The 56,146-nt window shown below is 74.3% G+C and carries 53 protein-coding genes and 1 pseudogene (2 of these 54 only partly in view); 26 read left to right on the top strand and 28 right to left on the bottom strand.

The window, feature by feature from the left end; all coding sequences use genetic code 11:
- The 3 genes and pseudogenes from hmgA to BMW99_RS18280 form a co-directional block, all read right to left on the bottom strand.
- On the bottom strand, positions 1-337 hold the beginning of the coding sequence (gene hmgA, locus BMW99_RS18290) for a homogentisate 1,2-dioxygenase (protein WP_069461660.1). 968 nt of this gene lie to the left of the window's left edge; 337 of the gene's 1,305 nt are visible here — the first part of the coding sequence; the start codon lies at positions 335-337; its stop codon lies beyond the left edge, outside the window.
- Positions 338-555: 218 nt separating this feature from the next.
- Positions 556-960 (bottom strand): annotated as a pseudogene (locus BMW99_RS39295) (GDSL-type esterase/lipase family protein); the annotation flags it as partial.
- A 440-nt stretch (positions 961-1,400) separates the two neighbouring features.
- A complete protein-coding gene (locus tag BMW99_RS18280; RefSeq protein ID WP_079138133.1) occupies positions 1,401-2,960 on the bottom strand; it encodes an MFS transporter in 1,560 nt (519 codons plus the stop codon).
- Positions 2,961-3,093: 133 nt separating this feature from the next.
- Between BMW99_RS18280 and BMW99_RS18275 the strand changes: the two genes are divergently transcribed.
- From BMW99_RS18275 to BMW99_RS18255, 5 genes are all read left to right on the top strand, one after another.
- Entirely contained in the window at positions 3,094-3,777 is a 684-nt protein-coding gene (locus BMW99_RS18275; protein ID WP_245791523.1) for a TetR/AcrR family transcriptional regulator, read from the top strand.
- A gap of 3 nt (positions 3,778-3,780) precedes the next feature.
- Positions 3,781-4,410: a TetR/AcrR family transcriptional regulator gene (locus tag BMW99_RS18270; protein ID WP_069461659.1), complete on the top strand. Its 630-nt coding sequence runs from the start codon at positions 3,781-3,783 to the stop codon at positions 4,408-4,410.
- A 390-nt stretch (positions 4,411-4,800) separates the two neighbouring features.
- Positions 4,801-7,041: a molybdopterin-dependent oxidoreductase gene (locus BMW99_RS18265; protein WP_069461658.1), complete on the top strand. Its 2,241-nt coding sequence runs from the start codon at positions 4,801-4,803 to the stop codon at positions 7,039-7,041.
- Between the two features lie 158 nt (positions 7,042-7,199).
- Positions 7,200-8,582, top strand: a complete 1,383-nt coding sequence (locus BMW99_RS18260; protein WP_079138140.1) for an aldehyde dehydrogenase family protein — start codon at positions 7,200-7,202, stop codon at positions 8,580-8,582.
- A gap of 147 nt (positions 8,583-8,729) precedes the next feature.
- Positions 8,730-9,812: a Zn-dependent alcohol dehydrogenase gene (locus tag BMW99_RS18255; RefSeq protein ID WP_069461656.1), complete on the top strand. Its 1,083-nt coding sequence runs from the start codon at positions 8,730-8,732 to the stop codon at positions 9,810-9,812.
- Between the two features lie 85 nt (positions 9,813-9,897).
- On the opposite strand, the gene BMW99_RS18250 is transcribed toward BMW99_RS18255, so the two are convergent.
- Both BMW99_RS18250 and BMW99_RS18245 read right to left on the bottom strand, forming a co-directional pair.
- A complete protein-coding gene (locus BMW99_RS18250; RefSeq protein WP_079138131.1) occupies positions 9,898-10,467 on the bottom strand; it encodes a DUF402 domain-containing protein in 570 nt (189 codons plus the stop codon).
- A 12-nt stretch (positions 10,468-10,479) separates the two neighbouring features.
- Positions 10,480-11,133, bottom strand: a complete 654-nt coding sequence (locus BMW99_RS18245; protein WP_176735358.1) for a TetR/AcrR family transcriptional regulator — start codon at positions 11,131-11,133, stop codon at positions 10,480-10,482.
- Between the two features lie 66 nt (positions 11,134-11,199).
- Here BMW99_RS18245 and BMW99_RS18240 point away from each other — a divergent pair, with 66 nt between their 5' ends.
- Complete coding sequence (locus BMW99_RS18240; RefSeq protein ID WP_069461654.1) at positions 11,200-12,348, top strand: acyl-CoA dehydrogenase family protein; 1,149 nt, start codon at positions 11,200-11,202, stop codon at positions 12,346-12,348.
- Positions 12,349-12,409: 61 nt separating this feature from the next.
- Here BMW99_RS18240 and BMW99_RS18235 read toward each other — a convergent pair whose 3' ends face one another.
- Positions 12,410-13,645: a serine hydrolase domain-containing protein gene (locus BMW99_RS18235; protein WP_069461653.1), complete on the bottom strand. Its 1,236-nt coding sequence runs from the start codon at positions 13,643-13,645 to the stop codon at positions 12,410-12,412.
- Positions 13,646-13,861: 216 nt separating this feature from the next.
- Between BMW99_RS18235 and BMW99_RS18230 the strand changes: the two genes are divergently transcribed.
- Entirely contained in the window at positions 13,862-14,476 is a 615-nt protein-coding gene (locus tag BMW99_RS18230) for a TetR/AcrR family transcriptional regulator (protein ID WP_069461652.1), read from the top strand.
- Positions 14,477-14,532: 56 nt separating this feature from the next.
- Here BMW99_RS18230 and BMW99_RS18225 read toward each other — a convergent pair whose 3' ends face one another.
- Together BMW99_RS18225 and BMW99_RS18220 are read right to left on the bottom strand one after the other, a co-directional pair.
- Positions 14,533-15,009 (bottom strand): MaoC family dehydratase, encoded by a 477-nt coding sequence (locus BMW99_RS18225; protein ID WP_069461651.1) that lies wholly within the window; start codon positions 15,007-15,009, stop codon positions 14,533-14,535.
- A gap of 121 nt (positions 15,010-15,130) precedes the next feature.
- Entirely contained in the window at positions 15,131-16,567 is a 1,437-nt protein-coding gene (locus BMW99_RS18220) for an amidase (RefSeq protein ID WP_075017184.1), read from the bottom strand.
- Between the two features lie 217 nt (positions 16,568-16,784).
- Between BMW99_RS18220 and BMW99_RS18215 the strand changes: the two genes are divergently transcribed.
- A complete protein-coding gene (locus tag BMW99_RS18215; RefSeq protein ID WP_069466523.1) occupies positions 16,785-19,535 on the top strand; it encodes a penicillin acylase family protein in 2,751 nt (916 codons plus the stop codon).
- A gap of 36 nt (positions 19,536-19,571) precedes the next feature.
- Here BMW99_RS18215 and BMW99_RS18210 read toward each other — a convergent pair whose 3' ends face one another.
- Positions 19,572-20,984, bottom strand: a complete 1,413-nt coding sequence (locus BMW99_RS18210) for an alpha/beta fold hydrolase (protein WP_245791522.1) — start codon at positions 20,982-20,984, stop codon at positions 19,572-19,574.
- Between the two features lie 376 nt (positions 20,985-21,360).
- Between BMW99_RS18210 and BMW99_RS18205 the strand changes: the two genes are divergently transcribed.
- The 4 genes from BMW99_RS18205 to BMW99_RS18190 all read left to right on the top strand — a co-directional run bounded on the left by BMW99_RS18205 (position 21,361) and on the right by BMW99_RS18190 (position 25,531).
- The gene (locus BMW99_RS18205; protein ID WP_069466527.1) at positions 21,361-22,185 is read left to right on the top strand and encodes an SDR family oxidoreductase; all 825 of its coding nucleotides are present in this window, start codon (positions 21,361-21,363) and stop codon (positions 22,183-22,185) included.
- Positions 22,182-23,834 carry an AMP-binding protein gene (locus tag BMW99_RS18200; protein ID WP_069466524.1) on the top strand — a complete coding sequence of 551 codons (1,653 nt, stop codon included), beginning with the start codon at positions 22,182-22,184 and terminating at the stop codon, positions 23,832-23,834. The genes BMW99_RS18205 and BMW99_RS18200 overlap by 4 nt, the downstream gene beginning before the upstream one ends.
- Before the next feature lie 61 nt (positions 23,835-23,895).
- The gene (locus BMW99_RS18195) at positions 23,896-24,528 is read left to right on the top strand and encodes a TetR/AcrR family transcriptional regulator (protein ID WP_079138918.1); all 633 of its coding nucleotides are present in this window, start codon (positions 23,896-23,898) and stop codon (positions 24,526-24,528) included.
- Positions 24,529-24,547: 19 nt separating this feature from the next.
- A complete protein-coding gene (locus BMW99_RS18190) occupies positions 24,548-25,531 on the top strand; it encodes an NADPH:quinone oxidoreductase family protein (protein ID WP_075017159.1) in 984 nt (327 codons plus the stop codon).
- A 252-nt stretch (positions 25,532-25,783) separates the two neighbouring features.
- Here BMW99_RS18190 and BMW99_RS18185 read toward each other — a convergent pair whose 3' ends face one another.
- Both BMW99_RS18185 and BMW99_RS18180 read right to left on the bottom strand, forming a co-directional pair.
- Complete coding sequence (locus BMW99_RS18185; RefSeq protein WP_075017158.1) at positions 25,784-26,998, bottom strand: acyl-CoA dehydrogenase family protein; 1,215 nt, start codon at positions 26,996-26,998, stop codon at positions 25,784-25,786.
- A gap of 7 nt (positions 26,999-27,005) precedes the next feature.
- The gene (locus BMW99_RS18180) at positions 27,006-28,055 is read right to left on the bottom strand and encodes a phosphotransferase family protein (RefSeq protein WP_075017157.1); all 1,050 of its coding nucleotides are present in this window, start codon (positions 28,053-28,055) and stop codon (positions 27,006-27,008) included.
- A 121-nt stretch (positions 28,056-28,176) separates the two neighbouring features.
- Between BMW99_RS18180 and BMW99_RS18175 the strand changes: the two genes are divergently transcribed.
- Entirely contained in the window at positions 28,177-29,502 is a 1,326-nt protein-coding gene (locus tag BMW99_RS18175; protein WP_069467635.1) for a glucarate dehydratase family protein, read from the top strand.
- A gap of 132 nt (positions 29,503-29,634) precedes the next feature.
- Here the strand turns inward: BMW99_RS18175 and BMW99_RS18170 are convergent, their stop codons facing one another.
- On the bottom strand, positions 29,635-31,032 hold the full coding sequence (locus BMW99_RS18170; protein ID WP_075017156.1) for a GntP family permease: 1,398 nt from the start codon (positions 31,030-31,032) through the stop codon (positions 29,635-29,637).
- Positions 31,033-31,133: 101 nt separating this feature from the next.
- On the bottom strand, positions 31,134-31,664 hold the full coding sequence (locus tag BMW99_RS18165; RefSeq protein ID WP_075017155.1) for a gluconokinase: 531 nt from the start codon (positions 31,662-31,664) through the stop codon (positions 31,134-31,136).
- Between the two features lie 157 nt (positions 31,665-31,821).
- Here BMW99_RS18165 and BMW99_RS18160 point away from each other — a divergent pair, with 157 nt between their 5' ends.
- Positions 31,822-32,559, top strand: coding sequence for a FadR/GntR family transcriptional regulator (locus BMW99_RS18160; protein WP_069467464.1), 738 nt, complete (start codon positions 31,822-31,824; stop codon positions 32,557-32,559).
- 71 nt (positions 32,560-32,630) lie between these two features.
- Here BMW99_RS18160 and BMW99_RS18155 read toward each other — a convergent pair whose 3' ends face one another.
- The gene (locus BMW99_RS18155) at positions 32,631-33,095 is read right to left on the bottom strand and encodes a MarR family winged helix-turn-helix transcriptional regulator (protein ID WP_069467465.1); all 465 of its coding nucleotides are present in this window, start codon (positions 33,093-33,095) and stop codon (positions 32,631-32,633) included.
- Between the two features lie 141 nt (positions 33,096-33,236).
- Here BMW99_RS18155 and BMW99_RS18150 point away from each other — a divergent pair, with 141 nt between their 5' ends.
- Positions 33,237-34,760, top strand: coding sequence for an MFS transporter (locus BMW99_RS18150; protein ID WP_069467466.1), 1,524 nt, complete (start codon positions 33,237-33,239; stop codon positions 34,758-34,760).
- 609 nt (positions 34,761-35,369) lie between these two features.
- Here the strand turns inward: BMW99_RS18150 and BMW99_RS18145 are convergent.
- The 6 genes from BMW99_RS18145 to BMW99_RS18125 form a co-directional block, all read right to left on the bottom strand.
- Entirely contained in the window at positions 35,370-35,705 is a 336-nt protein-coding gene (locus BMW99_RS18145) for a DUF202 domain-containing protein (RefSeq protein ID WP_245791521.1), read from the bottom strand.
- A 2-nt stretch (positions 35,706-35,707) separates the two neighbouring features.
- Positions 35,708-36,112, bottom strand: a complete 405-nt coding sequence (locus tag BMW99_RS18140) for a YidH family protein (RefSeq protein WP_245791531.1) — start codon at positions 36,110-36,112, stop codon at positions 35,708-35,710.
- Positions 36,113-36,201: 89 nt separating this feature from the next.
- Entirely contained in the window at positions 36,202-36,471 is a 270-nt protein-coding gene (locus BMW99_RS18135) for a Rossmann-fold NAD(P)-binding domain-containing protein (protein WP_069464556.1), read from the bottom strand.
- 15 nt (positions 36,472-36,486) lie between these two features.
- The gene (locus tag BMW99_RS18130) at positions 36,487-36,783 is read right to left on the bottom strand and encodes a Rossmann-fold NAD(P)-binding domain-containing protein (protein WP_069464555.1); all 297 of its coding nucleotides are present in this window, start codon (positions 36,781-36,783) and stop codon (positions 36,487-36,489) included.
- Between the two features lie 15 nt (positions 36,784-36,798).
- A complete protein-coding gene (locus tag BMW99_RS42675) occupies positions 36,799-36,924 on the bottom strand; it encodes a hypothetical protein (protein ID WP_256090310.1) in 126 nt (41 codons plus the stop codon).
- Between the two features lie 51 nt (positions 36,925-36,975).
- Positions 36,976-38,238 carry an MFS transporter gene (locus tag BMW99_RS18125; RefSeq protein ID WP_079176103.1) on the bottom strand — a complete coding sequence of 421 codons (1,263 nt, stop codon included), beginning with the start codon at positions 38,236-38,238 and terminating at the stop codon, positions 36,976-36,978.
- 115 nt (positions 38,239-38,353) lie between these two features.
- On the opposite strand from BMW99_RS18125, the gene BMW99_RS18120 reads away from it, so the two are divergent.
- Entirely contained in the window at positions 38,354-39,334 is a 981-nt protein-coding gene (locus tag BMW99_RS18120) for a DUF5937 family protein (RefSeq protein WP_075017153.1), read from the top strand.
- Positions 39,335-39,369: 35 nt separating this feature from the next.
- On the opposite strand, the gene BMW99_RS18115 is transcribed toward BMW99_RS18120, so the two are convergent.
- Positions 39,370-39,918: an NUDIX hydrolase gene (locus tag BMW99_RS18115; RefSeq protein ID WP_069466772.1), complete on the bottom strand. Its 549-nt coding sequence runs from the start codon at positions 39,916-39,918 to the stop codon at positions 39,370-39,372.
- Entirely contained in the window at positions 39,915-40,811 is an 897-nt protein-coding gene (locus tag BMW99_RS18110; RefSeq protein ID WP_075017152.1) for a LysR family transcriptional regulator, read from the bottom strand. Before BMW99_RS18110 ends, BMW99_RS18115 begins: the two co-directional genes overlap by 4 nt.
- A 103-nt stretch (positions 40,812-40,914) precedes the next feature.
- Here BMW99_RS18110 and BMW99_RS18105 point away from each other — a divergent pair, with 103 nt between their 5' ends.
- The 4 genes from BMW99_RS18105 (at position 40,915) to BMW99_RS18090 (ending at position 45,570) form a co-directional block, all read left to right on the top strand.
- A complete protein-coding gene (locus BMW99_RS18105; RefSeq protein ID WP_075017182.1) occupies positions 40,915-42,006 on the top strand; it encodes an NADP-dependent oxidoreductase in 1,092 nt (363 codons plus the stop codon).
- 12 nt (positions 42,007-42,018) lie between these two features.
- Entirely contained in the window at positions 42,019-43,887 is a 1,869-nt protein-coding gene (locus tag BMW99_RS18100; protein WP_069467214.1) for an acyclic terpene utilization AtuA family protein, read from the top strand.
- Between the two features lie 69 nt (positions 43,888-43,956).
- On the top strand, positions 43,957-44,925 hold the full coding sequence (locus BMW99_RS18095; protein ID WP_069467213.1) for a pirin family protein: 969 nt from the start codon (positions 43,957-43,959) through the stop codon (positions 44,923-44,925).
- Positions 44,926-45,156: 231 nt separating this feature from the next.
- Positions 45,157-45,570 (top strand): carboxymuconolactone decarboxylase family protein, encoded by a 414-nt coding sequence (locus BMW99_RS18090; RefSeq protein ID WP_069467212.1) that lies wholly within the window; start codon positions 45,157-45,159, stop codon positions 45,568-45,570.
- Between the two features lie 26 nt (positions 45,571-45,596).
- On the opposite strand, the gene BMW99_RS18085 is transcribed toward BMW99_RS18090, so the two are convergent.
- Positions 45,597-46,067: a MarR family winged helix-turn-helix transcriptional regulator gene (locus tag BMW99_RS18085; protein ID WP_245791520.1), complete on the bottom strand. Its 471-nt coding sequence runs from the start codon at positions 46,065-46,067 to the stop codon at positions 45,597-45,599.
- Between the two features lie 130 nt (positions 46,068-46,197).
- On the opposite strand from BMW99_RS18085, the gene BMW99_RS18080 reads away from it, so the two are divergent.
- Positions 46,198-46,758: an NADPH-dependent FMN reductase gene (locus tag BMW99_RS18080; RefSeq protein WP_069467211.1), complete on the top strand. Its 561-nt coding sequence runs from the start codon at positions 46,198-46,200 to the stop codon at positions 46,756-46,758.
- A 208-nt stretch (positions 46,759-46,966) separates the two neighbouring features.
- Positions 46,967-47,731: an SDR family NAD(P)-dependent oxidoreductase gene (locus BMW99_RS18075; RefSeq protein ID WP_069467210.1), complete on the top strand. Its 765-nt coding sequence runs from the start codon at positions 46,967-46,969 to the stop codon at positions 47,729-47,731.
- A gap of 30 nt (positions 47,732-47,761) precedes the next feature.
- Here the strand turns inward: BMW99_RS18075 and BMW99_RS18070 are convergent, their stop codons facing one another.
- Positions 47,762-47,941 carry a hypothetical protein gene (locus tag BMW99_RS18070; RefSeq protein ID WP_069467209.1) on the bottom strand — a complete coding sequence of 60 codons (180 nt, stop codon included), beginning with the start codon at positions 47,939-47,941 and terminating at the stop codon, positions 47,762-47,764.
- Between the two features lie 184 nt (positions 47,942-48,125).
- On the opposite strand from BMW99_RS18070, the gene BMW99_RS18065 reads away from it, so the two are divergent.
- From BMW99_RS18065 to BMW99_RS18050, 4 genes are all read left to right on the top strand, one after another.
- Complete coding sequence (locus BMW99_RS18065; protein WP_322900207.1) at positions 48,126-48,791, top strand: class I SAM-dependent methyltransferase; 666 nt, start codon at positions 48,126-48,128, stop codon at positions 48,789-48,791.
- Between the two features lie 176 nt (positions 48,792-48,967).
- Positions 48,968-49,375: an ester cyclase gene (locus BMW99_RS18060; protein WP_069462841.1), complete on the top strand. Its 408-nt coding sequence runs from the start codon at positions 48,968-48,970 to the stop codon at positions 49,373-49,375.
- Between the two features lie 77 nt (positions 49,376-49,452).
- A complete protein-coding gene (locus tag BMW99_RS18055) occupies positions 49,453-50,241 on the top strand; it encodes a COG4280 domain-containing protein (RefSeq protein WP_069462840.1) in 789 nt (262 codons plus the stop codon).
- Entirely contained in the window at positions 50,238-50,444 is a 207-nt protein-coding gene (locus BMW99_RS18050) for a hypothetical protein (RefSeq protein WP_069462839.1), read from the top strand. Before BMW99_RS18055 ends, BMW99_RS18050 begins: the two co-directional genes overlap by 4 nt.
- Positions 50,445-50,513: 69 nt before the next feature.
- Here BMW99_RS18050 and BMW99_RS18045 read toward each other — a convergent pair whose 3' ends face one another.
- The 4 genes from BMW99_RS18045 to BMW99_RS18030 all read right to left on the bottom strand — a co-directional run.
- Positions 50,514-52,490, bottom strand: a complete 1,977-nt coding sequence (locus BMW99_RS18045) for an ATP-binding protein (RefSeq protein ID WP_245791519.1) — start codon at positions 52,488-52,490, stop codon at positions 50,514-50,516.
- A 160-nt stretch (positions 52,491-52,650) separates the two neighbouring features.
- Positions 52,651-53,844, bottom strand: a complete 1,194-nt coding sequence (locus tag BMW99_RS18040; RefSeq protein ID WP_075017150.1) for a nitric oxide synthase oxygenase — start codon at positions 53,842-53,844, stop codon at positions 52,651-52,653.
- A 65-nt stretch (positions 53,845-53,909) separates the two neighbouring features.
- On the bottom strand, positions 53,910-55,052 hold the full coding sequence (locus BMW99_RS18035; protein ID WP_069466178.1) for a globin domain-containing protein: 1,143 nt from the start codon (positions 55,050-55,052) through the stop codon (positions 53,910-53,912).
- A gap of 851 nt (positions 55,053-55,903) precedes the next feature.
- Positions 55,904-56,146, bottom strand: the 3' portion of a protein-coding gene (locus BMW99_RS18030) for an SRPBCC family protein (RefSeq protein WP_069466179.1). The gene runs 186 nt beyond the window's last position; 243 of the gene's 429 nt are visible here — the last part of the coding sequence; its start codon lies beyond the right edge, outside the window; the stop codon is at positions 55,904-55,906.

Raw genomic sequence — 56,146 nt, 5'->3', positions numbered from 1 at the left:
AGTCGGTGGGTTCCTGCGGCAGCGGGAGCGGGCTCCAGCGCAGGCGGTTGGGGTCGGGCTCCACGTCCAGGAACGGGGCGCTGCGCAACGCCGCGTTGTCCACGCGGCGGAACGGCGGGTGCGCCGCGGAGGGGCGGATGCGGTAGAGCCAGCTGCGCCGGTTGCGGGCGCGAGGCTCGGTGAACGCGGTGCCGCTCAGCTGCTCGGCGTACAGCCCGAAGGGGGCTCGCTGCGGTGAGTTCCGGCCCACCGGCAGCGCGCCCTCGACGGCCTCGCTGCTGTGCTCGTTGCCGAAGCCCGGTGAATAGGCCAGGTCGGCCAGGTCCTTGCCGCCCATGAGGTGCTCCCCGTCCTGTCGTCCTGATTCCTATGCTGAGCCATAGGAATCAGGACGGCAAGCCCCCGTTTCCGGCCTGTGGACAACTCCGCCGCAGGTCGGACAACCCGTACCGGCTGCGGCCGCCGGCCCGGGAGTCCCGCCCCCGTCGCGCGGGAATCCCGGACCGCCGGGCAGCCGGCGGGGACCGGTACGCGGGGCCGGTGCGGGGAGTCCCGTCAGGCGGGTCTCCCCGCGCCGCGCACCCGCGCGGACAGTGTCCGCAGTGTCACCGCGGCGGCCACCGCGTGCCCGCGGGCGGAGAAGTGGATGAGATCGGCGCTGTACAGGTCGCGGTGCCCGGTCGCCGGATGCCCGTGCATCTCCACGACCAGTGCGCCGTGGCGGGCGGCGGCCGTGCGCGTCACCTCGTTGAGGACGGCGACTCCCGCGTCCAGCGGCCCGCCGCGCAGGGCGGGCACGGCACGGGCGACGTCGGCCAGCCCGTACGTGAACAGCGTGGTGCCCGGCCCGGACAGGGCCGAGAAGAGCAGGTCGAGTTCCGTCTCCAGGACCGCGGGGGAGAATCCGGGCAGCAGCAGGTCGTTCCCGCCGCACACCACGCACACCAGATTCGGGCCCGAACCGCGCGGCCGCCTCCGTCTCCTCCGCCCGCACCTGGGCGGCGGTCAGGCCGCGCACCCCGAGGTTGGCGTAGGCCAGATCCGGCACCACCTCGCGCAGTGCCTCCGCGACCCGGTCCGCCCAGGAGGCGAACCGGTAGCCGGGCACGGGGTCGCCGCGCCCTTCCGCGAGGCTGTCGCCGACGACCGCGAAGCGCCGCCAGGGTGCGCCGCGCACCAGTGCGGCGGCGTCGCCGGGTGCCAGGCAGTGCGGGTCGGCCGCCTCGGCGGCGAACGCGGCCGCGTACTCCGCGGTGAAGCCGCCGGCCGACCCGGCGGTGAACTCCGGTGCGCGCGAGGGCCGTCCGCCGTCCGCCGTGCGCGCCGTGTCGCCCGTGGCACCCGCGTCAGCCGTGTCCGATGCGTCTGCCGTGTCGGCCGTTCGAGGGGTCTCCGCCATCTCAGGACTCCTTCCCGTAGGTGCGGGCCATGGCCAGACCGACGACCGCCGCGCAGGCGGCCAGCAGGGCACACGCCAGGTAGACGTCGCGGAACGCCTGCGGCCCGCCACCGGTGCGGGCGGCGATGATGGCACCGGTGGCGGCGACGCCCAGGGCGCCGCCCAACTGCCGTGCGGTGGTGGTCATCCCGACGCCGGAGGCGAACCGGTGGGGTGGCAGTGAGGTGGCCGCCGCGGTCGACAGCGCGGTCAGCGTCGCGCCGAAGGAGGCGCCGCCGACCAGCCCCATCGGCAGCCACAGCGCCAGGAACCGGGGCTCGGCGCCCAGTTCCAGGTACGTCCACCCGCTCACGGCGGCGAACGACGCCATGGACACGGCCACCACCAGGGGCAGGTGGCGGGGCTTGGCACGCTTGCCGACGGCGACGGCCGCCACCGCGGAGGTGAGCGCGCCCGGCGTGACCGCGAACCCGGACTTCAGCACCGAGTAGTGCCAGACCGTGGTGAGGAACAGCGGGCTGCTCAGCAGCCAGGCGAACAGTGCGGCACCTGTGCAGGCCGCCGCCGCGGACGCCACCGCGAAGGTGCGGTTGCGCAGCAGTCCGGTCTCCACGGCCGGTGCCGGGTGCCGGGACGACCGGCGCAGCGCGCCCGCCGCGAGCGCCAGGCCGCCGGCCGTCGTGCCCAGGGTGCCGGCCGACGTCCAGCCCCAGTCGCTGCCCTTGGTGAGGCCGAGGACGAGCAGGGCGATGCCGGACGCGAACGCCGCGGTGCCCCAGGGGTCCGGCAACCGCCGCTCCGCGCCGCGGCGTTCCGGCATGCCGCGCAGGCCGCGCGCTCCGGCCGCGACCAGCAGGAGCCCTACGGGCACGTTGATCAGGAAGACCGAGCGCCAGCCGAAGGCGTCGACGAGCACGCCGCCCAGGGCGGGGCCCGCCGCGGTGGCGAGCGAACCGGCCGCGCCCCAGGTGCCGATGGCGGCCGCGAGGCCGGCCGGCGGGGTGGCGGCCAGCAGCAGGCCGAGAGCGGCGGGGATCATGCCGGCCGCGGCGGCGCCCTGCGCGGCGCGTGCGGTGATCAGCCAGGCCAGGTCCGGGGCGGCCGCACACAGGGCTGAGGCCGCGGTGAAGACGGCCAGCGAGACCAGGAAGACCCGGACGCGGCCGAAGGTGTCGGCCAGGCGTCCGACGGGGGTGAGGAGCGCGGCGAACAGTACCGCGTAGCTGCTCACCACCCAGGACAGGTCCGGGACACGGTCTGCGGGGAAGCTCCGGGCCAGGTCGGGGAAGGCCACGTTGACGACAGTGGTGTCGAGGAACGCGATGAAGGTGGCGCCCGCGGCCAGCAGCAGGACCAGGCCGGGCCGGACGCCCCCCGCGGCGTCCGGAGCACCCGCGCTCCCGTCCCCGCCGGGCGGCCGCGTCGACGGCGGCGCCCCGGGTGCGGAGGAGGCCGACGGCGTGGCGGCGGCCGCCTGGGGGGACGCCGGCGGAGACGACGGGGGCGGTGACGACGAGGGCGGTGACGACGAGGGTGACAGTGGTGACGACGGTGACGACATGGCCGTCCTTGCCTTGTCGGAGACGGAACATACTGACGGTACGGAACATACATACCGCAGGTATGTATGTGTCAAGGGTCGGCCGTTGGCTAGGCTGGAGGCGCAGGTCGGACGACAGCAGGAGGGTGGGGCCGTGGCAGCACCGCGCACAGCGACGGACGGCCGGGCACGGCGGACCGGCGGACGCCAGGCGGCCCCGGCCCGGGTCGCGGCGGCGGGCGCGGCTGGCCGGCGCCAGCGCGAGCGCTCGGACGCCACCGTCGAGGACCTGCTCACCGCCGCCCGCGCGCTGTTCGCCGCCGACGGCTACGCGGCCACCTCGCTGGACGCGGTGTGCGACCGGGCGGGCGTCACCAAGGGCGCCCTTTACCACCACTTCTCCGGCAAGCAGCAGTTGTTCAGCGCCGTGTACGCGCGCGAGCAGGAGCACCTCAACGCCCGTATCTCCGCCGCGTATCTCGCCGTCGCGGACGACCCGTGGGAGGCGGTGCACCAGGGCAGCCGTGCCTACCTCGAGGCGTCGCTGGACCCCGGGGTGCAGCGCATCACCCTGCTCGACGCGCCGGGCGCGCTCGGCTGGGAGGCCATGCTCGACCTGGGCGTCAACTGCCGCGCGCTGACCCTGCGCGGTGTGCGGAGGGCGATCGAGCTCGGCACGGTGGCCCCGCAGGCCGCCGAGCCGCTGGCGTCGATGCTCTACGGCGGGCTCAGCGAGAGCGCGATGGCCATCGTGCGCTCAGCGGACCCGAAGGCCGCGCTGGAGGAGACGCTGGCCGGCCTCCAGCTCGTGTTCGACGCGCTCGCGCACAAGGGCTGAGGCATGCCGGGCGCACCACGGCCGCGGACACCGCGCGCGAACCCGCCCGACGGCGCACTGCGCCGCGCCCCGGTGCAGCGGCGCAGTACCGAGCGCCTGGCGCGGATCCTGGACGCCTGCGCGGCCGAGCTGGACGAAGGCGGCTACGAGCGGCTGAGCACGCGGGCCGTGGCCGCCCGCGCCGGTGTGCCCATCGGCTCGGTGTACCGGTTCTTCTCGGACAAGCGGGCCATGACGGACGCCCTCGCGCACCGCAACCTGGACGACTTCGTCGGCCGGGCCGCCGCGCGCCTGGCCGGGCCAGGGACCGGCGGCGACTGGCGCACCGCCGTGGACGTGCTGGTCGACGAGTACACCGCGATGAAGCGCACGGCGCCGGGTTTCGCCCTGGTCGACTTCGGGGTGCCGGGGGAGACGAACGAGGACCTCGCCGAGCGGCTGCCGGCCCTGCTCGGTGACCGGCTCACCGCCGACCCCGCCGACCCGCGGCTGCGGCTGGCCCTGGTCATCGCCGTCGAGACCGCGGACGCCGCGCTGCAACTGGCCTTCCGCACCGACCCCGAGGGCGACGCGCGGGCGATCGCCGAGACGAAGACGCTGCTGCGCGCCTACCTGGGCACGGTCCTCGACTGAGCCGGGCGCGCCCTCGTCCGGTGGGGTTTCGGGTACGGTCCCCGGTTGCGCCGGGGCGCGCCCTCGTCCGCGGGGTTCGGGTACGGTCCCCGGCTGCGACCGGCCCGACTCGGCGGGAATCCGGCACGGTTGACGCCCGAGCAGGGTGACGCCGGTGCCGAGCGCCGAGCGCCGAAGGCCGAGCGCCGAGCCCCGAGTGCACACGGCACGAGGGCGCGCCCTGCCCCGGCCCGAACTCCGGCACCATCCCCGCCGCGCCGCCGCGCCGCCCGCCCGTCCGGGCGGCTTCCCGGTGGTCGTGCGCGCAGCACCCATCGCGTTGTCGGTACCGGCGGGTAATGTCGGATCCGACACGCGCGCCACCGCCGCCGCCGTCCAGGGGAGTCACCGATGACCCGTACCGCACTGCGCATCTGCCCGCTCTGCGAGGCCACCTGCGGTCTCACGCTGACCATCGACGAGGGCCGCGTCACGCGAGCCCGCGGCGACGCCGCGGACGTCTTCAGCGCCGGCTTCATCTGCCCCAAGGGTGCCTCGTTCGGGCAGCTCGACTCCGATCCCGACCGCCTGCGGCGGCCGCTCGTGCGGCGCGGCGGCCAACTCGCCGAGGCCACCTGGGAGGAGGCGTTCGCCGCCGTCGCCGAGGGCCTGGGCGCGGTGACCCGCGCCCACGGCGGCACGGCCGTCGGCGTGTTCCTCGGCAACCCCAACGTGCACACCGTGGCGGGCGGGCTCTACCCCGGGCAGCTGATCGCGGCGCTGGGCACCCGCAGCGTCTTCACCGCCAGCACCCTCGACCAGATGCCCAAGCACGTCTCCAGCGGCCTGCTCTTCGGCGACCCGAACGCCATCCCGGTGCCCGATCTGGACCGCACCGGGCACCTGGTGCTGATCGGTGCCAACCCGATGGTGTCCAACGGCAGCCTGGCCACCGCGGCCGACTTCCCCGGCAAGCTCAAGGCGCTGCGGCGGCGCGGCGGACGGCTGGTGGTGATCGACCCGCACCGGACCAGGACCGCGCGCGCCGCCGACCGCCACGTCGCGCCCCGGCCGGGCACCGACGCGGCGCTGCTGTTCGCCATGGTGCACGTGCTGTTCGCGGAGGACCTGGCCGACCCCGGCACCGAGCTGGCCGGGCACCTCGGCGGCGTCGAGGAAGTGCGCGCATTGGCCGCGGACTTCGCGCCGGAGGCGGTCGCCGCCTACTGCGGCGTCCCGGCGGACGAGATCCGCACCCTGGCCCGTGAACTCGCGGCGGCGGAGCGGGCGGTGGTCTACGGGCGGCTCGGCAGCACCGCCGTGGAGTTCGGCACCCTCGCCAGCTGGCTGGTCGACGTGCTCAACGCCCTGACCGGCAACCTGGACCGGCCCGGCGGTGCGATGTTCCCCCTGTCGGCGACGGCCCGCGCGCCCCGCCCCGCCGGTCCGGGCAAGGGGTTCGCCACCGGCCGCTGGCACAGCCGGGTCTCCGGGCGGCCCGAGGTCAAGGGCGAGCTGCCCGCCGCCGTCCTCGCCGAGGAGATCGACACGCCCGGCGAGGGGCGGTTGCGGGCGCTGGTCGTGGTCGCGGGCAACCCGGTCCTGTCCGCGCCCGACGGCCGACGGCTCGACCGCGCGCTGGGCGCCCTGGACTTCATGGTCAGCGTCGACCCGTACCTGAACGAGACGTCGCGGCACGCGCACGTGGTGCTGCCGCCGCCCCCGCCCGCGCAGAGCGCCCACTACGACTTCGCGTTCTCCACCCTCGCGGTGCGCAACACCGTGCGCTACACCCCGCCGCCGGTCCCGCTCGACGACGGCGCCCTCGGCGAGCCGGAGATCCACGCCCGGCTGATCCTCGCGGTGCTCGGCCAGGGCGGCCCCGGCGCCGACCCGGCCCTGGTGGACGGCCAGGCGATCCGGCGGAGGCTGGACCGCGAGACCGCCGACCCGAACTCGCCGGTCCACGGCCGGGACGCGGCCGCGCTGGAGGCGGCCCTGACCGGCCGCACCGGGTACGAGCGGCGGATCGACCTGATGCTGCGGCTCGGCCCCTACGGCGACGGCTTCGGCGCCGACCCCGAGGGCCTGACGCTGGAAGGGCTGCTGCGCCGGCCGCACGGGATCGACCTGGGGCCGCTGCGCCCGCGCATACCCGAGGTGCTGCGCACCCGCTCCGGCGCGGTGGAGCTGGCGCCGGAGGCCGTCGCCGCGGACGTGCCGCGGCTGCGCGCGGCGGTGGCAGCGGGCGCCGCGGGCCCGGCCCTGGTGCTGATCGGGCGCCGGCACCTGCGGTCCAACAACAGCTGGATGCACAACGTCCCGGCGCTGACCGGCGGCAGCAACCGCTGCACGGTGCAGATCCACCCCGTGGACGCCGAGCGGCTGGGCCTGGCCGACGGCATGCAGGCCCGGATCAAGGGCGACGGCGGCGAGATCACCGCCCCGGTCGAGATCACCGACGCGCTGCGGCCCGGCGTGGCCTGCCTGCCGCACGGCTGGGGCCACGACCGTGAGGGCACGCGGCTGACCGAGGCCGCCCGGGAACCGGGCGTCAACGTCAACCAGCTGCTGGACGGCACCCTGCTCGACCCGCTGTCGGGCACGGCGGTGCTCAACGGCTTCCCCGTCCAGGTGGAGGCGGCCGGGTGACCCAGGGCACGCGGCGCCCCCTGGCACCATAAAACTAACGGCGCTAGTTTGGGCTCTGGACGCAGAGCGGCGACGGTTCGGAGGGCAGCACGGTGGCGGACGGTACGGACAACCAGCACACGGACGGCACCCCGCGGGTCCACCGGGGCCGCGACGAGGTGTTCGTCGGCGGCCGGTGGCGGCCGTCGGCCGGCGGCGAGCGCATCGACGTGATCGACCCCGCCACCGAGCGGCTGATCGGCCGGGTCCCGGCGGGCGACGCGCGGGACGTGGACGCCGCGGTCGCGGCGGCGCGGGCCGCGCTGCCCGGCTGGGCCGCCACCCCGCCGGAGCGGCGCGCGGCGGTGCTGACCGCCGCCCGCGACCTGATGGCCGCCCGCCGTGAGGACATCGCCGCCACGGTCTCGGCCGAGCTCGGCGCGCCGCTCGCGTTCGCCACCGCCGTGCACACCGACCTGCCGCTCGCCGTCCTCGGCTCGTTCGCGCGGCTCGCCGCCGAGCACCCCTTCGAGGAGCGGATCGGCAACTCGCGGGTGCTGCACGAGCCGGTCGGGGTGGTCGGGGCGATCACGCCGTGGAACTACCCGCTGCACCAGGTCGTCGCGAAGGCCGCACCGGCACTGGCGGCCGGTTGCACCGTCGTCCTCAAGCCCGCCGAGGACACCCCGCTGGTCGCCCAGCTGTTCGCGGAGATCCTGGCCGAGGCGGGGCTGCCCGACGGCGTGTTCAACCTGGTGACCGGGCTCGGACCGGTGGCCGGACAGGCGCTGGCCGAACACCCGGGCGTGGACCTGGTGTCGTTCACCGGGTCCACCGCGGTCGGCCGGCTGATCGGCGCCGCGGCCGGCGGCGCGGTCAAGCGGGTCGCGCTCGAACTCGGCGGCAAGTCCGCCAACGTGATCCTGCCCGGCGCCGACCTGGCCAAGGCCGTGAACGTCGGCGTGGCCAACGTGTTCGCCAACTCCGGCCAGACGTGCAGCGCGTGGACCCGGATGCTGGTGCACGCCGCGCGCTACGACGAGGCCGTGGAGCTCGCCGCCGCGGCGGCCGCCAAGTACCGGCCCGGCGACCGTGTCGGCCCGCTCGTCAACGCCAAGCAGCTCCAGCGGGTGCGCGGTTACATCGACAAGGGCGTCCAGGAGGGTGCCAGGGTCGCCGCCGGCGGCGCCGAGGCCCCCGAGGGGCTGGCCGCCGGCTACTACGTGCGGCCCACCGTCTTCGCCGACGTGCGGCCGGAGATGACCATCGCGCAGGAGGAGATCTTCGGCCCGGTCGTCTCCCTCATCCGGTACGAGGACGAGGAGGACGCGCTGCGGATCGCCAACGGCACGGTCTACGGGCTGGCGGGGGCGGTCTGGGCGGCCGACGAGGACACCGCGGTCGCGTTCGCCCGCCGGATGGACACCGGCCAGGTGGACATCAACGGCGGCCGGTTCAACCCCAGGGCGCCGTTCGGCGGTTACAAGCAGTCCGGCGTCGGCCGGGAGCTGGGCCCGCACGGCCTCGCCGAGTACCTGCAGACGAAGTCCCTCCAGCTCTGAGCGCCCGCACCTGGCCGGGCGCGCACCGGCCCCCGGCACGGTGACGCCCCCGATGCCCCGACGCACCGGTGCCGCCGAGCCGCCGGCATCGTCAAGCCGCCGGCATCGTCGAACCGCCGACACATGTCCCCATCCCCAGGAGAGCCCGTGGTCCGCGCCGCCGTCCTGACCGCCGTCAACGCCCCATTGACCGTCGCCGAGATCGACCTGCCGGAACCCGGCGCGGGTCAGGTGCGGGTGCGCCTGGCCGCCGCGGGTGTCTGCCACTCCGACCTGTCGCTGTCCAACGGCACGCTGCGGCAGCCCGCGCCCGCCGTCCTCGGCCACGAGGGCGCCGGCACGGTCGTCTCCGTCGGTGAGGGCGTCCAGCACGTCGCGCCGGGCGACCGCGTCGTGCTCAACTGGGCGCCCGCGTGCGGCACCTGCCACTTCTGCGGCCTCGGCGAGCCCTGGCTGTGCGCCAACGCCGGTGCCACGGCCGCCGCCCCCTACGCCACGCTGGCCGCCGACGGCACGGCGCTCTACCCCGGCCTGGGCACCGCGGTGTTCGCCGAGGAGACGGTGGTCGCCGCGAACGCGGTGCTGCCGCTGCCCGACGGGGTGCCGCTGGCCGACGCGGCACTGCTGGGCTGCGCGGTGCTCACCGGCTACGGCGCCGTGCACCACTCCGCGGCGGTGCGGCCCGGGGAGTCCGTCGCGGTCTACGGCGTCGGCGGGGTGGGCCTGGCCGTACTGCAGTCCGCGCGGATCGCGGGCGCGGACCGGATCGTGGCCGTCGACGTCGCCCCCGGCAAGGAGGAACTGGCCCGCGCGGCGGGCGCCACCGACTTCGTGACGGCCGGCGACGACACGGCCAAGCAGGTCCGCAGGCTGACCGGCGGGCACGGCGCGGACGTCGCGATCGAGTGCGTCGGGCGCGCCGACACCATCAGGACCGCCTGGTCGTCCACCCGCCGCGGCGGCCGGACCACGGTCGTCGGGATCGGCGGCCAGGACCAGCAGGTGACCTTCACCGCGCTGGAACTCTTCTACTTCGGCCGGACGTTGTCAGGGTGCGTGTACGGCAACTGCGACCCTGCCCAGGACCTCCCCGTCCTCGCCGAGCACGTACGGGCGGGCCGCCTCGACCTGTCCGCCATGGTCACCGACCGGATCGGCCTCGACGGCATTCCGGACGCGTTCGCGGCCATGACGGCGGGCCGGGGCGGCCGCGCCCTGGTCGTCTTCTGACCCGCGACACCGCCGCCGGTCACGGCCGCGCCCGGTCGGCGGCCCGGCAGCCCGTGTCACCTGGGGGCACCTGGGTCACCTGCGGTCACCGCCGGACGAGGTGCAGCCACCGCTCATGGCTGCCGTCGAACGGCCCGGTGCCGTCGCGCACGGCCACCATCAGCCGTTCGGCGGCGTCCTGGGCGGCGGTCACCACGTCCGGCGGGTAGCCGTACCGCACCTGGTGCTCGGCGAACTCGTCCTCGTCCACGAGCAGCGGCGCGTCCGCGCCGCGCTTGCGCAGCACGTCCAGGTCCAGGTCGACCATGGTGACGGTGTCCTGGGACGGCCACTCCGGCGGCGTGGTGATGTCGCAGTAGATCTCGGTCTTCCGCGGCGCGTCGTTGAAGGTGGCGGTCCACCAGTCGCCGCGCGGGAAGAGGATGACGTGCGCCTCGGGGACCAGGACCGCCGGGTTGTGGCCCTTGCGGGTGATGCCGTTGGCCGGCAGGCCCAGCCACACCCCGTGCTCGTCCTCGCCGAGCCGCCGCATCCGCAGGTTCCAGTGCAGGCTGCCGTCGTACTTGTGGTAATCGACCCTGACCAGCCCGTCGTTGCGGGCCACTCCCGGCGGGGCCTCGCCGGCCGCCGCGTCCGCTCCCCGTTCGGTTGTCATGGGCCCATCCTGTCAGCCCAACGCGTCGCCGAGCCCCCGGTATTGCAGTTCCAGCCCGTCCACCAGGGCCCGCAGGCCGGTCTCGAACGCGGCGTTGTCGACGCGCTCGGGGTGACGGGAGAGCAGGTGTGCCTGCCCGAGGTGCGGGTAGTCGGCGGGGTCGTACGCCTGCGCGTCGGCCACGAACCCGCCGGCGAACGTGCCGAGAGCGGAGCCGGTGACGAAGAACCGCATCAGGGCGCCGATCCGGGTCGCCTGGGCGGGCGGCCAGCCCGCGTCGACCATGCCGCCGAAGACCGCGTCGGCCATCCGCAGCCCGGCCGGCCGCAGGCCCGGACCGACGGCCAGGAACGGCACGATGTGCGGGTGGGCGGTCAGCGCGCCCCGGTAGGAGCGGCCCCAGTCCAGCAGGGCGGTGCGCCAGTCGCGCCCGTCGGAGAACATCGACAGGTCGACCTGGCCGACGACCAGGTCGGCCACCGCGTCGAGGATCGCTTCCTTGGTCGCGAAGTGGTTGTAGAGCGACGGCCCGCTGACTCCCAGCTCCGCCGCGAGTCGACGGGTCGACAGGGCCGCGAGCCCCTCCGCGTCGACGAGCGCGAGCGCGGCCGTCACGATGCGGTCGCGGCTGAGCAGGGGCTTGCGGGGGCGGGCCATGCGGCACATAGTAGAGGCTGCCATCCAAAAACTAGCGGTGGTAGTTTCGAAGTCGTGGAAGGGCCCGGTGCCGCTGTGAACCTTGAGCTGTCCGAGGAGCAGGTCGCCGCCAAGGCGCTGGCCAGGGACTTCACCGAGCGGGAGGTCATCCCGAACGCCGCCGCGTGGGACCGCGCGGAGAGCGTCGACCGGGCGATCGTGAAGAAGCTGGGCGCGGTCGGCTTCCTCGGCCTGACCATCGGCGAGCAGTACGGCGGGTCCGGCGGCGACCACCTGGCGTACTGCCTGGTCACCGAGGAACTCGGCCGCGGCGACTCCTCGGTGCGCGGCATCGTCTCGGTGTCGCTGGGACTTGTCGCCAAGTCGATAGCGCACTGGGGGAGCGAGGAGCAGAAGCGCGCCTGGCTCCCGCGGCTCACCTCCGGCGAGGCGGTCGGCTGCTTCGGCCTGACCGAGCCGGGCGTCGGGTCCGACGCCGCCAACCTCGCCACGCGCGCCGTCCGCGACGGCGACTCCTACGTGCTGACCGGCAGCAAGATGTTCATCACCAACGGCACCTGGGCCGACGTGGTGCTGCTCTTCGCCCGCACCGGCGGCCCCGGCCATCGCGGTGTCAGCGCCTTCCTCGTGCCGACCGACCTCCCCGGCCTGACCCGGCGCGAGATCCACGGCAAGCTCGGGCTGCGCGGCCAGGCCACCGCGGAACTCGTCCTCGACGGGGTCCGGATCCCGGCCGGCGCCATGCTCGGCCCCGAGGGAAGGGGCTTCTCGGTGGCGATGTCCGCGCTCGCCAAGGGGCGGATGTCGGTTGCGGCCGGCTGCGTCGGCATCGCCCAGGCGTGCCTGGACGCGGCCGTGGGGTACGCCGGCGAGCGCGAGCAGTTCGGCGCGCCCATCGCCGGCCGCCAGCTCGTCCAGGAACTGCTGGCCGACATCGCGGTGGACGTGGACGCCGCCCGGATGCTGACCTGGCGGGTCGCCGACCTCATCGACCGCGGGCTGCCCTTCGCCACCGAGTCCTCGGTCGCCAAGCTGTTCGCCAGCGAGGCCGCGGTGCGCTGCGCCAACAACGCGCTGCAGGTGTTCGGCGGGTACGGCTACATCGACGAGTACCCGGCGGGCAAGCTGCTGCGGGACGCCCGCGTCATGACGCTGTACGAAGGCACGACGCAGATCCACAAGCTCCTCATCGGCCGGGCCCTGACGGGGGTCTCCGCGTTCTGACCCCGCCGGCGCGCTGCCGGCGGGGTCGGAACGGCCGGTCGGCGCTTGGCCGTTGGCGGCCTCAGCCGGCCGGCAGCGGGTGCGCCGGAGCGAGCGCGGCCGCGATCCGCGAGGCCACGTCCTGGGCGGTGTTGCCGGCCGGTGTGGTCGGCGTCTTGGTCGTGGCGACCGCGATCGACAGTCCCTGCGCCGGCAGGTACGCCTGGATGGCCGCGTAGCCGCTGAACGACGGGTTCTGCACGATCCAGGTGTTCAGCACGATCACGCCGAAGCCGTAGTGCTCGGCCTCGGTGTTGTGCACGCAGACCGACGCCGGGCAGGTGCTCGTCGGTCCGCCGAGTCCCACGGTGCCCGGGTCCAGCTGGGTCCTGAAGCCCTTCGGGGAGAGCAGGGCGCCGGTGCCGATCGCCCGGGCGGAGGCGGCCAGGTCGCAGATGTCGGTGGTCTGAACGGCCCCGGGCGCCGTGGTCCACGACGGGTTCCAGAACGTGGACTCCTCGTAGAGCCCGCGGTCGGAGGTGAAGGCGTGCAGCACCGGGTCGGGGATCGCGGGCGTGAAGCTGTTGGCGGTCTGCCGCAGCCCCAGCGGCCCCATCACGCGCCGCTGCAGCAGGCGGTCCAGGCGGACGCCGGTGATCTTCTCCAGGACGGCGCCCAGGAGCACGAAGTTGGCGTGCGAGTAGCTCCAGTTGGTGCCGGGCCGGTACCAGAGCGGGTGGCTCAGCGGGTAGCTCAGCAGCTCGGCGGGCGTCCAGTGCTTGAAGGGCGCGGCGTACAGGTCGGCGAGGAACTTCGGGTCGGTGACGTAGTCGTGCAGGCCGCTGGTGCTGCTGCCGAGCATCCGCAGGGTGATCTCGCGGGCGTGGGGGAAGTCCGGCAGCCACCGCGAGATGGGGTCGTCGAGCCGTACCGCGCCCTCGTCGACCAGCTGGAGCAGCACGGTGGCCATGTACGCAATGGCCACCGAGCCGGAACGGAAGTGCATGTCGGGCCGGGCCGGGACGTCCGTCATGGACGGGCCGAGCGCGTCGGTGACGACCTCCCGGCGCCCGGAGTCCACCCGCAGGATCACCGCGTTGAGGTGGAGATCCTGCCGGGCCTCGCGGGCGATGGCGGCGATCCGGGCGGCCTGGCCGCGCAGCCGGCCCGGGGTGACGGCACACTCCTTCGAGCGGGCGGCTGTGGCGGTGGCCGCAGGCGCGGCCAGGGCGCTCGGCGCGGTCGCGACCGCACCGGTCGGCAGGGCCGCGGCGAGCAGGGTGGCGGCGCACAGCAGCGCCGTACGGGTACGCGTCATGCTGCACTATGCGCGGAACGGCGGCCGGGCCGGGCGCGACACCCGGCGGAACGCCGGGCGGGTCCGCTGGAGGGAGTAGCCCGCGGTGCGCTGCGCGGGGCTTCCGGAGGCCCGTGGGCAGCCCGGGCATCCCGCGTATCAGCGGAGCGTCTAAGCGCTTGCTCAGCTTCCCGGGTAGGGTGTGACCCTGTCAACGAACTGCGGGAGGAGCACGCGATGGCTGCGGAGGCGGCAACCGGCGAAGCCTGGGGCGACATCACCCCCGACGCCGCCCGGCGGCTGGTGACCGCCGCGGTCCAGGCGTTCGCGGAGCGGGGCTACCACGCGACGACGACCCGCGACATCGCGGGCCGCGCGGGCATGAGCCCGGCGGCGCTCTACATCCACTACAAGACCAAGGAAGAGCTGCTCTACCAGATCAGCAAGGTCGGCCACCAGCGGTCGCTGGCCATGCTCGCGGAGGCCAGGGACGCCGAGGGCACCGCGTCCGAACGCCTGGCGACGGCGGTGCGCGTCTTCGTGCGCTGGCACGCCGAGCACCACACGACCGGACGCGTCGTGCAATACGAGCTGGGCGCCCTGGCGGCCGACCACTACGCCGAGATCGTCGGCCTGCGGCGGCAGAGCGAGGAGGCCATCCGCTCGATCATCGAGGACGGCGTGGACGACGGCGAGTTCGACGTCCCGGACGTCTCGGGGACCACGCTCGCGGTGCTGTCGCTGTGCATCGACGTCGCACGGTGGTTCAACCCGGACGGCCGAAGGACCCCCGACGAGATCGGTGCGCTGTACGCCGACCTCGTGCTGCGGATGGTCCGGCAGACGGGCTGAGCCCCCCCGGTGGGCGGTCGCGTCCTGCCGCCGGACGTCCCGCCGGTGAGCCGTGGTCAGAGGTAGAAGCGGGCGACCGTCTCCGCGACGCACACCGGCTTGTCGCCGCCCTCGCGCTCGATCGTCACCTTGGTCACCAGCTGCACGCCGCCGCCCACCTCGGTGATCTCGTCCACCACGGCCGTCGCCCGCAGCCGCGAGCCGACCGGCACGGGGGCCGGGAAACGCACCTTGTTCACGCCGTAGTTGACGCCCATCTTCACGCCCTCGACGCGGAAGAGCCGCGGGGTCAGCGACGGGATCAGGGACAGCGTGAGGTAGCCGTGCGCGATGGTCGTGCCGAACGGGCCGGACGCCGCGCGCTCGGGGTCGATGTGGATCCACTGGTGGTCACCGGTGGCCTCCGCGAACTGGTCGATCCGCTTCTGGTCGATCTCCAGCCACTCGGTCCAGCCCATCTGCTCACCGACGGCGGCGCGCAGTTCGTCGAGCGAGGCGAAGACGCGGGGCTGCTGCGGCACGGCCTGCGACATGAGGGCTCCTCCAGGGATCGGGGTTTCCAAGCGCTTGCTCAGCAGCATGGTTGCGGCGGCCCTGCCTGTCAACGCGGGGCGGCCCTGGCGCACCTGCCCCCGCCGTGCCCGGCCCGGCCGGCTAGCGCCACACCTCGGGGTGCCGGTCCGCCCACGGCCGCGCCCGCTCCAGCTGGGCCGACAGCGAGATCAGCGTGGCCTCGTCGCCGTAGCGGCCGCCGAGCATGACGCCGATCGGCAGGCCCTGCTCGGTCCAGTGGAGCGGGACGCTGACCGCGGGCTGGCCGGTGGCGTTGTAGAGCGGGGTGAAGGGCGTGAAGTGCGCCAGGCCGTCGAACTCCGCGGCCGGGTCGGCCTCGTCGCGCAGGCCGCCGACCAGGGCCGGCGGCTGGGCGAGGGTGGGGGACAGGATGACGTCGTACGTGCCCATCAGGGCGTCCGCGATCAGCTGGCCGAGCGCGCGGAAGCCGTAGAGCGCGTTCGCGAAGCCGGGACCGGTCGTCCGGTTGCCGAGGGTGCGCAGGTGCCGGGTCAGCGGCATCAGCCGCTCCTCGTCCTGCGGGGCGACCGGCCACACCGTCGCCATCACCGTCCACACCGTGCTGAACGCGTCGCGCACCGAGTCGTCGACGGGCAGGGCGAGTTCGTCGACCTGGTGGCCGAGGTCGCGCAGCAGCGCGACCGCCGCGTCGTGTGCGGCCCGGCAGTCGGGGTGCAACTCCACGCCGGGCACGGGCGGATCGGGGAGGGCGACGACCTTCAGCGGGCCCGGCTCGCGCCGCGCACAGGCGGCGAACGTCTCGCCGGGCGGCAGCGAGGGCGCGCCGTAGGGGCTGCCGGGCATCGGGCCGGCCAGCACGTCGAGAAGCGCGGCCGCGTCGGCGACCGTGCGGGCGATCGGGCCCGACGTGCTCAGCCCGCTCACGTCGTGCTGCACCGGGCCCGAACTGACGCGGCCGCGGCTGGGCTTGATGCCGAACAGCCCGCACACCGAGGACGGGATGCGGATCGAGCCGCCGCCGTCGCTGCCCTGCGCCAGCGGGGCCAGGCCGCCGGCGACCGCGGCCGCCGCGCCGCCGCTCGACCCGCCCGCGGAGCGCTCCAGGTCCCAGGGCGTCCGGGCGGGCGGCGCGAGGCGGTTCTCGGTGTAGCAAGGCAGGCCGAACTCGGGGGTGTTGGTCTTGCCGAGCAGAACGGTGCCGGCGGCGCGCATCCGGGTCACCACGTGGTCGTCGGTGTCCGGAACGTGGTCCGCGAAGGCCGCGGAACCGAGCGTGCAGCGCACGCCCGCCACGAAGTTGAGGTCCTTGACCGGAACGGGCACGCCGTGCAGCGGGGACAGCTCCCGGCCCTCGCGGCGGGCGGCGAGGGCCTGCGCCTCGGCGTCGGCGGCCTGCTTGCGGGCGATCTCCGGGGTCACGGTGACGAACGCGCCGAGCGTCGCGTCCAGCCGGTCGATCCGGGCCAGGTAGTGCTCGGTGAGCTCCACCGGTGACAGCGAACCGTCCCTGATCGCCGCGCCCTGTTCCACCGCCGTCAGATCGTGCAACTCGCCCATGGCCGTCCCTTCGCCGCCGCCCGCCGGGTGCATCCGGCGCGATCCTCGCACTACCCGCGGGTAGCCGCCAGACCCCGGGCGGCGGCCGCGACGCGGATCGCGGGGCCCGCCGTTCAGGCCACGGCGCCGGTGCGGGGAAAAAGTTGACGTATGTTCATCTTCCGGGGTCGTCGTACCGGCGGTAACCTCCGCGCACCGGCATCCGGAAGGAGCAGACATGCCGCTACGGACCCCACGACGGATCGGCACGCTGAGAACCGTGACCGCGGGCGCCCTACTGGCCCTGACCGCCACCCTGGTGGCCCCGCTGCCCATGGCAGCGCACGCAGCCGATCCCACCACCGACTACTGCGCGAACCAGTGCGCGGACATCCTGCCGCCCGGCGAGAACGGCAACGCCACCCTCGCCGACATCCTCGCCAACAAGGTGCTCGGGACCCGTCCCGCGCACACCATGGACCAGCTCGGCCCGTACTCCTCACTCGCCTCCGGCTACCAGAACCTCAGCGACGCGACGATCACCAACTTCTTCAACAACTCCTCGTTCGGCGTGCCCAGCAGCCAGGTCGCCTCGGTCGAGAACCCGCGCTCGGACGTCACCATCACGCGCGACAAGGCCACCGGCGTCCCCCACATCAAGGGCTCCACGCGGGCCGGCACCGAGTTCGGCGCCGGCTACGCGGCCGGCGAGGACCGGCTGTGGCTGATGGACCTGTTCCGGCACGTCGGGCGCGGCGAGCTGTCGTCGTTCGCCGGCGGCGCGGCCGCCAACCGCGGTCTGGAGCAGGAGTTCTGGCGTCAGGCGCCCTACACCGAGGACGACCTGCAGTCGCAGATCGACTGGCTGTCCACCCAGGGCGGCACCCGTGGCCAGCAGGCGCTCGCCGACGCGCAGTCGTACGTGGACGGCATCAACGCGTACATCACGGCGTCGAAGAACGGCCGCTACTTCCCCGGCGAGTACGTGCTCACCGGGCACGTGGACGCCATCACCAACGCCGGCACCATCGACCCGTTCAAGCTCACCGACCTGATCGCGCTGGCCTCGGTGGTCGGCGCGCTGTTCGGCACCGGCGGCGGGGGAGAGGTGCAGTCGGCGCTGTCGCTGCTGTCCGCGCAGCAGAAGTACGGCACCGACGAGGGCACCAAGGTCTGGGAGTCGTTCCGGGAACGCGACGATCCCGAGGCGGTCTCCACGGTCCACGACGGCAGTTCCTTCCCCTACGCGGGCAAACCCGCGACCGCGCAGGGCGAGGCGCTGCCCGACCCCGGCTCGGTCGTGCAGGAACCGCTGGTCTACGACGCGACGGGCGGCGCCACGCAGGCCACCACCAAGAGCGCGGGCGTGCTGCCGTCGAACCTGTTCTCCGCGCCGCGCAAGGGCATGTCCAACGCGCTGCTGGTCAGCGGAGCACACACCGCCAGCGGCCATCCCGTCGCGGTGTTCGGCCCCCAGACCGGCTACTTCGCGCCCCAGTTGCTGATGCTCCAGGAACTCCAGGGTCCCGGCATCAGCGCGCGCGGGGCGTCCTTCGCGGGCCTGGGCATGTACGTCGAGCTGGGCCGCGGCCAGGACTACGCCTGGAGCGCCACGTCCGCCTCGCAGGACGTCACCGACACCTACGCGGTCGAGCTGTGCCAGGACTCCACGCACTACCTGTACCACGGCAGTTGCGTGCCGATGGAGAAGCTGGAACGCACCAACTCCTGGAAGCCCACCACGGCCGACTCCACACCCGCCGGCTCCTACCGCATGCAGGTGTGGCGCACCGCCTACGGTCCCGTCGAGTACCGCGCGACGGTCGGCGGCAAGCAGGTCGCCTACACCCAACTGCGCAGCTCCTACCGGCACGAGGCCGACTCCATCCTCGGCTTCCAGGAGCTGAACGACCCCGGCTTCGTCCATGACGCCGCCTCGTTCCAGCTGGCCGCGCAGGACATCAACTACACCTTCAACTGGTTCTACGCCGACTCCCGGCAGACCGCCTACTACAACAGCGGCACCAACCCGGTGCGGGCGCCCGGCGTCGACGCGTCGTTCCCCGTGTGGGCGCAGGCCGCCTACGACTGGCGCGGCTGGGACCCGGCCTACAACACCGCCGACTACACGCCGCCGTCCCAGCACCCGCAGTCCGTCAACCAGGACTACTACGTGAGCTGGAACAACAAGCAGGCCCCGGGCTACACCTCGGCCGGGTTCGGCGACGGCTCGGTGCACCGCGCCGACCTGCTGGACGACCGGGTCAAGGCCCTCGTCCAGCAGGGCGGCGTCACGCGGTCCGCCCTGGTCAAGGCCATGGAGGACGCGGCGGTGACCGACCTGCGCGGCGAGGACGTGCTGCCCGAGCTGCTCCAGGTCATCGGCGGCGCCCCGGTCACCGATCCCCAGGAGGCCACCGCCGTCCAGCAGTTGACGACGTGGCGCCAGGACGGGACCAAGCGGCGTGAGACGTCGGCCGGTTCGCACACCTACGCCGACGCCGACGCGATCCGGGTGATGGACGCCTGGTGGCCGCTGCTGATCCAGGGCGAGTTCCAACCGGGCCTGGGCAGCGACCTGTACGGCGCGCTCACCGCCGACCTCGCCGTCGACGAGTCCCCGTCCGCCGGACACGGGCCCACCGGCTCGCACGCGGGCAGCTCGTTCCAGTTCGGCTGGTGGTCCTACGCCGACAAGGACCTGCGGGCGGTGCTCGGCAAGCCCGTCCAGGGCGGGCTCGCCCACACCTACTGCGGTGGCGGGCAGCTGTCGGCCTGCCGCGACATGCTGCTGTCCACCCTCAAGCAGGCCGCGGCCGTCCCCGCCGCCACCGTGTACCCCGGTGACGACGGCGGCTGCTCGGCCGGCGACCAGTGGTGTGCCGACTCGATCGTCCAGCGGCCGCTCGGCGGTGTCACCGACGACCGGATCAGCTGGCAGAACCGGCCGACGTACCAGCAGGTCGTGGAGTTCCCCGCACACCGCTGAGCGGTCGGGCGGGGACGGGGAGCGTGTCGGGCCGGGTCAGGTGACCCGGCCCGACGCGCGCAGCACCAGCCGGGCCAGCTCCTCGTGGCAGATGTCGCTGTGCGCGCCCGAGGGCGGCCCGCCCGAGCAGACCACCGCCGACGCGTCCACGCTCACGCACCCGCCGCCGGGGAACGGGCCCGCCAGCGCGGCCGCGAGGGTCAGCGACGGCGTGCCGGCCATGGCCTGGAAGCCGTCGTGGCCGATCGCGCCCCAGCGGTCGCCGAAGCCCAGCAGCGACTCGTCCTCACCGGCGATGCGCGAGGCCAGCGGATAGAAGACGCCGAGCGCCTGGTCGTGGCTGGAGTGGCAGGCCACCAGCGGTCCGGTGATCCGCTGCTGCATGCCGTGCAGCGCCCCGCCCCTGGCGTCGAACGGCAGCGGGCCGCTGAACGTGTAGTGCGAGAAGGCCCCTTGGAGCAGCGTCACGGAGCCCGCCCGTACGCCCGGCGGCAGCCCGCGCAGCGCGAACGACACCAGCCGCGCGCCGAAGCTGTGCCCCACCAGGTGCACCCGCACTCCCGGGGCCTCGGTCGCCAGGCGGCCGAGCAGCGGCCCGAGGCCCTGCTCGCCGACGGTGCCCGCGCGTCCCTTCATCGCGTAGTACGTGGCCTGCCGCAGCAGTTCCTTCGCGCCGTCCCACACCCGCCGGCCCAGCCCGCCGAGGATCGCCTCGCCCTGGGCGGGCGCGACCGGGCAGCCGACCTGCTCCCGGGCGTCGGCCAGCAGGTCGCACATGGCGACCGCGTCGCCGGCGAGCAGCTGGGGTTCGGCGCCGGCGGCGGAAGCCATGTCGTCGCGGTCGTCGCCGTGCGCGGCCGGGGTGCCCTGGCCGAGCGCCGCGGCGGCGGGCCGCGGGGCGACGCCGGTCAACTGCCGGACCAGGCCCGTGAACTCCGCGAGCCGCTCCGGCTCCTGCGGCTGCTCGGCCAGCAGCCGTGCGAGCGCGGCCACCACGTCCTGGCTCCCGGGGAAGACCGCGACCAGCGCCGCCTGCGTGCGGGCGTCGAGAGCGGGTCCGTCGTCGGTCACGGCGGAGTCCACGGCGGAGTCCACGGCGTCGAACGCGGCGGCGACGGCGGCATGCGGGAAATCGGGGATCGGCTCGTCGCTGAAACGCATCGACGGCCAGTGCACCCCCGCAAAGCCGAACCGTGCCTTGGGGGCCGTGGCCACCAGGGCCGGGAAGGGGGCGTAGAACCGGTCGTACAGCGCGTTCGCCGTCGACAGGTCGTTGTTCCAGCCGTGGGAGAACACCACCAGGTCCGTCAGTCCGCGCGCGCCGGCGAGCAGCGCGTCGCGCTGCAGGGGATCGGGATCGCCGTCCGCGTCGAAGGTCAGGTCCCAGTACGGCTGCACGCTCGTCACTCTCGTCACGTTCGACGTGCCGGCCTCGGTGTCCGCGCTCACGGCTCCCCCTTCACGCGCCGCCGCGCTCCGCACCGGAGCGCCGCGATTGTCCGCTCTGCGCGCATCATTCCCACGCGGGGTGGATTCCGTCCATCCCTCCTACAGGTGAATACGTCCCGGCTACGCACACTCCGGGGTCGCGCTCGCCGTCGGGCCGCGCACCAGCGGCACCAGGCGTGCCGCGCTGCCGCTCCCAGCCCTTCCGTGTGATTGACCGACCGCTTAGTATGCGGATGTGGGCCGGTTCGCGGACCCCCGTGCCGGCGGGCCCGCGACCCACGCGCCGCGGCCGCGCCTCCACGGCCGGCCGCCGGCACGGAACGCCTGAACCGAACGCCTGAACCGAACGCCGAGTCGAAGGAGACACGTCGTGGTCGTGGAAGCGCTGCGCGACGCCCGGGTGGTCGTCACCGGGGCGGGCGGCGGCATCGGAGCCGCGCTCGCCCGCAGATTCGCCGCCGAGGGCGCGCGGGTCGTCGTCAACGACCTGGACGCCGACGCGGCCCGCAAGGTCGCCGACGAGATCGGCGCCGCGGTGGTGCCGGGCGACGCCTCCGGGATCGTGCCCGCGGCCCGCACCGCGCTCGGCGGCGGCATCGACGTCTTCTGCGCCAACGCCGGCGTCGGCACCGGCGGCGGCCCCGAGGCCGAGGACGCCGCGTGGGAACTGGCCTGGGACGTCAACGTGATGGCGCACGTCCGCGCCGCCCGCGCCCTGCTGCCGGAGTGGCTGGAGCGCGGCCAGGGCCGCTTCGTGTCCACCGTCTCCGCCGCCGGCCTGCTGACGATGATCGCCGCCGCACCGTACTCGGTGACCAAGCACGGCGCGCTCGCGTTCGCCGAGTGGCTGTCGCTGACCTACCGCCACCGCGGGGTGCGGGTGCACGCGGTCTGCCCGCAGGGCGTGCGCACCGCGATGCTCGACTCCACCGGCCCGGCCGGCGACCTGGTGCTGACACCGGGCGCCATCGAGCCGGAGGACGTCGCCGAGGCCGTCATGCGGGGCATCGCCGAGGAGCGCTTCCTGATCCTGCCGCACCCCGAGGTCGCCGGGTACTACGCGGCCCGCGCCGCGGAGCCCGAGCGCTGGCTCGGCGGCATGAACAAGCTCCAGCGCGGCTACGAGGCCGTGCTGGCCCGGCAGGCCGGTACCGAGGAGGCCGCGGCCGGCGCCGGCGGCGCGGAAGGGCGGCTCGCATGACCGGATACGCCGACCGTCCCTGGCTCAAGCACTTCACGGAGGAGCAGCGGCAGGACGTCGAGCACCCGCCGTCGGTCCTGCACTCCTTCCTCGACGCCGCCGGGCGCGTCCCCGACCACCAGGCGCTGCGCTACTTCGACGGAGCCCTCGGCTACCGCGAGCTCGACGACCTGTCCGACGGCCTGGCCCGGCACCTGGTGGCGCGCGGCTTCGCCCCGGGCGACCGGCTCGCGGTGATGCTGCAGAACGTGCCGCAGTTCGTCGTCGCGGTGCTCGCCGCGTGGCGGGCCGGCGGCACCGTCGTGCCGGTCAACCCCATGTACCGGCAGGGCGAGCTGGCGCACATCCTCCAGGACGCCGGAGTCGCCGCGATCGTCTGCTCCGAGAGCGCCTGGCACGACTACGTGCGTGCGACCGCGGCCGGATCGCCGGTGCGGATCGCACTGACCGCCAGCGAGTTCGACCTGCAGACGCGCGACGACCCGCGGGTGCTCACCGCGACGCGCCGGCCCGCCGACGACGCGCGGGACCTGCTCGCCGCCGCGCGCGCCGGCGGCCCGGCGTACGACGCGGTGCTGCCCGCGGCCGACGACACCGCGCTGATCAGCTACACCTCGGGGACCAGCGGACGGCCCAAGGGCGCGCGCAACACGCACGGCAACCTCTCCTTCAACGCCCACCGCCAGATCCGTATCCAGGCCCTCGGCGACGACGCGGTGGTGTTCGCGCTCGCCCCGGTCTTCCACATCACCGGCATGGTCTGCCAGCTGTCCGCGGCACTGGCCGCCGGCCACACCCTCGCGCTGGCCTACCGCTTCGAGCCCGGCGTGGTGCTGGACGCGTTCCGCGAGCACCGCCCCGCTTACACCGTCGGCCCGTCCACCGCGTTCATGGCGCTGCTGGCCCGGCCCGACGCCACCGCCGCGGACTTCGCGTCCTTCCGGCTGATCTCGTCCGGCGGCGCGCCGCTGCCGCCCGCGGTCGTGGAGGCGTTCCGCAGCCGCACCGGCGGGCTGTACCTCGCCAACGGCTACGGGCTCACCGAGTGCAGCGCGCCCTGCGCCAGCGTCCCGCCGGGCAGCGAGGCGCCGGTCGACCCGGTCTCCGGCACCCTCGCGGTCGGCGTCCCCGGCCCCGGCACGATGGTCCGCATCCTCGACGACGCCGGCGCCGAGGTGCCGTTCGGCACGCAGGGCGAGATCGCGGTCACCGGCCCGATGGTCGTCCCCGGCTACTGGAACCGGCCCGAGGAGTCCGCGGCCGCGCTGCCGGGGGGTGAACTGCTCACCGGCGACATCGGGTTCATGGACGAGGACGGCTGGCTGTACGTCGTCGACCGCAAGAAGGACATGATCAACGCGTCCGGCTTCAAGGTGTGGCCGCGCGAGGTCGAGGACGTCCTGTACACCCACCCCGCCGTCCGCGAGGCCGCGGTCGTCGGCGTCCCCGACGCCTACCGCGGCGAGAGCGTCAAGGCGTACGTCAGCCTGCGGCCGGGCGCCGACGCCGACCCGGCGGAGATCGTGGCGTACTGCAAGGAGCGGCTGGCGGCGTACAAGTACCCGCGGGAGGTCGAGGTGCTCGGCGACCTGCCGAAGACCGCGACCGGCAAGATCCTGCGGCGCGAACTGAAGGCCCAGGCCGGATAAGGTCCATACCGGTCGGAACGCCGGCGGGCACGGGGCCGGCGGGCAGGAGGAGAGGCAGGCCATGGCACGCAACGCGACGGGCGAGGGCAGCGGTACGGCGAACGGCACGGCGTCCGGAACGGGCGCCGCCGTCCCGGAGCGGCTGCTCGCCGAGGCCACCCGGCTCTTCGCCGAGCGCGGCTACGACCGGACCTCCGTCCAGGAGATCGTCGAGGCGGCGGGCGTCACCAAGGGCGCCCTCTACCACTACTTCGGTTCCAAGGACGACCTGCTGCACGAGATCTACGGCCGCGTCCTGCGGCTGCAGACCGAACGCCTGGACGCGATCGCCGCGCGCGGCACCGACGTCCGCGGGCGGCTCGCGGAGGCCGCCGCGGACGTGGTGGTCACCAGCATCCAGAACCTCGACGACACCAAGATCTTCTTCCGCTCCATGCACCAGCTCAGCCCGGAGAAGCAGAAGGCGGTACGGGCCGAACGCCGCCGCTACCACGAGACGTTCCGCTCGCTGATCGAGGAGGGCCAGCGCGACGGGGTCTTCCGCCCCGAGCCGCGGCCGGACCTCGCGGTCGACTTCTTCTTCGGTTCGGTGCACCACCTCGGCACCTGGTACCACGCGGACGGCCCGCTGTCCGCGGAACAGGTCGCCACCGAGTTCTCCGACCTGCTGCTGCACTCGCTGCAACAGCCCTGACCCCTCCGGGAGTACCGACGTGAAGGCTTGGCGCGTGCACGAGAACGGGGAGCCGCGCGAGGTGATGCGCCTCGACGAGATCCCCACCCCCGAGCCGGGACCCGGGGAGGTGCTGCTGCGGGTCCGCGCCGCCAACGTCAACTTCCCCGACGCGATGCTGTGCCGCGGCCAGTACCAGGTGCGGCCGCCGCTGCCGTTCACCCCCGGGGTGGAGATGTGCGGTGAGGTCGCCGCGCTCGGGGAGGGGGTCACCGGTGTCGCGACCGGCACCCGCGTGATCAGCCAGGCCGCGCTGCCCGGCGGGGCGTTCGCCGAGTACGCGGTCGTGCCCGCGGCCGGGCTGCTGCCGGCGCCCGGGGCGCTGGACGACGAGGAGGCCGCGGCGCTCTACATCGGCTACCAGACGGGCTGGTTCGGCCTGCACCGCAGGGCGGCGCTGCGGCCCGGCGAGACCCTGCTGGTCCATGCCGCCGCGGGCGGCGTGGGCAGTGCCGCGGTCCAGCTCGGCAAGGCCGCGGGGGCCACCGTGATCGGTGTCGTCGGCGGGCCGGAGAAGGCGAAGGCCGCGGCCGCGCTGGGTGCCGACGTGGTGGTCGACCGCACACGCGAGGACTTCGTGGCCGTCGTCAAGGAGGTGACGGGCGGGCGCGGCGCGAACGTGGTGTACGACCCGGTCGGCGGGGAGTCCTACACGCGCTCCACCAAGTGCGTCGCCTTCGAGGGGCGGATCGTGGTGGTCGGCTTCGCCGGCGGGACGATTCCCGCGCCTGGTCTCAACCATGCGCTGGTGAAGAACTACTCCATCCTCGGGCTGCACTGGGGGCTGTACACCCGCCACGACCCGGTGGCGGTGGGGCAGGCCCACGAGGAGATCGCGGCGCTCGCGGCCGAGGGTCTGGTGAAGCCGCTGGTGTCCGAGCGGCTGCCGCTGTCCGCCGCGGCGGACGCGGTCCACCGCGTCGCCGAGGGCTCCACCATCGGCCGCCTCACCCTCACCCCGTAGGACCCCCGCCCTCCCCGGGCGCAGGGTTCGCCCTGCCGGGGCCTGGGGGTTCGCCTTGCCCGGGCGTGGGCGCACCCTGCCGGAGCCCGAGGTTCGCCCTGTGCGGGCGAGGGACCCCGCGCCCCTATCGGGGCGGAGCCTCGCCCGTGACGACGGGCGAAGCCCTCCCGCCCGGGACGGGCTAACCCCAGCCCGGGACGGGCTAACCCCCCGCCCGGGAGGGGCGAACCGTGGGGCGGGGGTGACCGAGCGTCAAGCGAAGCGGCGGAGCTCGCGGCGAGCGAGCGAACGCTTGTGGACCTCGTCGGGGCCGTCGGCCAGACGCAGCGTCCTCGCCGCGGCCCAGAGCTGGGCGAGCGGGAAGTCCTGGCTGACGCCACCCGCGCCGTGCGCCTGGATCGCGCGGTCGACGATCCGCTGCACCGCCGCGGGCGTGGCGATCTTGATCGCCTGGATCTCGGTGTGCGCGCCCTGGTTGCCGACCGTGTCCATCAGCCACGCGGTCTTGAGCACGAGCAGCCGCAACTGCTCGATCTCCACGCGCGCTTCGGCGATCCACTCCTGGACCACGCCCTGCGCGGCCAGCGGCTTGCCGAACGCCGTGCGGCTCGTGACGCGGCGGCACATCAGCTCGAGTGCCCGCTCGGCCATGCCGATCAGCCGCATGCAGTGGTGGATGCGGCCCGGACCCAGCCGGGCCTGGGCGATGGCGAACCCGCCGCCCTCCTCGCCGATGAGGTTCTCCACCGGGACCCGCACGTCGTGGAAGACCACCTCGGCGTGGCCGCCGTGGTCGCCGTCGTCGTAGCCGAACACCTCCATGCCGCGCCGGACTTCGATGCCCGGGGTGTCCCGGGGGACGAGGATCTGGCTCTGCTGGCGGTGCCGGTCGGCCGACGGGTCGGTCTTGCCCATGACGATGAACACCGCGCACTTGGGGTTCATCGCCCCGGAGATGTACCACTTGCGGCCGTTGATGACGTAGTGGCCGCCGTCGCGCTCGATCCGCGTCTCGATGTTGGTCGCGTCCGAGGAGGCGACCTCCGGCTCGGTCATGGCGAAGGCCGACCTGATCTCGCCCGCCAGCAGCGGCTCCAGCCACTCCTTGCGCTGCGCGGGCGTGCCGAACTCGGCCAGCACCTCCATGTTCCCGGTGTCCGGGGCCGCGCAGTTGAGGGCGGGCGGCGCCAGGTGCGGGCTGCGGCCGGTGAGTTCGGCCAGCGGCGCGTACTGCAGGTTCGTCAGGCCCGCGCCGCGTTCGCCGGGCAGGAAGAGGTTCCACAGGCCCTGCCGGCGGGCCTCGGCCTTGAGGTCCTCCACCACGGGCGGCGCCGTCCAGCGCGCGTCGCCCTCGGCGCCCGCCCGCTGCTCGGCGAAGACCGGCTCGGCGGGGTACACGTGCTGGTCGAGGAACGTCCGGAGCCGCTCCTGCAGTTCCAGCGTCCTGCTGTCGTATGCGAAGTCCATGGTGGTCTCAGCCCTCCTGCGGGTGCGGCGGTCGGACGTCCCGGAGCTTGTGCAGGCCGCGCTCGATGAAGACCGGGACGACGGCGCCGATCCGGTCGAAGCCGGGGCCGAGCGTCTGGCCGAGGGTCCAGCGGTAGTGGATGCCCTCGAGGATCACGGCGAGCTTGAAGTAGGCGAAGCCGGTGTACCAGTCGACGGCCGACACGTCCCGGCCCGAGCGCCGCGCGTAGTGCTCGACGACCTCGTCGGGGGTGGGGTGGCCCGGCGCGCCGCTGGGCGTGGGGACGGGGAAGTCGGGGATGTCGTGCTGCTCGCCGTACATCACCAGCAGGCCGATGTCGGTGAGCGGGTCGCCGAGCGTGGACATCTCCCAGTCCAGGACGGCGCTGAGCCGGTCGTCCGCGTCGAACAGGACGTTGTCCAGGCGGTAGTCGCCGTGCACGACGGCCGGCGCGGGGGAGACCGGCATGGCGCGGCCGAGTGACGCGTGCAGCTCGTCGATGCCGGGCAGTTCGCGGCTGCGCGAGGCGTCGAGCTGCTTGCCCCAGCGGCGCAGCTGGCGGTCGAGGAAGCCCTCGGGCCGCCCGAAGTCGTCGAGGCCGACCTCCGCGGGGTCCACGGCGTGCAGGTCGACGAGCGTGTCGACCAGGGTGAGCGCGACGGCCCGGGTCCGCTCGGGGCCGAGGTCGGTGAGCTGCTGGGCCGTCCGGTACGGCGTCCCGGGCATGCACTCCATGACGTAGAAGGGCGCGCCGATCACCTCGGGGTCCTCGCACAGCAGCACCGTGCCGGGCACGGGCACCGGCGTCGGGGCCAGCGCGGTGATGACCCGGTGCTCGCGGGCCATGTCGTGCGCGGTGGCCAGCACGTGGCCGAGCGGGGGGCGTCTGACCACGAGCTGGGTGACGCCGTCGGTGACGTGGTAGGTGAGGTTGGACCGGCCGCCCTCGATGCGGCGCGCCCGCAGCTCTCCCGACACCAGGCCGGGCCGTTCGAGGTCGAGGTGCTGCCGCAGCCGGCCGAGGTCCAGACCCCGCGGGGTGTCGGTATCACTCATGCGGAAATCGTACCGACTGGTCGGTATGCAGTCCAGTTCCCCTGGACGCCTCGCCGGGCCGCGTTGACGGCGGAGGGCGGCCCGCCTACTCTCTGGACTTATGGGTGAACAGGATTCACATATGAAGACAGCTTCGTCGTCCGGATCACCGGGTCCCGCCGGGGCGCTCTCCGTCGCCGAAGTACGGCTGACCCCCATCCTGATCGCCGACCCGCCGCTGCTCAACACCCAGGGCGTCCATCAGCCCTACACCCCGCGTCTCATCATCGAGGTGGTCACCTCCGACGGGACCATCGGGGTGGGTGAGACGTACGGCGACACCCGTTACCTCGACCTCGCCGCGCCGCTGGCCAAGGCCCTTCCGGGGCACCCGGTCAGCGATCTGAACGGGCTGTTCACCCTCGCCGAGCAGGTGTGCGGCGCTCCCGCCGAGGTGTCCGACTCCGTCGACGTCGGCGGGCTGCGCGGCGTGCAGACCGCGGACAAGCTCCGGCTGTCGGTGATCTCCGGGTTCGAGGTGGCCTGCCTGGACGCGCTCGGCAAGGCGACCGGGCTCCCGGTGCACGCGCTGCTGGGCGGCAAGGTCCGCGACGCCGTCGACTACAGCGCGTACCTCTTCTACCGCTACGCCGAACACCCGCAGGGCCAGGGCGAGTCCGACGGCTGGGGCGCGGCCCTCGACCCCGCCGGTGTGGTCGCCCAGGCCCGCCGCTTCGCCGACCGCTACGGCTTCGGCTCGTTCAAGCTCAAGGGCGGCGTCTTCCCGCCCGAGCAGGAGATCGCCGCGATCCGCGCGCTGGCCGCCGCGTTCCCCGGCCGCCCGCTGCGCCTGGATCCCAACGGCGCCTGGTCGGTGGAGACGTCGCTGGCGGTCGCCCGCGAACTGGCCGACGTCCTGGAGTACCTGGAGGACCCCGCCAGCACGACCGAGCGGATGGCGCAGGTCGCGGCCGGCACGCAGGTGCCGCTGGCCACCAACATGTGCGTGACGACCGTCCCGGAGATCGAGGAGGCGTTCCGCCGCGGCGCCGTCCAGGTGGTGCTCTCCGACCACCACTACTGGGGCGGACTGCGCAGGACCCAGCAGCTCGCGGCGATCTGCCGGGCGTTCGGAGTGGGCCTGTCCATGCACTCCAACACCCATCTGGGCATCAGCCTGGCCGCCATGACCCACGTCGCGGCGACCGTGCCGAACCTCGACTACGCCTGCGACTCGCACTACCCGTGGCAGACCGAGGACGTCATCACCGAGCGGCACGTGTTCACCGGCGGCGCGCTGACCGTCTCCGACCGGCCGGGCCTCGGCGTCGAACTGGACCGTGAGGCCCTGCGGGCCCTGCACCGGCGCTGGCTGGACGACGACGGCAGCATGCGCGAGCGCGACGACGCGGCGGCCATGCGCAAGGCCGACCCCGACTGGCGGACCCCGCAGGTGCCCCGCTGGTGAACCCGCGCCGCCGGTGGGTCCGGCGGCACCACCACCCGGGCACGCGAAGGGCGGGCGGTGGACGTGTCCCGCACGTCCACCGCCCGCCCTTCGCGTGCCCGGGGACGCCCGCGGCGGGCGTCCCCGGTGGCGTCACACCACGAGCGACAGCAGCATCACGAAGCCGAGCGCGACCACCGAGATCACCGTCTCCATCACCGACCAGGTCTTGAGCGTCTGCGGGATGTCCATCCCGAAGTACTCCTTGACCAGCCAGAAACCGGCGTCGTTGACGTGCGAGAAGAACAGCGAGCCGGCGCCGACCGCGAGCACCAGCAGCGCCGTGTGGGTGCCGGACATCGTCGCCGCCAGCGGCGCGACCAGGCCCGACGCCGAGATGATCGCCACGGTCGCGGAGCCGGTGGCGACCCGGATCAGCACCGCGATGAGCCAGCCGAGCAGCAGTGCCGATATGTGCCAGCCGTGCGACCAGTCGAGGATCATGGTGCCGACCCCGCAGTCGATCAGGGTCTGCTTGAAGCCGCCGCCGGCGCCGACGATCAGCAGGATGCCCGCGATCGGGCCCAGCGAGGAGTCGACGGTGGCGGAGATGCGGTCCTTGGTGAAACCGGCCGCCCGGCCCAAGGTGAACATGGCCACCACGACGGCCGCGAGCAACGCGATCAGCGGCGTGCCGATCACGTCGAACACCCGGTAGACCAGGCTGGACTTGTCGTCCACGACGACATCGACGAGCGCCTTGGAGAGCATCAGTACCACCGGCAGCAGCATCGTGCCGACGGTCGCCGCGAAGCTCGGCCGCCGCTCCAGGTCGTCGGACGCGCGGGCCGGCGTCATCCGGTCCGGCGGCGTGACGTCCACCCAGCCCGCGGCGACCCGGCCGAAGAGCGGGCCGGCGATCGCCAGCGTCGGCAGCGCCACCAGCACGCCCAGCGCCAGAGTGGTGCCGAGGTCGGCGTGGATCGCGTCGATCGCGGCCAGCGGCCCGGGGTGCGGCGGCACCAGGCCGTGCATCACCGACAGGCCCGCGAGCGCAGGGATGCCGATCCGCACCAGCGACTGCCCGCTGCGCCTGGCCACCAGCAGCACCACCGGGACGAGCAGCACGATGCCGACCTCGAAGAACAGCGGCAGTCCGATCAGGCCGGCGATCAGCGCCATCGCCCACGGCAGCCGCTTCTCCCCGGTCCGCGCCAGGATCGTGTCGACGATCTGGTCCGCCCCGCCGGAGTCCGCCAGCAGCTTGCCGAGGATCGCGCCCAGCGCGATCAGCGTGCCGACGCTCGCCACCGTCGACCCGAGGCCGGTGGTGAAGCTGGTGACGGTGTCGGCGAGCGACGCGCCCGCGACCACGCCGAGCACGCCCGATCCGATGGTCAGGGCCAGGAAGGCGTGCATCTTCCAGCGGGTGATCAGCAGCACGATCACGGCGATGCCGGCCAGTGCGGCCAGCGCGAGCCGCGTGTGGCCGGCGTCGGCGATCGGGGGCGGCGCGGCGGCGGCCAGCAGCTCGACGCTGAGTGCGGACACGGGGAACTCCAAGGGGACGGGGGCAGGCGGAACGTGCGTGGGGGGAGGTGCGGGGTGTCAGACGAGGACGTCCGAGCGGGTCCGGGACCCGGGCCGGGACGTCACACGGCGCCCGCGTGGCCGGGCAGCGCGGCCAGGGCCGCGTCGGCGATCTGCTGCGGACCGCCGGTGACGGGCACCACCGCGCCGGCCTCGTCCGGCTCCAGCGGCTCCAGCGCCTCGAACTGCGAGGCCAGCAGCCCGGACGGCATGAAGTGCTGCATCCGGGCGGCCAGCCGGGAGGCGATCAGCTCGGGCGAGCCGTCGAGGTGGAGGAAGAACAGGCCGGGCGCGGACGCGCGGAGCCGGTCGCGGTAGCGGCGGCGCAGCGCCGAGCAGCTGACGACCCCGCCGCGGTCGCCGCGTTCGGCGATCCAGGCGGCGATGGCGTCGAGCCACGGGGCCCGGTCGGAGTCGTCCAGCGGATGCCCGGCGGACATCTTGGCGATGTTGGCCGGCGGGTGGAAGTCGTCGGCCTCCGCGTAGGGGACACCGAGCCGCTCCGCCAGCAGGCCGCCGACCGTGGACTTGCCGGAACCGGACACGCCCATGACGACGATCACGGGGACCGGCTCGGGAACGGCGGCCGTCATGCTTCCTACCTCCTTGTCGGACACCGCCGGCCGGCGTCAGGCAGGCCCCGTCCGGCGGTGTGGCGACCACTGAACACCCATTGGTAGTACTTATTCAAGAGCGTGTGATCTAAAAGTCATATGACTGTGCTGACGTGGTGCCCTCTACGCTTGGCTCATGCCTCAGCAGGAATCGCCGCGGGACCGGCGGGAACGGGACGAGACCGGCGGCGGTCTGCACTCCCGGGTGCTGGCCGAACTCGGGCCGGCCATCGCCTCCGGTGAGCACCCGCCCGGCACGGTGCTGCGGATCGACGAACTGGAGGCGCGCTACGGCGTCTCGCGCACCGTGGTCCGCGAGGCCGTGCGGGTGCTGGAGGCGATGCACCTGGTGGAGTCACGTCGCCGCGTGGGCATCACCGTGCGGCGCACGGAGGAGTGGAACGTCTTCGACCCGGCGGTGATCCGCTGGCGGCTGGCCGGCGCCGACCGCTCGCGGCAGCTGAAGTCGCTGACCACCCTGCGGACCGCCGTCGAACCCGTCGCCGCGGGCCTGGCCGCCGACGCGGCCACACCCGGGCAGTGCCGCGAACTGACCGTGCTCGCCGCGGAGATGGCCGCCGCCGGACGGGCGGCCGACCTGGCCGCCTACCTCGTGCACGACATCGCGTTCCACCGGGTGGTGCTGGAGGCCTCCGGCAACGAGATGTTCGCCCGGCTCGGGGACGTGGTGGCCGAGGTGCTCACCGGCCGCACCGAACACCACGTCATGTTCACCGCACCCGACCCCGAGGCGGTCACCCTGCACGTCCGGGTCGCCGAGGCCGTCCGTGCGCGGGACGCCGTCGCCGCGGAGTCCCTGATGCGTGAGATCTGCGTCGGCGCGCTGCGCGAGCTGGACATCCTGGCGCCGTAGCCCGCGCGGCCCGCCCCTCGGCGGGGCGGACGGCCGACGGTGTAGCCGTCGTCGGCCGTCGTCAGCCGTCGTCAGCCGTCCAAGGCGGGACGCATCTTCTCCACGAGCGCGTACAGGGCGGCGCGTTCGGCGGGGTCCAGCACGTCGAGGGCGCGGTGCAGGGCGTGCATCTCCGCGCGGACGCGGCGCACCGTCTCCTGGCCCTCCGGGGTCGCGATCACGCGCTTCACGCGGCGGTCGCGCGGGTCCGGCTCGCGCCGGGCGAGGCCCTGGGCCTCCAGCCGGTCGACGATGCCGGTGACGTTCGACGCGTCACACCCGAGCAGGGCCGCGAGCTCCCGCATCGGCAGCGGCCGCACCAGCTGGCCGAGCAGCTTGGCCTGCATCGACGTCAGCCCCTCGTGGGCGGCCGCGACCTGGAAGTCCCGCCACTGCGCGCCCGCGAGCACCGCGAGCGACTCCAGCAGGTCGTGGGTCGCCGGCGGGGAGGGCGCCGGAGCCCCGGAAGGCGCAGGAGGTGGGGCCGTGGCGGTCATGCCGTCAGCGTACCCGCGGAAGCTTCACGTCATCAATCATTCGCTTGACGTCCTTAACTATTGACGTCTACCGTCGTTTCTCGTCAATTGCTTGGCAACCTCAAGTATCCAGGACATGAAGGACCGAAGGACGTCCCCACGATGAGCTCCGCACCGCCCTCCGCACCGGCCACCGGCAGGACGGCCACCGTCTTCGCCCTCAGCCTCGCCGCGATGGTCGTGTCGATGATGCAGACGCTGGTGGTGCCGATCCTCGGCCTGATCCAGACGAGCCTGCACACCACCACGGCCAACGCCAGCTGGGTCACGACCGCCACCCTGCTGTCCGCCGCGGTCTTCACCCCGGTGCTCGGCCGGTTCGGCGACCAGCACGGCAAGAAGGGCACCCTCATCGGCGTGCTCGTCGTGCTGATCGCCGGCACCGTGCTGTCCGCCGTGACGCACTCGCTGCTGTGGCTGATCGTCGGCCGCGTGCTCCAGGGCGCCGCCACCGCGATCTTCCCGCTCGCGCTGTCGATCCTGCGCGAGGAGGTCGAGCCGCGGAAGCTGCCCGGCGCCATGGCCGTCGCCAGTGGCGCCTTCGCGTTCGGCAGCGGCATCGCGCTCGTGGCCACCGGCCTCCTCACCTCGGGCTCCCACCCCGACTACCGCAGCGCCTTCTGGCTGGCCACCGGCATGGCCGTGCTGGTCCTCATCGCCGTGGTCACGCTGGTGCCCGCCACCCGCCACAAGACCGGCGGCCGCACCGACGTGCTCGGCACCCTGACGCTGGCCGCCACGCTGGTGCTGCTCCTGCTGCCCATCACGCAGGGCCACGAGTGGGGCTGGTCCTCCGGCCGCACCCTCGGCACCTTCGCCGGCGCCGTCGTCATGGGCGCGGTGTGGGTCCTGGTCGAGCGCAAGGTCAGCGAACCGCTCGTCGACATGCGGATGTTCGTCCACCGCCCGGTGCTGTTCGCCAACGTCGCCGGACTCCTCGTCGGCTTCGGCGCGTTCGTCCTGTTCATCGGCGTGTCCTACCTCGCGCAGATGCCGTCGTCGATCCTCGGCTACGGCTTCGACGCCAGCGTGCTGCGCGCGTCCGTCGAGTACCTGCTGCCCAGCACCCTGGTGTCGCTGGTCGCCGCGCCCGTCGGCGGTCAGCTCGTCCGGCGCCACGGACCCCGCGTGGTCCTCGCGCTCGCCGCGCTGGCCGGCGCCGCCGGCTTCGGCTGGCTGGTCGCGGACCACGGCCACACCTTCTCGGTGATCGGCTCCGGCGCGCTCGTCGGCGTCGCGATCGCCTTCGGCTACGCCGCGATGCCCGCGATCATCGTCGGCAGCGTCCCGCGCCACCAGACCGGCATCGCCAACGGCATCAACTCGATCTCCCGGTCCACCGGCAGCGCGATCGGCAGCGCGGTCGTCACCACCGTCCTCGCCTCGAAGACCGCGCCCCACCTGCCGCCGGGCGTCCCGCCGCTGCCCGCGCAGTCGCAGTACACGCTCAGCTTCGCCATCGCCGGAGTGGCCCTCGCGCTCGTCGCCGTGGTCGCCTGGGCCGGCCTGCGCCACATCCACGTCGCCCCGCACCACGCGCAGCCGGCCGCGGCCGGTGGCGGGACCGCGGACGCGGCTGACGCCGCGAGCCCCGGCCGCGAGGCCGCGTCCTCCACGAGCGCGTAGGGCCCCTCCACGGGTCGAGACGCGGTGATCCGCAACCCGAAGGCCGGCCGCCACCGGCGGGGCGGCGGATCACCGCGGTGCCGCCACCGGCGGGGCGGCGGATCTCCACACAGTGCGTAGGTGGCCGCGCGGGGCCACCGGACCTCGGGGGAGGGGGCCACGCCCCGGCCCGGGGGGCCGACGAGGCGTCGCCGAGCCCGGCGGGGCGGCTGGGTGGGGCCCCACTGCGAACGGCCGAGCCCGGCGCAGTGGCCGGGTACGGCGTCGTCGCCGTGAACGGTCGAGCGCGGTGGGGTCGCGCGGGTGCGGTCATCGTGCCGGCGCCGGGCGCCGGGCCGGAGCGGAGAGCCGGATGGGGGCCACGGCACCGCGGTGGCCCGGCGGAGTGGCCGGGCAGGGCGTCGTCGCTGTGAACCGTTCAGCCCGGTAGGGCGCATGCCCGGTCGCCGTGGCGGTGTCGTCGTGTCGTGCCGGGAGGCCGGGCGGGGCGCCGGCGTCGCGCCGTCGGAGACCGGGACGGGGCGCCGGGCAGGAGGTCGAGGTGAAGGGATGAGCCCGGCGGATCGTGTCGGGTCCGTCCTCGTCAGGGCCGGGCGGCCGGGTGGCCCGTCACCACACGACGGCCGCGCCGAACACCGCCAGCGCGAGCATGCAGGCGGCCACGGCCAGCGCGGTGGGCGGTGGCATCGCGGCCGGGCGGGCGGCGCCCAGGCGCTGGATGCGCAGGTGGGCGACCAGGAGGAACGCCAGGAAGGCGAGCACCGCGAGGCCCACGGCGGCGACCGACAGGGCGGACGCGCCCGAGCGCACGGCTTGGCGCAGCGCGAGGATTGCGGTGACCAGGCAGGTCAGGGTCGTGCGGCGCCAGGCCAGGCGGGTGCGTTCCGGCTGGAGCCCGGGGTCGCGGTCCGTCTCGACGGGCGGCACCCCAGACGGGGGCGGCACCGTCAGCCCGCCCAGCCGGCGAGCACCACGGTCACCATGGCGATCGCGAGCACGGCGACCACGACCGCGAGCGCGGCCGGGAAGCGGGACACCGGCAGGTTGGTGCCGAGCCGCATCGCCCGCTCGCAGCGCACCCAGTGGTTGACCGCCCGCAGCGTGCACGCCACGCCCGCCGCGAGCAGCCCGAGCGACAGCACCAGGCGGGCCCAGTGGGTGAGGTGGTCGGTGAGGAACTGGTCGACGGCGAAACCGCCGCCGATCAGCGCGAGCGCCGTACGGATCCAGGCCAGGAACGTCCGCTCGTTCGCGAGCGAGAAGCGGTAGTCGGGGGTGGTGCCCTCGTCCTGCACCCGGGCCGGCGCGAACCACAGCAGCACCGAGTCCCGGGCGGCGCGCAGCCGGCCGATATCGCTCACCCGACCACCCTAACCAGGGCCTGCCCGCGCCACCCGGCGGCCCACCCGTCCTGGTCGCCCGGCCCGCGCCCGGTCGGGGATCAGATCCAGGGAAGTACCTCGCGGTGCTGGACCAGGACGCCGTGCGGCTCCCGGGTGCCGGCCGGCAGGGTGGCCAGCCACACCACGTCGACGGCGGCCTCGTCGGGGCTCTGCGCTTCGGACATGTCGGAGAACCAGGGGCGTGAGGCGCCGGTGTCGACGAGCCCCGGGCAGCAGGCGTTGACCAGGACGTCCCGTGCGACGGCCTGCTCCCCGAGTGAGCGGTCGACGATCTTCACGGCCGCGACCTGGGCGATCTTGGACGGCACGTTGATCCAGCCGGGTCAGCCCTCGGCGGCCGCGCGGCCCTCCTGCACGGCGCGGGTGTAGTCGTCCATGACGGCGTCCAGGTCCTTCAGGGCCATGGCCGCGACGTCGAAGCGGGCGTGGAGCCGCGGGTCCAGTTCGCGCAGCGAACCGAAGGAGCTGGACATCACCACCACCCTGGCGCCGTCGTTCAGGAGCGGGACGACGGCCTCGAGGACACGCCGGGTGCCGCGGTTGTTGGTGTTGACCAGGCCGGCGACCTGATCGGCGGCGGGCACGTCGCGGGCGATCCTGTTGGTGGCGTTGGACACCACGACGTCGATGCCGCCCTACTCGCGGGCGATGAAGTCGGCGCAGGAGCGCACACTCTCGTCGTCGGAGACGTCCAGCAGGTGGAACGCCGGTAACAGCCCCTCGGACCGCAGCAGTTCGACGCGGACGGACCGGTTCCGCACCGCTGTGCGCGGCGGCTCGCGGCGCCTCGGGCGCCCGTGCGGGTCCGGGCGTCACGGTGTGCGGCGGGAGAGCGCCGGGCGGATCAGCAGCGCGCCCGCCGCACCGGACACGCCCACCGCGGTGACCGTCCACCACAGGGTGCCGGGTCCGGCGGCCGCGTAGAGGGCAGGGCCCACGCCCAGGGCGAGGAAACGGGCCACGCCCCGCGCCCAGTTGAGGGCCGCCTGGTAGCGGGCGCGCGCGTCGTCGGGAGCCAGGTCGGCGACGACCGACGTGGCGATGCCGCCCGCGCACACCTCGCCGGCGCTCCACACCACGACGGTCAGCAGGTAGCCGCCGGTGGTGCTCGCCACGCCGGTCAGGCCGACGCCCGCGGCGAGCAGCACCGAGGTCACGGCCCACACCCGCATCCGGTCGAAGCGCAGCACCCACGCGTTGGTGAACGGCTGCAGGACCACGACCAGCGCCGCGTTCACCACCGCCACCAGGCCGTACGCCGACGCCGGCAGTCCGTGGTCGCGGATGGCCAGGGGCACCGTGAACTCGGTCTGCGCGTACACGCACTCGCCGGCCACCGACACCGTGACGAACGCCAGCAGCAGCCGGTCCCGCACCACCACCCCGTAACCGCCGCCCCCGGCAGGGCCCTTCGGCGCGTGCGGCGCCGAGCGCGGCAGGGCGGCGGCCGCCACCGCCGCGAACCCCAGGCACGTCACCGCGTCCACCACGAACAGCAGCCAGAAGCCGCGCTCGACCAGGAAGCCCCCGGCGGCGCCCGCGGTCGCCGCGCCGATGTTGATCGCCCAGTGGTAGAGGCCGAAGGCCGCCTGCCGCCGGGAGGGACCGGCCGAGTCAACGATGACCGCGGCGACCCCCGGCCCGTGCAGCGAGCCGGCCGCGCCGACCAGGGCCGCCGCAAGCGACAGCGTCAGCACCCCCGGGGAGCAGAAGAGCAGGGCCTGGCTGACCGGTGTGGCGACCATCCCGGCGAGGATCGCCTGCCGGCGGCCGACCCGGTCCGCGAACCAGCCGCCCGCCACCGGACCGGCCAGCCCGCCCGCGCCCAGCGCGCCGAGCACGTACGGCGTCTGCGCCTCGGTGACCCCCCGCGAGCCCAGGTAGAAGACGAGGAACGGCACCACCATCGTGCCCACGCGGTTGACCACGGTGCCGCAGAAGACCACCCAGAACGGGGCGGGCAGACCGCCGAAGTGCCGTGCGGCGGCGGCGCGCAGACGGCCGCGTCCGGGCGGCGGGGCCGCGCCCGCGGGGCCGGCGGACGGGGCGGGGGAGGACAGGACGGGAGCGGTCATGCGGGAATGGTGCGGCGGCGCCACCGGTTGACGGCAATGATTAAGGTACGGCTGAATCCGGGGTACGGCCCCGGCACCGCGGAGGGCTCACCGGCGGGACGGGACGGGGACGGACATGGCGGGGGAACTGCGGTTCGCCTTCTCGGCGACCGACGTGGCGCGCACCAGGTTCGCGGTCTCCCCGCTGTGGGAGGTCGTCGCCAGCGTCCGCACGTTCAAGACCGCGGGGCCGCACTCGGTGCACCGCGGCTGGCGCCGGGACGTCGCGCCGCGGCTGGCCGCCGCGGGACTCGACGCGGGGCTGCTCGCCGACCTGGTGCCGTCCGCCGGCTACACCCCCGACTTCATCACCCCGCCGCCGCTGCCCGGCGGCAGCGTCCTCGACGCGGAACTGCGCGAGGTCGCGGCCACCCCGGCGCAGGAGGTCCGCAGGGAACTCGACGAGTACGGGCTGCACACCGAGCGGATCCGGCGGTTGCACGCCGACCCGGCCGCCGGACTCGCGCGCCTGGCCGCGGAGATCAGCGCGTACTGGGACCTGGCGCTCGCGCCGTACTGGCCGCGGCTGCAGGGCGTGCTGGAGGCCGACGTCTTCCACCAGGCACGGCGGCTGGCCACCGACGGCGCCGAGGCCGTCCTGGGCAGCCTGCACCCCAGCGTGCGCTGGGGCGCCGGCACGCTGACCGTCCGCCACAAGACCTGCCCGGCCGAGACGGTCCTCGGCGGCAAGGGGCTGGTGCTGGTGCCGTCGGTGTTCGCCTGGTCCTCGGTGGCCGCCACCACCGCGACGCCCGTCGCCAAGCAGCTGTTCTACCCCAGCCGCGGCTGGGGCTCGGTGTGGGAGGAGTCGCGTGCGGCCGTTCCGGAGGCCGTGGCCGCCGTCCTGGGCCGCACCCGCGCGCTGCTGCTGGCCGAGCTGACCGTGCCCGCGTCCACCAGCGAACTGGCCGGCCGCACCGGCCTGTCGGCGGGCGGGGTCAACCAGCACCTCACGGCGCTCCGCGACGCGGGCATCGTCTCCGCGCACCGCGCGGGGCGCTCGGTCCTCTACATGCGCACCGCGGTCGCCGAGTCCCTGCTCGCCGCGAGCGCGTAGCCCTCGGTCCTCCGCGGAGATCCGGACGGCAGACGCTAGCCCCGCTCCTCGCGGAGCGCGAGCAGGCGTTCGTAGCCGGCGAGGCCGTCCGGGACCCAGTCCCACGTGGTGAGCCGCGCGGCGACCTCCTCCTCGGCGAGGAAGGCGTGCCAGGCGACCTCCTCGACCTGCGGGTCCACCGGGAGGTCGCAGCGCACCTCGTAGACCGCCGACCACCAGCGCCCGAGGTCGCCGCCCTCGAAGGAGAACCTGAACAGCGGTTCGGGGCGCGGCAGTCCGTTCACGCCCAGCTCCTCCTCGGCCTCCCGCAGCGCCGCGTCGTCGTAGGACTCGCCGGTGCCCACCACCCCGCCGACGAACATGTCGTACATCGACGGGAACACCAGCTTGCGGGCCGTGCGGCGGTGCACGAAGATCCGCCCTTCGGCGTCCCGTGCCAGCACGAACACGCAGCGGTGCCGCAACCCGCGGGCGTATGCCTCACCGCGCGGTGCCTGCCCGATGACGTGGTCGTCCTCGTCGACGATGTCGAGGATCTCGTCGGCGGACAGCGGGGCGCGGTCGTCGGTGGGGGAGTCGCTCATACCGCGATTGAACCATCCAGCACGGACTCGGCCGCCGAGCGCAGCTCGCGGATCAGGGCCCGCACCCCGAGGGTGCCGGCGAGTTCGGGAGCGGTCGCGTAGCCCACCTTGCGGCTCGGGCGGCGCGGCCCCAGGTCCGTGACGGCCACCGCGGCGGGCGCACCGAGCAGTGCCAGCCCCGGCATGATCGCCATCCCCAGGCCGCGCGCGACCATCGACAGCACCACGCTGTCGTCGCCCGCGTCGACCGTGGCCCGTGGGATCCAGTCCTGCTCCGACCACCAACGCCGGGTGTACGACGAGCAGTTCTCCGTCCAGTCGACCAGCGGCAGCGCGCGCGGATCGGCCGCCCCGGCCGGGTGCGCCAGCGCGTACGGCTCCTCGAGGAGTACCGCCGTGACCAGGCCACCGGGCGGGGGAGTCGAGCCGTCGAGGGTCGCGATCGCCAGGTCGGCGCGCCCGTCGGCCACTTCGCCCGCGGTGCCCCGCCCCACGTCCGGCACGATCCGCACCTCCGGTGTCAGCAACGGGTGCCGGACGGTGAGCCGTTCGAGGGCGGGCGGCAGCAGGTGCACGGCCGCGCTGCGGAACGCCGCGATGCGCAGGGTGCCGGACGCCTGGCCGGCGGCCGCGCCCCGTGCCTCGCCGGGGAGGGTGTCCAGCAACCCCAGGATCCGGCGCGCCTGGGCCGCGGCCCGCTCGCCGGCGGGCGTCGGCCGGGCGCCGTGCCGGCCGCGGTCGAACAGCACGGCGCCGAGCTTGCGTTCGCAGGAGCGGACGGCGTGCGAGACGGCCGACTGCGTCAGACCGAGGCGTGCGCCGGCCGCGGTGAAGGAGCCCTCGTGGGCCACGGCGACGAGGACGCGCAGCTCCTGCGGGACGAGTTCGCTCATGCGCGCCACTGTAGGCCGTTCCATGAACGCCGCTCATGGAAGAGCGCGATCCATCGACGGCGGCCCCTGCACCCCGCGAAGACGCGCTCCTAGCGTGGCCGTCATGACCACGAACCCGGCGCCGACCGCGCCCGCCGCGCCCGCCCCGGCGCCCCTTCCCGCCTCCCTCGCCGCCCCTTCAGCGGTTGGCCACGCCGTCACCGTCCACCAGGTGGCCCGGCCCCGCGGTCTGCCCACCGCGGGCGACTTCGCCTTCGTCGAGCACGCCGTTCCCGCGCCGGAGCCCGGCACCGCCCTGGTGGAGAACGTCTACCTGTCCGTCGACCCCTACATGCGCGAGGCGATGGAGGAGGGCGGCTGGCAGCTCGGCGTGCCGCTGGAGGGCCGTTCCGTCGGCCGCGTGGTGCGCAGCCGCACGGCCGGGCTGCGCCCCGGCGACCTGGTCTTCCACCGGCGGGCCTGGCGCACCCACGCCCTGGTCACCGCCGAGGAGGCACGGGTGCTGCCGTCGCTGCCCGGCATCCCGCTGCGTGCCTGGCTCGGCGTGCTCGGCGGCACCGGCCTGACCGCGTACGTCGGCCTGCGCCGCGTCGCGCGGCTGGCACCCGGCGAGACCCTGTTCGTCGACGCCGCGGCCGGCGGTGTGGGCACGGCCGTCGGCCAGTTCGCGCGGCTGATGGGCGCCGGCCGCGTCCTCGGCAGCACCGGCAGCGCCGCGAAGGCCGCCCACCTGGTGCGCGACCTCGGGTTCGACGCGGCCTTCGACTACCACGACGGGCCGTTCGCCGAGCAGGTCGCGGCGCTCGCGCCGGACGGGATCGACGTCGGCTTCGAGAACGTCGGCGGCGAGCAACTGGAGGGGCTGATCGCCGCGATGCGGCCGTCCGGCCGGATAGCCTGGTGCGGCAGCGTCGCCCAGTACAACGACCCGGCGCGGCCGCCCGCGGCGCCCCGCAACCTCTACGACGTCGTCCACAAGTCCCTGCGGCTGGAGGGGTTCCTGGTCCGCGACCACCGCGACGCCCAGCGGGAACTGGAGGAGTTCGCGGTGCCGCACCTGCGGTCGGGGCGGATGGTGCCCGACGACACCGTGACGGAGGGCATCGGCAGTGTGGTCGACGCGTTCGTGGGGGTCTTGCGCGGGAGCAGCACCGGCAAGATGATCGTCCAGGTCGGTGACCCAGAGGAGAAGTGACGGGAGAGTACGGTGACCGCACGCGAGACGCCCCGCCGGACGCCGGGCCAGGCGCCCCTGAGGGTCGCCAACTGCTCCGGCTACTACGGCGACCGCCTCTCGGCGGCCCGCGAGATGGTCGAGGGCGGACCGATCGACGTGCTCACCGGCGACTACCTCGCCGAGCTGACGATGATGCTGCTGTGGAAGGCCCGGCAGCGCGACCCGGAGGGCGGCTACGCGCTGTCCTTCCTCGCGCAGATGCACGACGTGCTCGCCACCTGCCTGGAACGCGGCATCAAGATCGTGGTGAACGCCGGCGGCCTCAACCCGGCCGGGCTGGCCGCCAAGCTCCGCGAACTCGCCGCCGCCGGCGGCCTGGAGCCGGTCGTCGCGCACGTCGAGGGCGACGACCTGCTCGCCCGGCTGCCCGAACTCCAGGCGCGCGGCCACGACTTCGCGCACCTCGCCAGCGGGCTGCCACTCGCCGGGTCCGGCGTCGAGGCGGTCACCGCCAACGCCTACCTCGGCGGCTGGGGCATCACCGAGGCGCTGCGCGCCGGCGCCGACGTGGTGATCTGCGGCCGGGTCACCGACGCCTCGCTCGTCGTCGGCCCGGCGGCCTGGGCGTTCGACTGGGCCCTGGAGGACTGGGACGCGCTGGCCGGGGCCGTCACCGCCGGCCACATCATCGAGTGCGGCACGCAGGCCACCGGCGGCAACTACTGCTTCTTCACGGAGATCCCCGACCCGGTCCACCCCGGCTTCCCCATCGCCGAGATCAATCCGGACGGTTCGAGCGTCATCACCAAGCACCCCGGCACCGGCGGCGCGGTCACCGTCGGCACCGTCACCGCCCAACTCCTGTACGAGACGGGGCATCCCGTCTATCTGAACCCCGACGTCGCGGCCCGGTTCGACACCGTGCGGCTCAGCCAGCAGGGACCCGACCGGGTCGCCGTCGGGACGGTCACCGGCGAACCCGCGCCGCTCGACCTCAAGGTGTGCCTCAACCACCGCGGCGGGTACCGGAACTCGGCGACCTTCGTGCTCACCGGCCTCGACCTCGACGCCAAGGCCGACTTCGCCGAGGCCACGCTGCGGGACGCGACCGGCGGCCCGGCCGCGTTCGCCGCGTACGACCTGCGGCGCGAGCACGGCGGTGAGAACGACCGCCTCACCCTCACCGTCAAGGACCCCGACCCGCACACCGTCGGCCGCGGTTTCTTCACCGCTGTGGCCGGCACCGCGCTCGCCGGCTACCCCGGCCTCCACCTGGAGCACGCCGCCCCCAAGGCCACCGAGTACGGCGTGTACTGGCCGGCGCTGATACCCGCCGGCGAGGTCGAGGCGGTGACCGTGCTGGCGGACGGCACCCGGCTGCCGGTGCCCAGGCCGCCCGCCGTGCTACCCGCCCGGCCGCTGCAGGCCGACGCCGTGCCGCCCGCCGCGGTCCCGCCCGCGGGCGCGCGCCCACTGCCGCTGCGGACCGCCGGGCCCCTCGGCCAGGGCGCCCCCGGAGCGGCGGGCCGCACCGTGCGGCTGCCGCTGGGCACCCTCGTCGGCGCCCGCTCCGGCGACAAGGGCGGCGACGCCAACGTCGGGCTCTGGGCGCGCGACGACGACGCCTGGCGCTGGCTGCGCGACTACCTGGACGTCGACCGCCTGCGCGTGCTGCTCCCCGAGACCGCGCGACTGCCGGTCAGCCGGTACGAGCTGCCGCGGCTGCGGGCGGTCAACTTCGTCGTGCACGGCCTGCTGGGCGACGGCGTCGCCTCCTCCACCCGCGCCGATCCGCAGGCCAAGGCGCTCGGCGAGCGGCTGCGCGGCTGCCTCGCCGACATCCCGGAGGAACTGGTCGACCCGGCCCCCGCCGAGTTCACACGGGTGCCGGAGGGATGACCCCACCGCACCCGGGCGGCGGCGGTGCGCGTTCCCACGGCGCGCCGGGGGGAGGGGCATCATCGATCCATGAGCAACCTCGATGTGAAACCGGCGGCCACGGTCTGCGGTGGCCGCGACGACGTCTCCGCCGCCCCCGTGCGCGAACTGCTCACCGCCCGGACCGTGCCGCTGGGCGAGAGCACGGTCGTGCGCCGTCTGCTGCCCAACCTCGGCCGCCGCATGGTCGGGGCGTGGTGCTTCGTCGACCACTACGGTCCCGACGACATCGCGCAGGAGCCCGGCATGCAGGTCCCGCCGCACCCGCACATGGGCCTGCAGACCGTCAGCTGGCTGCACGAGGGCGAGGTCCTGCACCGCGACAGCCTCGGCAGCAAGCAGACCGTGCGGCCGCGTGAGCTGGGACTGATGACCTCCGGCCGGGGCATCTCGCACTCCGAGGAGTCGCCCCGCGACCACGCCCGCTACCTGCATGGCGCCCAGTTGTGGGTCGCGCTGCCCGAGGCCCGCAGGAACGTCGAGCCCGCCTTCGAACACCACGCCGAACTGCCCGAGGTCACCGGCGGCGGCGGTCTGCACGCCACCGTCATCCTCGGCGAGGTCGACGGCGCGGCGTCGCCCGGCACCACCCACACGCCGATCGTCGGCGCCGACCTCACGCTCGGCGAGGGCACCGCCGCGCGCCTGCCCCTGGAGCCGGACTTCGAGTACGCCGTGCTGACCATGTCCGGCGAACCGGAGGTCGACGGCGTGCGCCTGGCGCCCGGCTCGATGCTCTACCTCGGCGCCGGCCGCAAGGCCCTGCCCCTCGACGCGACCGTCGAGAGCTCCCTCGTCCTGCTCGGCGGCGAGCCCTTCGCCGAGCAGATCATCATGTGGTGGAACTTCATCGGCCGTACCCCCGAGGAGATCACCGAGGCCCGTGAGGCGTGGCACGCCGGCGACCGCTTCGGCGAGGTCCACGGCTACGCCGGCAAGCGCCTCGACGCGCCGCCGCTGCCCGCGACCCCGCTGAAGGCGCGGGGACGCGTGCGCTGAGCGGGCGGTGGCTCCGGCGCGATCGGGCTGGTTCACGCCGGTTCGGGGCCGGGGGCCGGTGCGGGGCCGGTTCAGAGCGGGTTCAGGCAGGGGCGGCCGGCCCCTCCGGCCGGTAGCCCGCGGGCGGCCCGGATGGCGGTGCCGGGCTGGGGCCGTCCCCCGGGGTCGGCGAGCATGGTGCTGCGTGACCGGGCCTCACCCGCGGGCCCGCGCAGCCGCGAAGGGACCGCCATGGCCGGCGCTGCCGAGGACGACCGCTACGCCGACGCGCTCGCCACCGCCGAGCGGCTGCTCGGCACGTCGCTGGAGCCGTTCCTGGCGCTGGGCCCGGGGGAGCCCGCCAGCGGCTCGGACTTCGCGCGGCTCGCGACCGTGCACACCTTCGGTGACGCGTGGCCGCGGACCGAGGTGCTGGACACCCGGAGCCGCGCCCTGGTCTCCGTGACGATCGCCGCCGTCCTGGGGACCCTGGAACCCCTGCGCGGCCAGCTCCGCATCGCCCTGGGCAACGGGGTGTCGCCCGAGGAGATCGTCGAGGTGTTCGTGCACGTCGAGGCGTACGCGGGGGCCGCGCGCGCCTTCGAGGGCTACCGCATCGCCAGGGAGGTGTTCGCGGAGGCGGCTCGCGCGAAGGGGGACGGCTAGCGCGTCACCCCGCGGTGCTCCGGCGGTCAGCCGGCCGAGGCGATGCGCCGGAGGACGTCGATCAGACGGGTGAGGTCCTCGTCGGCGACGTGGTCCAGGACGTGCCGGCGGACGCTCGCCAGGTGCACCGGCCAGGACTCCTCCAGCGCGGCGAGACCCGCGTCGGTCAGCACCGCGTTCCAGCCGCGGCCGTCCTCGTCGCACTTCGCGCGCCTGACCAGTCCGCGCCCCTCCAGCCGCTGCACGATGCGGGTCATGCCGCTGAGGGAGAGGTTCACGGCCGCGGCCAGCTCGCTCATGCGGAGCGTTCGGCCGTCCGCCTCGGACAGGTGCATCAGCGTGGTGTACTCACTGAGCGGGAGCCGGCCGGAGCGGGCCATGTCGTGGTCGACGGCACGCGGCAGCGCCGTCATCACCCGGCCCAGGGTCCGGACGAAGTCCTCCTCGGCGGCGCTCATCGGCTCGTCGGGCATCGCGCTCACACTCCCGCTGGTCATGTACCCCATCGTAGGACCTTGTCACGTCAAGGAACTCAAAGTGATTGCTTGACGCAGCAAATACAGCGACGTTTACTTGACAGCGCAAGTACACGTCTCGGGTCACCGACCCGAACCGAAAGGCTTAGGCATGACCAAGATCGGCATCATCCTCGGGAGCACCCGCCCGGGTCGCAACGGTGAGGCAGTGGCCCGCTGGGTCCTGGACGTGGCACGTCGGCGCGACGACGCGGAGTTCGAGCTGATCGACCTGCTCGACTACAAGCTGCCGCACCTCGACGAGGCGATCCCGCCGTCCATGGGCCAGTACACCCAGCCGCACACCCAGGAGTGGGCCCGCACCATCGACGGGTTCGACGGCTTCGTCATGGTGACGCCGGAGTACAACCACTCCACGTCCGGCGCGCTCAAGAACGCCATCGACTTCCTCTACGCCGAGTGGAACAACAAGGCCGTCGGCTTCGTCAGCTACGGCAGCGCGGGCGGCACGCGCGCGGTCGAGCACCTGCGCCTGGTCGCGGGCGAGCTGCAGATGGCGGACGTGCGCGCGCAGGTCGCGCTGTCCCTGTTCCACGACTTCGTGAACTTCAGCGAGTTCACGCCCGGCGAGTTCCAGGCCGACGCGCTGAACGCCACGCTCGACCAGGTCATCGCCTGGAGCACGGCCCTGGCGCCGCTGCGCGCGAAGTAGTACCGGCGCGGCGGCACCAGCCGCGGGTCCGTCCGGCGGAGGGACGCACCCGCGAACCCGCGGCCGCGCGGCCCGGGCGCCCACCCCGCGCCCGGGCCGCGCGGTTTCGCGGTTGCGGGGCCCGCCGGGTCCGGTACGGGTCTCGTGCGGGCCCGCCCCGCCGGGGACGACAAGACACCACCGTGGGGGGCAGCTCAAGGAGACAGTCATGGGAACGCTCGACGGCAAGGTCGTGCTCATCACCGGCACCGGAGGCGGCCAGGGCCGCGTCGCGGCGCAGATCTTCACCCGGGAAGGCGCCAAGGTCGTCGGCGCCGACATCCAGGCCGGCGCCAACGAGGAGACGGTCGCGCTGGTGCGGGACGCCGGAGGCGAGATCACCGGCATCGCGCCGGTCGACCTCACCGACCCCGACCAGGCGCACCGGCTCGTCGACGAGGCCGCGGCGGCCTACGGCGGCCTCGACGTCGTCTACAACAACGCGGCCCTCCAGCGCTTCGGCGCGATGCCCGACTTCTCGATCGAGGACTGGCGGACGACCGAGGCCGGCGAACTCGACATCCCCTTCTTCGTCTCCAAGTTCGCCTGGCCGCACCTCGTCAGGCGGGGCGGCGGAGTCATCATCAACATCGCCTCGCAGGCCGGCCTGATCGCCGGCGCGAACCCCCCGATGGTCGCCCACGCAGCCGCCAACGCCGGGGTCATCGCCATGACCCGCCAGCTCGCCCTCGAAGGCGCACCGCACGGTATCCGCGCGGTGGCCGTCAGCCCCGGCCCCGTGATCACGCCGGCCAGCGAACGCGACCTCGGCGACGACCAGGCAGCCAGGGACGCCATCACGAGCAAGACCCTGCTCAAGCGGTTCGCCCGCCCCGAGGAGATCGTCGAGCTCGCGGCCTTCCTCGCGTCCGACCGTGCGTCCTACATCACCGGCGCGAACTACCCCGTGGACGGCGGGGCATCGGCCTGGTAGCCGGTGGACCCGGGCCCCGGGGCCCGGGTCTCAGTTGCCGAAGGGGCCCATCCCGGGGAGCGTGGTCCGCGTGTGGTTGGGGGGCAGCAGCGCGTCGCGATCGGGGGCCATGCGGCGGTGCGCGTCAGGGTCCGTGTACGACGCCAGCCTGCGCCGCTCCGACACCATGGTCAGGAGCCGGCCGCCCTTCTTCGCAAGCCATGCCTTCATGATCCCGCCCCCATCTCTCCGAGGCCCCACGGCCTCGTATCCGCAGTATCACCCCGGGGCGCGCGTGCGAACCTCGCGCTGAGCAGAACTTGAGGTCGCCGTGCCCGCCGCGGCGGGGCGGGTACGTGACCTTGTCCGAGGGGGAGGGTCGACGATGGTCCCAGCGGACGAGAGGAGCCCCCCCGTGGACGGCACGCCCATGGACGAGAACCGCCTCCTGGCGGAGCAGATGGCCTACTACCGGGAGCGCGCGAGCACCTACGACCGGCCCTACGAGGAGAGCGCGGCGCTGCGGGCGCTGCTCACCGTCGTCGACGAACTCCCCGTCGGCGGGGACGTCCTGGAACTGGCGTGCGGGACGGGCCAGTGGACCTCGCGGCTCGCGTCCCTCGCCCGCTCGGTGACGGCGCTCGACGCGTCGGCGGAAGTACTGGAGATCGCGCGGACCCGGGCGGCGTCCCCCACGGTGGACTTCGTCCAGGCCGACCTCTTCCGCTGGCGGCCGCCTCGCCGCTACGACGCCGTGTTCTTCGCCTTCTGGCTGTCCCACGTGCCCCCGGCGCGCCTTCCCGCCTTCTGGTCGTCGGTCGCCGCCGCGCTCGCGCCCGGCGGCCGGGCCGTCTTCGTCGACGACGGTCCCCTCGCGGCCGAGGGCGAGGAGATCCTCGCGGACCCCGCCGTCCCCACGGCCGTGCGCAGCCTCGACAACGGCGACCGCTACCGCATCGTCAAGGTCTTCCACGACCGGGACACCCTGTCCCGCGACCTCACCGCCCTCGGCTGGACCCCCGCCATCCGCACCCTCGGCAGTCAGTACGTCGGCACCGCCGAGCCGCCCGCCGCCCGCTGAGCCGGAGCGCCGTGGTGCGGCGCGTGGGGGGGATCGAGGGGGCCGGACGGGGGGTTCGGGCGGGGTGTCGGGGGCGGGAAGGGGAGCGGGGAGTGAGGATGGGTGGCTCTGGGGTCCGCCCGCCGGCCGGCAGGCGGCCCGCGGGGGCCGACGCCGTCACGTACGAGGGAGTTGCCGTGGCCCAGCAGGACAACATCGCCGTCCAGACCGCTTTCGGCGAGGCCGTCAACAGCGGGAACCTGGCCGCCCTCACCGGCCTCGTGGCCGCCGGCGCGGTCGACCACGACCCCGCGCCCGGGCAGGGCCCGGGTCCGGAGGGCTACCAGGCGATGTTCGGTGAGCTGCGGCGGGCCTTCCCCGATCTGCACGTCGAGGTCGAGCACGTGATGGGGACCGACGACGAGCTGGCCTTCGCCTACACCATCAGCGGCACGCACAGCGGCGAGCTGGCCGGGCACGCGCCGACCGGCCGCACGGTGCGCTACCGCGGCATGCAGATCAGCCGCTTCGAGGGCGGCAAGCTCGTCGAGCGCTGGGGCAGCAGCGACGAGCTGGGCATGATGCGGCAGCTCGGCCTGGCCTGAGCACGGTCGCCTCAGGAGTCCCCCGCGACGGCTCGGACGTTGACCCTACGTACCGACCGACGCGGAGGTGGTCGCGCATGACCGGCGTCGTGCTCGTCCTGACCGTCTTCCTGGCCTGCGCCGTCGAGGCCGTCGAAGCGCTGACCATCGTGCTGGCGGCCGGCACCAGCCGGAACTGGCGCTCGGCCCTGCAGGGCACCGCCGCGGCCCTGGTCACCCTCGCCGTGACGGTCGCCGCCCTCGGGCCGGCGATCGGCCTGATCCCGCTCCGGGCGCTGCGCCTGGCGGTCGGCGCCCTGCTGCTGGTGTTCGGGCTGCAGTGGCTGCGCAAGGCGATCCTGCGGGCCTCGGGTCACAAGGCGCTGCACGACGAGGCCGGTGCCTATGCCCGGCAGGTCGCCGCCGCGGGTGCCGCGGCCGGCGGCGGGCGCGGCGTCGTCAGCGACTGGTACGCCTTCACCCTGTCCTTCAAGGGGGTCCTCCTGGAAGGGCTCGAAGTCGTCTTCATCGTCGTGACGTTCGGCACCAGCCAGGGGAGCGTGCCGCTCGCCGTGCTCGGCGCGGTCGCCGCGGTCGTGGCGGTCACCGGGGTGGGGCTCGCCGTCCGCGCGCCGCTGGCCAGGGTGCCGGAGAACACCATGAAGTTCGCCGTAGGGATCATGCTCACCGCCTTCGGCACGTTCTGGTCCGCCGAGGGAGCCGGTGCCGCGTGGCCCGGCGCCGACGCGGCCCTGCTGGTCCTGATCCCCGCCCTCGCCCTGCTCGGGCTCGGCGCCGTCGCGCTGCTGCGCCGCACCCGGCCCCCCGGCGGACCGGCCGCCGGGACGGGCGCCCCGGCCCCCGTGGGGAAAGGAAGCACACCGTGAAGTGGATCCGCTCGTTCGCACTGTTCTGGTACGACTTCGTCGTCGGCGACGACTGGCGGGTCGCGGCCGGGGTGGCGGTGGCGCTGGGCGCGACCGCGGGCCTGGTCCACGGCGCGGGCGTGAACGCCTGGTGGCTGCTGCCCGTCGCGGTGGTCCTCCTCCTCGGGCTGTCCCTGCGCCGCGCGGTCACACGGGCGCGCTGACGCCGGCAGATGACCGCGGCGTGCTGACGGGTGCTCGCCACCCGCCGGTGCCGGCCCCGGGCGGGTGGGTCAGGGCGTGGCGGACAGCAGGCGGGCGAGATCGGCGCGGCCCGCGTGGCTCTCGCCGTGGGCGAAGGCACGGCCGTAGCCGTCGTCGCCGAGAGCCGTGCGGGCGGTCAGCTCGCACTGGTCGCGGACGGCCTGCAACTCCGGTGTGCCCCGCTGCGGGTGGCCGACGCTGCGCCACACGGCCGCGCTCGTGCCGTACGTGGAGGCGGCCGCCTCCGCCTGTCCGGCCGCGGCCAGCGCGGCGGCCAGCACGTCCAGGCCGAGGGCGGTGCCGAACGCGTCGCCCAGCGTCTGCTTGCCGCGGAGCATCATCCGCGCGTGGTGGGCGGCCTCCTGCGGCGCCGCGCTGACCAGCGAGATCAGTGCGAGCTGGTAGTCCAGGTAGGAACGCGTCCACACCTCGCCGGACAGCACGCAGTACTCCCTCAACTCCATGGCCACCGCCCGCGCTTCGGCAAGCTGCCCGGTCGCGGTCAGTGCGAAGACGCGGACGAGGTGGCAGCGCAGCCGGGCCGCGGAGTCGAACGGCGAGCCGGACGCCGAGGTCAGCGCCTGCTCGACGATGTCCATGGCGGCCTGGGACCGGCCGGTCAGCAGCGCCAGCAGGCCGGTCGCGTAGGCGGCACCGAGCCGGGACTCCTTGTCGCCGTCGGCTGCCGCGGCCCGCTCGGCACCGCGCGCCAGGCGCAGAGCGCGCCGGTAGTCGCCCTGGAGGGTGACGGTCACGCACAGCGCGGTCAGCGCCCGGGTGCGTTCCGGACCTGCGAACAGGTGCGCGGCCAGGGCGCGTTCCAGCGCCGACCTGGCCTCCTTCACATGGCCGCAGCACGTCCAGAAGAACACCAGCCGCCCCGCGACGTCCGCGGCCCGGCGCGGATCGGTGGCCAGCAGCAGGTCCAGGGCGATCCGCAGATCGACGTGGACCTCCTCGACCCTGCCGTAGCACTCGGCCTGCGCGTGCCCGGCCCAGCCCGCCTCCGCCTGCTGCACGAGCTCCACGATGTGCCGGGCGTGGCGGTCGGCCGACGCCCGCTCCTCGCCGAGCTCCCGCAGCCACTCGCCGCCGAACTCCCGGACGGTGTCCAGCATCCGGTCGCGGTCCGTCCCGTCGCGGCGCAGCAGCGACTGCGCGACCAGGCTGCCGAGCAGACCCGGCACGTCCCCCGCGGCCAGCGGCCCGCCCGCGGTGACCTCGACCGCGGAGTCCGTGCTGAACGGGCCCCGGAACACGCTGAGCCGCGCCCACAGGAGGCGCTCCAGCGGGGCGCACAGCTCGTGGCTCCAGCCGATCGTGGTGCGCAGCGTCCGGTGCCGCTCCGGCCACACGAACCCGTCCGCCGCCAGGGTGGCGAAGCGGGACGCGAGCCGCGACGCGACCGCGGTGACGGGCGCCGGCCCGACCTGGGCCGCCGCCAGCTCGATCGCCAGCGGAATGCCCTCCAGCCGCCGGCACACGGTGGCCGCGGCGTCCGCCGCGCCCGGTGCGGCCAGCGCCCTGAGACCCGCCGCACCGGTGATCCGCTGCGTGAACAGGGCCACGGCGTCCTCGCCGTCGGCGGGCAGCGGGTCCAGCTGCAGGACGGCCTCGCCGCGGCACGCCAGCCGCCGGCGGCTGGTGGCCAGCACGGTGACACCGGGCGCGGCGGTCAGCAGCTCGCCGACGATGTGGACGCAGGCCGGCAGCAGGTGCTCGCACGAGTCGAGCACGAGCAGCAGGTTCTTGTCGGCGAGCCACGCGGACAGCGCGTTCAGCGGCATCCCCGCGGAGTGGTCGGCGAGATCGACCGCGTCGCTGATCGTGGCCAGCAGCAGGTCGGGACCGGCCAGCGTGGACAGGTCGGCCCACCACACGCCGTCGGGGAAGGCGTCCTCGGCGCGGGCGGCGGCCCGGAGCGCCAGCCGGCTCTTGCCGACTCCGCCGGTGCCCGTCACGGTGACCAGCCGCCGGCCGTCCAGCAGACCGCCGAGCAGCGTCAACTCGCCTTCTCTGCCTACGAAACCGGACGTCTCAGGCGGCAGGTGTCCCCTCATGCACACAGCCTGCCACCATCACACCACCGAGCGCACCCTCGCAGGACAGGCGGCCGCCGCCCGGCCGGCCCGCCCGCCGTCCCGGTCCCGCGTACGCCGTCCCGGATCAGGGCGACCGTCGCGCCCGCGCGCCGGCCCGGGGCCCGCGCGGCCCGGGGACGGACGGCGGCTGCGCGTGGCGGGGGCAGCCGGACGGCGAGGCCGGAGCGCGGTGGACGAAGGCGGGCCGCTGGTCGGGGTCCGGCGGGTCGTAGTAGCGGTGGAAGACCGCGGTCGCCGAGCCCGACAGCGGCGGGACGATCCAGCTCCAGTCGGTCGGCACCGGCCGCCCGTGCCGGCCCTCGCGCTCCACGTGGGCCAGGAAGCGCGTCGACTCGGTGTGGTGGTCCGCCATCGTCACCCCCGCCTGCTCGTAGGAGTGCAGGACGGCGAGGTTGAGCTCGACCAGCGCCCGGTCCCGCCACAGGGTGCGGTCGTTGGCCGTGTCGAGGCCGAACAGCTCGGCGACGGCCGGCAGCCGGTCGTAGCGGTCGGCGTCGGCGAGGTTGCGGGAGCCTATCTCGGTGCCCATGTACCAGCCGTTGAACGGCGCCGCGGGATAGGTGACGCCGCCGATCTCCAGGGACATGTCGCTGACCGCCGGAACCGCGTACCAGCGCAGGCCCAGTGCGGCGAATCCCGGGTGCCGCGGATGCTCCAACGGCACCTCCAGCACGGCGTCCTCGGGTATCTCGTAGAACTCCGGCGCGCGCCCCGATCCGGGTTGCACCAGCAACGGCAGCACCTCGAACGGGGTTTCGCCGCCCTTCCAGCCCAACTCCTGTGCCAGGGCCACCCGCTGCGCACTGCGCGGGTCGTCCGCGTAGCGCACCAGCTGCTCGCCCAGGAGGGTGGCGGCCGGCCGGCCGGGCCGGTTCGGCGCGAAGACGCTGATGACCGGCCGGATGCGGCCGCCGTTGGTGGCCACCCGCAGGTGCTCGAAGCACTCCTCCGCGATGCCGTCCGGGTCCTCGACGTGCCGCAGGTCGCGCACGATCAGGTTGTTCCAGTACAGCCGGCCGATGCAGCGGGCCGCGTTCCGCCAGGCCACCCGTGCGCCGAACGTCAGCTCCGCCGGGGTGTGTTCATAGGTCCCGTACCGCTCGATCTCCGCGGTGACCTCGGCGATCCTGTGCGCCGGGTCGCCGGCCCTCGGGTTCTCCGCGGTGAACTGCCGGACGAAGTCCACGGCCGCGTCCAGCACGTCGTCGCGTCCCGGCGCGCGGTGCGCGGCGACGGCGGGCGGATCGGAGATGCGCACAGGTGGTTCACTCCTGCTCGGGGGGTGGGACGAGGTCACGGCGCCGTGCGGCACCGCGGGAACGGTCACTGCCCGGTGCCGTCGCTCAGGTGCCGGGGCATCAGCGAGGCCTCCAGGGCGGGGACGTCGAACGGGTCGAAGTGGATCCGCTGCGGCGGAATGCCCTGGCGGGTCAGGATCGAGGTCGCCTCGGTGACCATGTCGACCGGGCCCGAGAGGAACGCCTCGTGCTGGTACCACGGCCCGAACTCGCCCAGGACGCGCGGCAGCGTGCCCTCCAGGCCGGCGATGCGCTCGTGCGAGACGGCGGCCCGCACGGAGAGCCAGTGGTGCCGCTGCGACATCCGCAGCATGTCGTCGAGGCCGTAGAGCTCGTCGGCCGTGCGCGCCCCCACGAACACGTCGACGTAGCGCCGCATCCCGTTGCGCGCGGCCTGCTCGACCAGCGCGCGGATCGGGGCCATGCCCGTCCCGCCGGCGACGCACACCAGGTCGCGGTCGCTGCGCGGGTCCAGGGTCATGTCGCCCTGGGTGGGCCCGAGCCGCACCAGGTCGCCCGGCCGCGCCTTGTACACCAGCGCCCGGCTGACCTGGCCGGTCCTGACGGCCCGCACGTGGAAGGTGATGGTGTTGTCCGGACGCGGGGCGTGCGCGGGCGAGTAGTAGCGCCACGCCTTCGGCTGCCAGGGCGTCTCCATGCTCGCGTACTGGCCGGCCGTGTACGGGTACGGGCCGTCGGGGCGGACGGTGATCTCGGCGATGCCGTGGCCGCGGTGCACGTGGTCGATGACCTCGGCCTGCCAGGACGCGGGCCCGGTGCGGGCGTCCTCCTCGGCGGCGTGCATCATCACCTGCGAGACCACGCCGTAGCCGTGGGTCCACGCGTCGGCGATCTCCTGGGTCCAGGCGTGGCCGGCGAAGCGGGCCAGCGCGGACAGCAGGCACTCGCCCACGGCCGGGTAATGGCCGTTCAGCGCACCGAACTTGCGGTGGTCCCGGCCCAGCCGGCCGCAGAACCGCACCAGGTTCTGCGGGTCGTCGACCAGGTCGACGATCTGCAGCAGCCCGCGCAGCAGGCGGTCGCGCTGCACGTCGAGGTTGTCCGGGAACAGCCCCCGCACCTGCGGGTAGCGGGTGAAGAGGATGGCGTAGAAGTAGACGGTCATGTCGGCGGCGAACGGCGCGACCACCGACACGCTCGCGCGCATCAGCGCGATCTCCTGCTCCGTCAGCGGAACGAGGCCCGGTGGCACGCTGAGCGGCGCGGGGCCCGGCGCCGGCGGGGGAGCGGGCGGCGAGGGCGTGTACTGCGGTTCCGGGGACCCGGGGTGCTGCGGGGCCTGGTCGGGGACGTCCCCGCCCCGGCGCTTCTGACCTCCCGGGCCGGACCGTGAGGGGAATTTCACCGGGCACCGCCGGGTGCGGTGTGTCCCGGTATCGGCAGGGGGGGAATCCACCGCCCGGACCGTGTGGTCCGGCTGCCGGCGTTGCCGTCCGCGGGACGGCCGCAGAGGCGGATTGACCGTTCCGCTACACCGACGTCACCCCTGAATTTCGTGCCTGTCGATCTGCCGCTCCGGCAATTGATCAGGGCCGCGCAGAGCCGATGCGCGTGGGTGCGCGCAGCCGTATCCGACATGGGTGGTGAGCCTCCCTGGCGCCTCGCCGTACGGGGTCGGACGGCAGGAACGCTTCACCCTAATGCAAAACCTTCACCCGTCAACCACGGGATGCGCGCACGGCAAAAGTGGTCGGATGCGGTGCCTCCTCGTCATTTTCCGGCCGTTCCGGATCGGTTGACGGGTGCACAACGGCTTCAAAGTTTGCCCAATCGACAAGGTTGTTTCCCTTTCGGCGTCAGGGAAATCGATAAAGGACTGGGTAAGGCCGCATTATTCTGCTCATGTAGGGAGGTGACGCTGAACTCTCATGGTAAATCCGCATAATGAGGAGGGTTACGGTCCGAACCGGACGCGGTGCGTCCGGTGCGGGACGGCGGGTGCGGGTGCGGGGTGGTGCGTGCGGGGACGGCGGGTGCGCGGCGCCCGCGCACCGGCGGTCACCGGGCCTGGAGGGGCTTCGCGAAGGACTTGCGCAGCGACGCGGGGGCGGCGACGGGCAGCAGCGCGGCGAGCATCTTGCCCTTGATCGTCGACGGCTGCCGGGTGAGTTCGACGTCGACGCGGGTGCCCCCGGCCTCGGGGGTCATCCGGAACACCCAGCCCCCGCCCGCGCCGAAGAGCTTGGAGTCGAGCGTGGTGATGGTGACCCTGTCGCCGCCCGGCACCCACTCGTACCGCGC

It is taken from the genome of Actinacidiphila rubida (genome assembly GCF_900110255.1).
In the GTDB taxonomy this organism is placed as follows: Bacteria; Actinomycetota; Actinomycetes; order Streptomycetales; family Streptomycetaceae; genus Actinacidiphila; species Actinacidiphila rubida.
This window is presented reverse-complemented; position numbering and strand designations above follow the sequence as displayed.

Bases quoted from the DNA above. Each gene is read 5' to 3' on its own strand.
- BMW99_RS18125 (WP_079176103.1), bottom strand. From the start codon at position 38,238: ATGACCGCTCCCGTCCTGTCCTCCCCCGCCCCGTCCGCCGGCCCCGCG.
- BMW99_RS18215 (WP_069466523.1), top strand. From the start codon at position 16,785: ATGCCGCTACGGACCCCACGACGGATCGGCACGCTGAGAACCGTGACC.
- BMW99_RS18105 (WP_075017182.1), top strand. From the start codon at position 40,915: ATGACCACGAACCCGGCGCCGACCGCGCCCGCCGCGCCCGCCCCGGCG.
- BMW99_RS18150 (WP_069467466.1), top strand. From the start codon at position 33,237: ATGAGCTCCGCACCGCCCTCCGCACCGGCCACCGGCAGGACGGCCACC.
- BMW99_RS18225 (WP_069461651.1), bottom strand. From the start codon at position 15,009: ATGTCGCAGGCCGTGCCGCAGCAGCCCCGCGTCTTCGCCTCGCTCGAC.
- BMW99_RS18165 (WP_075017155.1), bottom strand. From the start codon at position 31,664: ATGACGGCCGCCGTTCCCGAGCCGGTCCCCGTGATCGTCGTCATGGGC.
- BMW99_RS18245 (WP_176735358.1), bottom strand. From the start codon at position 11,133: ATGTGCCGCATGGCCCGCCCCCGCAAGCCCCTGCTCAGCCGCGACCGC.
- BMW99_RS18110 (WP_075017152.1), bottom strand. From the start codon at position 40,811: ATGAGCGAACTCGTCCCGCAGGAGCTGCGCGTCCTCGTCGCCGTGGCC.
- BMW99_RS18250 (WP_079138131.1), bottom strand. From the start codon at position 10,467: ATGACAACCGAACGGGGAGCGGACGCGGCGGCCGGCGAGGCCCCGCCG.
- BMW99_RS18280 (WP_079138133.1), bottom strand. From the start codon at position 2,960: ATGTCGTCACCGTCGTCACCACTGTCACCCTCGTCGTCACCGCCCTCG.
- BMW99_RS18085 (WP_245791520.1), bottom strand. From the start codon at position 46,067: ATGACCAGCGGGAGTGTGAGCGCGATGCCCGACGAGCCGATGAGCGCC.
- BMW99_RS18230 (WP_069461652.1), top strand. From the start codon at position 13,862: ATGGCTGCGGAGGCGGCAACCGGCGAAGCCTGGGGCGACATCACCCCC.
- BMW99_RS18115 (WP_069466772.1), bottom strand. From the start codon at position 39,918: ATGAGCGACTCCCCCACCGACGACCGCGCCCCGCTGTCCGCCGACGAG.
- BMW99_RS18080 (WP_069467211.1), top strand. From the start codon at position 46,198: ATGACCAAGATCGGCATCATCCTCGGGAGCACCCGCCCGGGTCGCAAC.
- BMW99_RS18055 (WP_069462840.1), top strand. From the start codon at position 49,453: ATGACCGGCGTCGTGCTCGTCCTGACCGTCTTCCTGGCCTGCGCCGTC.
- BMW99_RS18235 (WP_069461653.1), bottom strand. From the start codon at position 13,645: ATGACGCGTACCCGTACGGCGCTGCTGTGCGCCGCCACCCTGCTCGCC.
- BMW99_RS18175 (WP_069467635.1), top strand. From the start codon at position 28,177: ATGAAGACAGCTTCGTCGTCCGGATCACCGGGTCCCGCCGGGGCGCTC.
- BMW99_RS18120 (WP_075017153.1), top strand. From the start codon at position 38,354: ATGGCGGGGGAACTGCGGTTCGCCTTCTCGGCGACCGACGTGGCGCGC.
- BMW99_RS18070 (WP_069467209.1), bottom strand. From the start codon at position 47,941: ATGAAGGCATGGCTTGCGAAGAAGGGCGGCCGGCTCCTGACCATGGTG.
- BMW99_RS18265 (WP_069461658.1), top strand. From the start codon at position 4,801: ATGACCCGTACCGCACTGCGCATCTGCCCGCTCTGCGAGGCCACCTGC.
- BMW99_RS18180 (WP_075017157.1), bottom strand. From the start codon at position 28,055: ATGAGTGATACCGACACCCCGCGGGGTCTGGACCTCGGCCGGCTGCGG.
- BMW99_RS18160 (WP_069467464.1), top strand. From the start codon at position 31,822: ATGCCTCAGCAGGAATCGCCGCGGGACCGGCGGGAACGGGACGAGACC.
- BMW99_RS18185 (WP_075017158.1), bottom strand. From the start codon at position 26,998: ATGGACTTCGCATACGACAGCAGGACGCTGGAACTGCAGGAGCGGCTC.
- BMW99_RS18195 (WP_079138918.1), top strand. From the start codon at position 23,896: ATGGCACGCAACGCGACGGGCGAGGGCAGCGGTACGGCGAACGGCACG.
- BMW99_RS18200 (WP_069466524.1), top strand. From the start codon at position 22,182: ATGACCGGATACGCCGACCGTCCCTGGCTCAAGCACTTCACGGAGGAG.
- BMW99_RS18270 (WP_069461659.1), top strand. From the start codon at position 3,781: ATGCCGGGCGCACCACGGCCGCGGACACCGCGCGCGAACCCGCCCGAC.
- BMW99_RS18155 (WP_069467465.1), bottom strand. From the start codon at position 33,095: ATGACCGCCACGGCCCCACCTCCTGCGCCTTCCGGGGCTCCGGCGCCC.
- BMW99_RS18220 (WP_075017184.1), bottom strand. From the start codon at position 16,567: ATGGGCGAGTTGCACGATCTGACGGCGGTGGAACAGGGCGCGGCGATC.
- BMW99_RS18075 (WP_069467210.1), top strand. From the start codon at position 46,967: ATGGGAACGCTCGACGGCAAGGTCGTGCTCATCACCGGCACCGGAGGC.
- BMW99_RS18095 (WP_069467213.1), top strand. From the start codon at position 43,957: ATGAGCAACCTCGATGTGAAACCGGCGGCCACGGTCTGCGGTGGCCGC.
- BMW99_RS18035 (WP_069466178.1), bottom strand. From the start codon at position 55,052: ATGCGCGCGAGCGTGTCGGTGGTCGCGCCGTTCGCCGCCGACATGACC.
- BMW99_RS18090 (WP_069467212.1), top strand. From the start codon at position 45,157: ATGGCCGGCGCTGCCGAGGACGACCGCTACGCCGACGCGCTCGCCACC.